The organism is Streptococcus sp. SC1 (assembly GCF_030272855.1).
Taxonomy (GTDB): Bacteria; Bacillota; Bacilli; order Lactobacillales; family Streptococcaceae; genus Streptococcus.
Window position 1 is genome coordinate 461,374 of sequence record NZ_JAQCMU010000001.1, and the last position, 57,671, is coordinate 519,044.

Sequence of the window (57,671 nt, forward strand, 5' to 3'; positions counted from 1 at the left end):
GGGATTTTTTGGGTTCTCACATAAGAAAGCTAGAAAAAATGGTTCTTTTAGTTTATAATGATGAAAATTAAATATTAGTTTATCTGACCTACAACTCAGAAATCGGCCTTGAGTACATCTGTAGGTAGTATCAAGGAACAGCTAGTAACGGACAGGAGCTAATAGCCTGATAAAAGGTATGAGAGGATGGTTTAAATGATACTGGAACGAATTAAAAAAACTTTTGAATTTCAAAGCAGGAGTGTACAAGAGCCCGTCCCTCTTTGGGGAGTTGTATGTGGGATTATAATTTTTTATCCCTTAGTATTTTTTATGTTTTTGGCAGGAGGATTAGAGGTTCTCAAAAATCCATCATTATATAAAATTTTGCTTATTGCAGGGATTGTTACTTGGATTTTAAACCTGGTTTTCTTATTGGACCTTAAGAGAGGGATTTTAACGAGTTTTGGGACCTATCTAATGTATCTGACTGGTCATATTTATGCCATTGTTGGCTTTAGTACTATGAGTGGGGACTATAGCTTTATTGGCTTAAAACTGTCCCTTCCCCTTATTTATGCCCTTGTGATTATTATCGTCATGAGCTGTTTGGTCGACTTGGACTCTGAAGAGATTATATCTGCCAAGGCTATTAGAAATGTATATAATTATGTAATGGGGCCACCATTAATTTTATCTCTTTGCTGTGTTTTTTTAGGTATGTTAGGGTATGAGTATTTTTGGGGATGGGGAATGTCATTTCTCTTTATGATTATGGGCCCTTACTTATATAGAACATGGTTCTATATTATCTACGCTTACCAACACCGCAATGATGTCGAAGAAACAACTCCAATCAGGCATATAGAAATATCCTCAGATATGATCCAAGATAAGGAGTTTGATAAAGATAGATTTAGAAAGAAAAAATGAATATACAAGCCGCCGAGATGAGAGGATGGTTTAAATGGTATAGGGTATATTGGTGTATCGATTGGGGCTTATCCCAATCTTTTTTGTTTTGAAATGCGCCTGTCCCCATCCTTGCTATAGATCTTGCCTATATCCTTGGCTAGCTAGAAAATATGCTGGTGATAGTCAGTAGACCGCCTTTTTATGATACAATAGTAGGATAGAGTCAGTGAACATTAGCTGGCTATTTCATGCTAAAGAAATGGACAAAAGAAGTTTATGATTCTTGAAGAGTTTGATCAAAACCGTAAGGCTATCATCAATCCAGAGGATTTGATAGAGCCTATTGAAGGCTTTCCGGAGACAGCAGTGTCCTGTTTTGCTCGGGAGACCTTTGCCCGAATGCTGGCGGATTTTGACCATGAGTTGATTACGACGACGTCTATGGCCAACATTGAAATTCCTATCTATCGGGTCTTTGTGGATGGGCAGGAGCTAGCTCTTTTCAATGCACCAGTTGGAGCTTCCGCTTGTGTGGCTATTCTGGAGGATTTGATTGCTTTTGGTATGAAGAAGCTGGTTCTCTTTGGGACTTGTGGTGTGCTAGACGAGGATATCAAAGAAACATCCATCATTATTCCGACAGCAGCCTTGCGCGATGAGGGGACTAGCTATCATTACCAGCCGGCTAGTTCGGAGATAGCGGTCAATGTCGGCTTGCAGGATTTTCTGGTAAATTTCCTTGAGCAGCGAGGGATTTCCCATAGTTTGGGCAAGGTTTGGACGACCGACGGTATTTTCCGAGAGACTGCGGACAAGCTACGCAGGCGAAAAGAGGCGGGAGCTATCTGTGTGGATATGGAATGCTAGGCTGTAGCGGCTTTGGCGGCCTTTCGTGGCATTCGAGTTTGCCAGTTCTTTTATGCGGCGGATCATCTGTCTGAGGAGGCTTGGGACATGCGCAATCTGGCTAATCATGCGGACTTAGACGAGAAAGACAAGGTGGCCAATCTGGCGATTCAGATCGCTCTGGCCTTATAGAAAAAACATGAAAAAACCAATTATTCAATTTGAAGATTTTAGTTTTCAATACCAGGCTCAGTCGGAGCCGACTTTGAAGCATATCAATCTGACCATTTATGAAGGGGAAAAGGTTCTGCTGATTGGGCCGTCTGGCTCTGGTAAGTCAACCCTGGGGCAGTTTCTTAACGGCATTATTCCCAATATTTACAAGGGACAGGCCAGTGGCCAACTCTTGATTAAGGGGCAGCCAGCCTTTGATAGTAGTATTTATGACAAGTCAAATCTTGTCAGCACGGTTTTGCAGGACACAGATGGTCAGTTTATCGGACTCAGTGTAGCAGAGGATCTGGCTTTTGCTCTGGAAAATGATATGGTGGACTTGCCCTTGATGCGGGAGAAAGTTCTGCGTTGGGCCAAGCAGCTAGACCTAGAGCAGCTTTTGGACCATCGTCCTCAAGACTTGTCTGGCGGGCAGAAGCAGCGGGTCAGTCTGGCGGGTGTCTTGATTGATGAGAGTCCAATTTTGCTGTTTGATGAGCCTTTGGCCAATCTCGATCCCAAGTCTGGTCAGGACACGATTGACTTAATTGATCAGATTCATAGAGAAGCTGCAACCACGACCATCATCATCGAGCATCGCTTGGAAGACGTTCTTTATCGACCTGTTGACCGAGTTGTCCTTGTCAATGATGGGGAAATCCTCTTTAACGGTGCGCCGGATGACTTGCTTAAGACGGACCTCTTAGCAGAAAATGGGATTCGAGAACCCCTCTATATCACAGCCTTGCGGCAGCTTGGTTTTGATGTGGCAAGCGCGACTCATCTGGCTGATTTGAGTAAACTGGATCTAACAGGACTTTCGCAGAATCTGACCGAGCAAACAGCAGAGCAGGTTGATAGTAGGCACGAAGCCCTTTTAGAACTTGACCATGTTTCCTTTGCCTATCAGAGCGATAGACCTATTTTGCAGGATATCAGTCTGAGGATTTTCAAGGGTGAGCGGATAGCAATCGTTGGGAAAAATGGTGCTGGCAAGTCTACGCTAGCTAAGGCTCTCTGTCGTTTTATTGATACAGAAGGGGAGTATCATTGGCAGGGGCAGGATATCAAGGGCGACTCTATCAAGGAGCGAGCAGAGCGGATTGGCTATGTCCTGCAAAATCCCAATCAGATGATTTCGACCACCATGATTTTTGATGAAGTGGCTCTGGGGCTGCGGTTGCGTGGTTTGGCAGAAGCAGAGATTGAAGAAAGAGTTCATGCTGTTCTCAAAACTTGCGGTCTATATGAATTCCGCAGTTGGCCAATTTCAGCCCTGTCTTTTGGTCAGAAGAAGCGGGTGACCATTGCGTCTATTTTGGTGCTAAATCCAGAGATTATCCTTTTGGATGAGCCGACAGCTGGTCAGGATCAGCGCCATTATACAGAGATGATGGACTTTCTAGATGAGCTAAACCAGCAGGGACACACGATTATCATGATTACCCATGATATGCAGCTCATGCTGGATTATTCGGATCGGGCAATCGTGGTGGTGGACGGCCAGATTTTAGCAGACCAGTCGCCTGCTCAGGTTTTGTCCAATCATGAGTTGATTGCAGCGGCCAATCTAAAGGAAACTTCGATTTTTAGCTTGGCTGAGAAGCTGGGAGTGGATCCGCTAGCTCTGACTCAATTTTACATGCGAAAAAAGGAGGAAAGTCATGTTTAATCAACAAAAATTGATTGGCTACCATGCTGGAAAGACTTTTCTCCATGCTCTGTCTGGTGCCAGCAAGCTCATCTTTTTTATCTTGGTTTCGGTGGCAGCCATGATGAGCTACGATACGCGTTTCCTCCTTCTTGTGGCTCTGGCTTCCCTAATTTCATTTCGAGTGTCTGAGATTCGGTTGAAAGACATTTCTTTCGTTCTGGCTTTTGCGGGAACTTTTGCAGCGCTGAATATTCTCATGGTCTATCTCTTTGCCCCTCAGTATGGGGTGGAGATTTACGGAGCCAAGAATCTGCTCTGGACAGGATGGGGAGCTTATAATCTCACGCTTCAGGAACTCTTTTATCTCTTGAATCTTTTGCTCAAGTATTTCTCAACGATTCCCCTAGCGGTGATCTTTCTCATGACCACCCATCCCAGTCAGTTTGCTTCTAGTCTGAATCAAATCGGCCTTTCTTATAAGATTGCCTATGCGGTCAGCTTGACCCTGCGTTATATTCCAGATTTGCAGGAGGAATTTTACCTCATCAAGATGTCTCAAGAGGCGCGTGGGCAAGAATTATCCAAGAAAGCTCCCCTTAGCAAGCGGGTCAAGGGCAATCTGCAAATCGTTATTCCTTTGATTTTCAGCTCGCTCGAGCGAATCAACACTATCGCAACAGCCATGGAGCTGCGTCGCTTTGGGAAAAATAAAAAGCGGACCTGGTACACCCAGCAAGCCTTCAGCAAGCTAGACAAACTTGTAATCGTGGTGTCTGTCCTTCTACTAGCCCTCAGCCTTCTTCTTTTCGTTGTCAATCAAGGACGCTTTTATAATCCTTGGGCCTAGGCTAAAGGTGGAAAACTAGCCAGGTTTGGATTGAGAGGATCAATCGGTGCAAGAAAAAATAAATTTTAAATTTTATAAGGAATTAGTTTTTCCTATTTTTTGTGGTCTAGGGGCTTTCGTTTTGCTCTTGGCTTTGTCACAGACAGATGAAGTCGGGGGGAGAATGACCCTGATTTTAATCATCTTGCTAATGGCGATGAGCGGTCTCTTTACTTGCCTTGCTATAGTCAATAGAGAAAAGAGTTTGCGACGCTGTCAAGAACTTTATTCTCACTTTCCAGAGCTTGAAAAGGATTTTCAATTGATTTATAGTAATTCTCGTTATGCGCGTGAAAGCTTATCTCTCTATCTTTATAAGGATGCCATCATACGGGTGGATGCTTATTTCCAATTTCTCAGGCTTTCTGACTTAGCTGATGTGACCATTAAGATTGAGGAAGTGGAACAAACGAACCATCTAAAAATTCATTATCTTTATTTGTATTACAATCCAATGAGTTCTAACAAAGATATTCGTCTGGCTTTTGGACCTTATACGGATCAAAAATATATTGACTTATTACAGTTTTTAGATGTCATGAATCAAGTTGCTCCTCGGATTCGAATCTATAATGAAGCTGTGGAAAAATAGTATGGTCTAACAAACATAAAAAATCAGGCAAGGATTGCCTGATTTCTCTTTTTATAATGGTCTTTTATTTGGCACACCGGCCTTGCGGGGGTATTTGTTGGGCGTTTCTTTCTTCTTTTCAACCACTGTGATAAAGCGGGGATCACCGTTTGGTAAAGCATAGCTGAGGTTGTCTTGGACTTTGCTAAAGAGGAGACTCAAGGCATTTTTGGCTTCCTCTAGCTCCTCGGGGGCGTTGGAAGCCTTGAGCGCTAGGAGCTTGCCGCCAACTTTCAGATAGGGAATGGTCAATTCAGATAGGACCTGCATCCGAGCGACTGCACGGGCAGTGACCAGGTCAAATTGAGCTCGAAAAGCCTTGTCCTGAGCAAAGTCTTCTGCACGACCGTGGTAGAAATGAACCTTGTCCAGCCCGAGCTCTTCTGCCAGTAGTTTGAGGAAGTTAATGCGTTTGTTGAGGGAATCAATGATGGTTACATCAAGCTGAGGACAGATGATTTTCATAGGGAGGCTGGGAAAGCCAGCACCGGCTCCGATGTCCAGTAGCTTAAGCTCTTGATTGTCAATCAGGCCTTGCAAAACGGGGGCAATTGAATCATAGAAATGTTTGAGATAGACTTCGTTTTTCTCTGTGATAGCAGTCAGATTGATTTTTTCATTCCATTCGACCAAGAGTTCAAAATAACGCTCAAACTGGTCTTTCTGGCGGTCGGTCAGCTCGATTCCCTGCTGGCTTAGTAGCTGGTAAAATTCTTGCGGTGTCATAGTTTCATCCTTGTTTTCAGTATTCATTCTATTATATCATAAAACGGGGCAAGGTGCTGCTGCCTATCAGCTTCTTGTGTCTCCAAGGATTCGATACTGACTTGTCTTGATTTTCAGAATTTGTTTTCTAGAAAAGTGAAGAAGTTTTTTCTAGATTTCTGACTATTTTAGCGTTTGGATATTACTCAAGCTAAAGCTCTTTTACTAGATGACATGTCAAGAAAGACAGGTTGAGCTTTTTTTGTTATAATAGGTGCAATCAAATCATAAGGAGTATCTTTATTATGTCCATGTTTTTAATTATTATTGCCGTTGTGGCAGTTGTAGCTATTTTCGTGATTTCTGTTTACAATGGTCTTGTTAAAAGCCGTATGCAAACTCAAGAGGCTTGGAGTCAGATTGATGTCCAGCTCAAGCGCCGAAATGACCTGATTCCCAACCTTTTGGAGACGGTAAAAGGTTATGGAAAATATGAGAAATCAACCTTGGAAAATGTTACTCGACTGCGTAACCAAGTAGCTGCTGCCTCATCACCTGCTCAAGCTATGGAGGCTAGTGACGCCCTGACTCGTTCGATTTCTGGTATCTTTGCGGTTGCTGAAAATTACCCAGACCTTAAGGCAAATACAAACTACTTGAAACTTCAGGAAGAGTTGACAAATACAGAAAATAAGATTGCTTATTCTCGTCAGCTTTACAATTCAGTAACCGGCAACTACAATGTCAAAATGGAAACTTTCCCAAGCAATGTCATTGCAGGTATGTTTGGCTTTAAAGCAGCAGACTTCTTGAAGACACCAGAGGAAGAAAAGGCTGTTCCTAAAGTGGATTTTAGCGATTTGGGGTAGGTGACCACTATGTTGTTTGACCAAATTGCCAGCAATAAAAGGCGTACTTGGGTTCTCCTCGTCGCCTTCTTTGCTCTTTTAGCTTTGATTGGGGCTGCTGTCGGCTATCTTTGGCTTGATTCTCCCTTTGGTGGGATGGCCATCGCCTTTATCATCGGTGGTATTTATGCTGTCAGTATGATTTTTCAGTCCACAGAGATTGTCATGTCAATGAACGGTGCGAGGGAAGTTTCCGAGCAGGAAGCGCCTGAACTCTATCACGTTGTGCAGGATATGGCCATGGTGGCGCAGATTCCTATGCCTCGAGTCTTCATTGTAGAAGATGCCTCGCTCAATGCCTTTGCGACTGGCTCAAAGCCTGAGAATGCGGCAGTGGCTGCCACAACTGGCTTGCTTGCCCTCATGAATCGTGAAGAGCTTGAAGGTGTAATGGGGCATGAAGTCAGTCATATTCGCAATTATGATATTCGCATTTCGACGATTGCAGTGGCACTTACAAGTGCTGTCACGATGCTGTCTAGCATGGCTGGGCGCATGATGTGGTTTGGCGGTGGTGGTCGTCGAAGAAACGATCGGGACAATGACAATGGCTTAGGAATTGTTTTGATGATTGTCTCTCTGCTAGCTCTTCTTTTGGCGCCGCTTGCTGCAACATTGGTGCAGTTGGCTATTTCCCGTCAACGTGAGTATCTGGCAGACGCTTCAAGTGTTGAGCTGACCCGCAATCCTAAGGGCATGATCAATGCCCTGCTGAAGTTAGACAATAGCCAGCCTATGGAGCACCATGTAGATGATGCTAGTGCAGCCCTTTATATCAATGATCCTAAGAAGAAGGGTGGCTTGCAAAAGCTCTTTTATACTCACCCACCAATTTCTGATCGGATAGAAAGATTGAAAAATATGTAAGAAGGAAGCCTAGGCTTCCTTCTTTTTTTGTATGGGGTTGCGACGATTTTTAACTCTAGTTATTTTTGAGGCTGAGTAGAAGGCAGACACCACCAAGCAGAGAGAAGACCAACCAAGCGCTTCCCATATTCCAAAGGCCGAGACTAGTGAAAAGCATGCTTCCTAGCGGAATGGAAAAGGAAAAGAGCATAGTGAGAAAGTTGGAGGTTTGGGCTAATACTTCTGGAGGAAGTTTACTCAGCAGCATGCTGTTGATTTTAGGATTGATTTTTCCAGAGATGTACATGAGAAAGGTAAGAAAGAAAATTCCTAAGAGAGCAGGAGCTTGGAGTAAATTGCTGATGCCTAAGAGGAGGAGAGCTAGCGAGCACCAAACGACGAGTCGCATCAGGGAGAGCTTGGAAAAATAATCATTTGAGAAGGCACTGGCAGAGATAATCCCAAGCACTGTGCAGGACTCGATGACTAGCAGAGACTGGCTTAGGTTTAGTCCCCAAAACGGGTGATCCAATAAATAGAGATTGTAGAGTCCCATGATAGAGCCAGCCAATGCGTTTAAGAGGAGGACTTGAAGCAGCACTAGCAGGAAGTTTCCGATTTTTTCTTGTTCAAAAATCATTTGGACATTCTGGTAAAGGTCTTTCATTTGAGTCTTGAAAGGAAGTTTTCCCTCTGCAATAGCAGGAGCATCATGGGTGAGTTTTTGGCGAATCAGATAAAGAGTGCTTGAGGAGAGTAGGAAGCAGAGGGCATTAATGAGGGCAACCATAGCGAAATTCTGCTGGCTGATACTCAGTAACCAGACGCCCAAGGCTTGCCCAGCAAAATTTCCTAAAAAAGTAAGAAGTTGGGTGAAAGAGTAAGCTTCCATCAAATCTTTCTCTTCTATATTTTTCTGTAAGATGGGCATCTGTAGGCCACTGCGATAGTCGCTGATAATGTCAGAAAAGATATTGAGAAAGCAGACGGTAGCAAAGGCGAGGTAGGAGGCGGACTTGGTTAGGAGGGCGACTAGGGTGAAGAGGAAGGCCTGCAAATAACCTAGATGAATAAGCCAGCGGGCCTTTTGAATGGTTTTGTCAGCTTTCATCCCGACAAAGACTGTGAAAAAGGTAGGAACAAGAACGATAAAATTGGCAATACCAACGGCAAACTTGGGTTGGGGCATGCTAGAAGCAAATACGATAAAGACGATATTATAGATAGAAGAGCCTAGGATATTAAAGATCCGTGACAGACTGATAAAGGCAAATAGTCTATTTCTTAAAGCAAGTTTCATAATAAATCTCCTTTGGGGACGAATCAATTTCGGAATGGTAAGAAATTCCAACTCGCAATGCATTGGTAGTTATGATTATAGCAAAATGTGGCATGCCCGCAAGGCCTTTTCGCTGACTGGTAGAAGCTCGTAGGCCAAGTGGTAAATATCTGAAAGTGACTTGCAAAAGCTATAAGGTAGCCTATCAAAAGCTGATATATTCTTTTAGATTTTTTTTTATACATGAATGTGATATAATAGATAGGATATGACAAAAGAATTTCATCACATTACTGTACTTCTTCACGAAACGATTGACCAGCTTGATGTTCAGCCAGATGGCATCTATGTTGATGCGACCTTGGGCGGAGCTGGTCACAGCGAGTATCTTTTGAGCAAGCTGGGAGACAAGGGGCATTTGTATGCTTTTGACCAAGATCAGACTGCGATTGACAATGCCAAAAAACGTCTGGCTCCCTACATTGAGCGGGGCATGGTGACCTTTATCAAGGATAATTTCCGCAATCTAAAGACTCGTTTGAATGAAGTAGGGGTCGAGAAGATTGATGGAATTTGTTATGACTTGGGCGTATCTAGTCCGCAGCTGGATGAGCGGGAGCGCGGTTTTTCTTATAAGCAGGATGCTCCGTTGGATATGCGGATGAATCAAGAAGCTGCCTTGACAGCTTACCAAGTTGTGAATCAATATCCTTATAACGACCTAGTCCGTATTTTTTTCAAATATGGTGAAGATAAGTTTTCCAAGCAGATTGCCCGTAAGATCGAGCAAGCGAGAGAAGTCAAGCCCATCGAAACGACGACAGAGCTGGCGGAAATTATCAAATCAGCCAAACCTGCTAAGGAACTGAAGAAAAAAGGTCATCCAGCTAAACAGATTTTTCAGGCCATTCGGATTGAAGTCAATGACGAGTTGGGGGCGGCCGATGAATCCATTCAGCAGGCTATTGACTTGTTGGCTGTAGGTGGTCGTATTTCAGTGATTACTTTTCATTCGCTGGAGGATCGTCTGACTAAGCAACTGTTTAAAGAAGCCTCAACCGTAGATGTTCCCAAAGGTCTACCCTTCATTCCAGATGATTTGCAGCCCAAGCTGGAGTTAGTTTCTCGCAAACCCATTTTACCAAGCAAAGAAGAATTAGAAGCCAATAATCGCGCCCATTCTGCGAAGTTGCGCGTGGCTAGGAAGGTGCATGAGTAAGTTTCATGGCAGAAAGAAAGCAACACCCTATTCAAAAACGGATTCGGAAATTTTCTCGAGTCGAAAAAGCCTTCTATGGCTCCATTATTTTAACAGCGATTATCCTTGCAGTCAGTATTGTGTTTATGCAGACTAAGTTACTGCAGGTCAATCATGATTTGACTGAAGTTAATGCTCAGATTGAGTCAGAGCAGGCTGAATTGGATAATATTAAGCAAGAAGTGAATGAATTGACACGTTATGAAAGGCTGTCCCAGTTGGCCAGCTCTCAGGATATGAAACTCCAAAAGGGAAATCGTAAGACAGTGAGTACAACCAATGAGTAATAGATTTTTAAAAAACATTCAGCGATATGCTTTAAAAAATAGACAGACACCCGAATACAATCGAAGAAGAGTGGGAAAAAGCATGAGTGCTTTAGCTGTCTTTCTTTTTTTCATTTTCTTAATTAATTTTGCGACGATTATCGGGACAGATCAGAAATTTGGTGTTAATTTGTCAAAAGGCGCTAAGCAAGTGCACCAAAAGACAGTCGTGGTCGCTGCCAAGCGAGGAACCATCTATGACCGCAATGGTGTCCCGATCGCTGAAGATGCAACGACCTATAACATTTATGCTGTTATTGATAAAAATTACAAATCCGCCGCTGGCAAGGTCCTCTATGTAGAGGAATCCCAGTATGAAAAGGTTGCTGATATTCTTAATCAACATCTAGGAATAGATAAGGACTATGTTAAGCAGCAACTTGCGCAAAAGGATTTAAAGCAGGTTTCTTTTGGTTCTCAAGGAAATGGGATTACCTATAGTACTATGAGCTCTATCCGGCAGGCGATGGAGAAGGAAAAGATAGAGGGGATTGATTTCACAACCAGCCCTAACCGTAGCTATAGTAACGGTATCTTTGCTTCGCAATTTATCGGTCAGGCTCAGATGCAAGAGGATAAAGAAGGTAATAAAACTCTTGTGGGAACCTCGGGGATGGAGCAGTCGCTAGACCGTATCTTGGGCGGTCAGAATGGTCTGGTTACCTATGAAAAAGACAGTAAAGGAAACATCATCCCAGGTTCAGAGGAAATTTCTGTTAAGACAGAAGACGGAAAAGATGTGTATACAACCCTCTCTGCCCAGCTACAGACATACTTGGAAACGCGGATGGATGCCTTCCAAGAAACAGCTAAAGGAAAATTTGTCAGTGCGACTTTGGTCAGTGCCAAGACAGGCGAGATTTTAGCAACAACCCAGCGTCCGACTTATAATGCGGATACCAAAGAGGGCCTGAATGTAGATCATTTGAAAACTTGGAATAGCTTCCTTTACCAGACGCAGTATGAGCCTGGTTCAACGATGAAAGTTATGACCTTGGCTTCAGCGATTGATAATGGAAGCTTTAACCCAAATGGAACATTCGATAGCTCAGAATATAAGATTGCAGATGCTACCATCCGCGACTGGGATGTGAACATGGGGTTAGCAACAGGACAAGTCCTGACCTATGCTCAAGGCTTTATTTTCTCAAGTAACGTTGGTATGACACGCATTGAGCAGGATATGGGCAATGCCAAGTGGATCGATTATCTATCGAAGTTCAAATTTGGCTTACCGACTCGTTTTGGGATGGGCTATGAAGAATATGGTGCCCTGCCGGCAGATAATGCTGTAACCATTGCCATGAGTTCCTTCGGACAAGGGATTGGGGTAACCCAAGTACAGATGCTACGTGCCTTTTCAGCTGTGTCAAATGATGGTGTCATGTTAGAGCCGAAATTTATCTCTGCCATCTATGACTCAAAAACGGGTAGCGCTCGTAAATCTCAGCCAGAAATTGTCGGTCATCCAGTTTCAGAAAAAGCAGCGAAAACGACTCGAAATTATATGATTCAGGTCGGAACCGTTCCTTACTATGGAACCCTGAATATCGGTGGTGAGCCGGTTATCCAAGTTGCTGGGCAAGATGTGGCCGTAAAATCCGGGACAGCCCAAATTGCGACAGATAAGGGCTATTTGGAAGGGGAGAATAATAACATTTACTCCGTAGTAGCCATGACGCCGGCAGAAAGTCCAGATTTCATTATGTATGTCACTGTTCAGCAGCCCGAAGAGAAATTCTCCCCTCTTTTCTGGCAGGAAGTTGTCAATCCAGTCTTGGAAGAAGCTGTGGCGCTTAAAGACAGTTTAAATCTGACTGGAGATAGTCCTGCTTTGGAATTGGTTGAAAAAGAAACAACCTATAAAATGCCATCTATCGATGCTTTAACCAAGCAACTGAAGCTGAAAAATCAAATCAGCCCAGGAGGCTTGGCTGACGAGCTTCGCCGCAATCTAGTACAGCCCGTCATTTTAGGAACAGGCAGTGAAATCAAGAAGATTTCTGTAAAAGAAGGGCAAGAACTGAAAGCCAATCAACAGATTTTGATTTTAAGTGATAACTTTGAAGATTTGCCAGATATGTATGGCTGGACCAAGGAAAATGTGGAGCAATTTGCTGAATGGCAAGGGCTGGAAGTCAATTTTAAAGGCAAAGGCTCAAAAGTTGTCAAGCAGAAGGAAAAGGTCAATACAGACCTGAAAAAATTGAAGAAAATAACCGTTACATTGGGAGACTAGCATGTTAACAGCAATTATTGCAGGAATTCTGACCTTTATCCTAACGCTTGTTGGGATTCCTGCCTTTATCCGTTTTTATCACAAGGCTCATATTTCAGGCCAGCAAATGCACGAGGATGTTAAGCAGCATCAGGCTAAGGCTGGAACGCCGACGATGGGGGGAACCGTCTTTCTAGTTGCTTCTGTTTTGGCTAGTTTTGTGACAGCTTTACTTTCCCGACAACTGTCCAACGGCTTGATTATGATTCTCTTTATCTTGGTTCTCTACGGAATCGTTGGCTTTTTGGATGATTTCCTCAAGGTCTTCCGTAAGATCAACGAAGGCCTGAATCCTAAACAGAAACTAGCTCTGCAGCTGGTAGGGGGAGTTATCTTTTACTTCTTCTACAATCAGCACGGGGCAGGTGACTCTCTCAATGTCTTTACGATTCCAGTGCAGCTGGGCTTCCTCTATATCTTCTTCGTCCTCTTTTGGCTGGTTGGTTTCTCCAACGCTGTCAATCTGACCGATGGAATTGATGGCTTGGCTAGTATCTCCGTTGCGATCAGCTTAGTGGCTTACGGAGTCATTGCTCTGGAGCAGAAGCGTTTTGACCTTCTGATTGTCATTATCAGCATGCTTGGTGGTTTGCTAGGCTTCTTTGTCTTTAACCATAAGCCAGCTAAAATCTTTATGGGGGACGTGGGAAGTCTTGCCTTAGGTGGTATGCTTGCAGCCCTCTCTATTGCCTTGCACCAAGAGTGGACCTTGCTTCTCATCGGAATCGTCTATGTATTTGAAACGACTTCTGTTATGATGCAGGTGACTTATTTCAAGCTGACGGGTGGCAAGCGGATTTTCCGTATGACGCCAGTCCATCACCACTTTGAACTTGGCGGCTTTTCTGGGCATGGTCAGCCTTGGAGCGAATGGAAGGTTGACTTCTTCTTCTGGGGAGTAGGTCTCTTAGCTAGCTTGCTGACTTTGGCCATTCTATATTTGTGATATGAAGGTGGGTGTAAGCCCGCCTTTTCTTGTCATGAGCCGAGCAGAAAAGATATTTTTCTGGTATAATAGATAAGATTAAGAGTAAACAGAGGAAAAAATGAAATTTACAGAATTTAACTTTAAAGATTATATTCAGGAAGCCCTCAAGGATCTGAACTTTGTTGAGGCGACAGAGGTTCAAGAAAAGCTGATTCCGGTGGTATTATCTGGCCGAGACTTGGTCGGGGAGTCCAAAACCGGATCAGGTAAAACTCACACCTTCTTGCTGCCTATCTTCCAGCAATTAGATGAAGAGGCGGACAGTGTCCAAGCGGTGATTACAGCACCCAGCCGAGAATTAGCAATCCAGATCTATCAGGCAGCACGTCAACTGGCTAGCTTTTCGGAGCAAGAAATTCGAGTGGCCAACTATGTCGGCGGAACTGACAAGGCCCGTCAGATTGGAAAGCTAGAGTCTAGCCAGCCCCATATCGTCATTGGAACGCCGGGGCGGATTTATGACTTGGTTGAGTCAGGTGATTTGGCTATCCACAAGGCTCATACCTTTGTCGTGGATGAGGCTGATATGACGCTTGATATGGGCTTTTTGGAGACGGTCGATCGGATTGCAGCCCGCTTGCCTAAAGACCTGCAGTTTTTAGTTTTCTCAGCTACCATTCCACAGAAGCTCCAACCCTTCTTGAAAAAATACCTGTCTAATCCGGTCATGGAGCAGATTAAGACCAAGACTGTGATTGCCGATACCATTGATAACTGGCTCTTGTCAACCAAAGGGCGAGATAAGAATGCCCAGATTTATGAGATCAGTCAGCTCCTCCAGCCTTATCTGGCGATGATTTTTGTCAATACCAAGACTCGTGCGGATGAATTGCAGGCCTATCTGACTGCGCAGGGTCTAAAAGTAGCCAAAATTCACGGTGATATCCCACCGCGGGAGCGCAAGCGTATCATGAATCAGGTCAAGAATCTGGATTTTGAATACATCGTGGCGACGGACTTGGCAGCGCGTGGAATTGATATTGAAGGTGTCAGTCATGTCATCAATGATGCCATTCCGCAGGATTTGTCTTTCTTTGTCCACCGAGTTGGTCGGACGGGACGAAATGGTCTTCCCGGCACAGCCATTACCCTTTATCAACCGAGTGACGATTCAGATATTCGAGAGTTGGAAAAGCTGGGTATCAAGTTTACTCCTAAGATAATCAAAAATGGTGAATTTCAAGATACCTACGACCGAGATCGCCGTGCTAATCGCGAGAAGACCAAGGAAAAGCTGGACACAGAAATGATTGGTCTGGTCAAGAAGAAAAAGAAAAAAATCAAGCCAGGCTATAAGAAGAAAATCCAATGGGCGGTTAATGAGAAGCGCCGCAAGACCAAGCGAGCTGAAAATCGAGCACGTGGCCGAGCAGAACGCAAGGCTAAGCGCCAGACATTCTAGCCATAAATTCTTTTTATGGCAGATATAGAAAAATTATATTTTAAAGACCAGTGAAACTATGATAGACTAGGATTACTGGTCTATTTTATTGTCATTTCCCACTTAGCTATTGAAGGTTTAAAGATTATCTATTCTTGATGCCAAATAGTTTGCATCTGGGGCAAATTATGATAGAATAATGCATTATCGAGAAAGAGAAGTAATTAAAATGTTTACAACTTATATCCTAGCTGCAAACTGGTATGAAGAGCTTTTGAAGCTCCTCCCAGACGGCAAATTATTTAGTTTACGTGCTGTTTTTGATGCCATTCCAGCGATCCTGAAAACCTTGCCTGTCACACTTTTGTTGACGCTGGGTGGGGCATTTTTCGGCATCATCTTGGCCATGATCTTCGCAGTGGTTAAGATTAACCGCACAAGAATTTTGTATCCTATTCAGGCTCTTTTTGTGAGCTTCCTCCGTGGGACGCCCCTTTTGGTTCAGCTCATGCTGACTTATTTTGGGATTCCACTCCTGCTGAAAGCCATCAATCAAAAGTATGGGACGACTTTTAATATCAATGCTATTCCTGCCTCAGTCTTTGCCATTATTGCCTTTGCTTTTAATGAAGCGGCTTATGCCAGCGAGACGATTCGGGCAGCCATTCTTTCGGTGGATCCGGGTGAGATTGAAGCCGCTCGCAGTCTGGGAATGACCAATCGCCAAGTCTATTTGCGGGTCATCATTCCAAATGCAGCAGTTGTGGCAACACCGACTCTGATCAACTCTCTCATCGGCTTGACCAAGGGAACCTCTCTGGCCTTTAGTGCGGGCGTCGTAGAAGTCTTTGCCAAGGCTCAGGCTATCGGTGGGTCGGATTATCGTTATTTTGAGCGCTTTATTTCCGTTTCCATTATTTACTGGATTGTCAATATCGTGATTGAGCAAATCGGTCGTGCGATTGAAAAAGCTATGGATATCAAGGCGCCAGCCAAGCTGGAAAAAATGGAGCAAGCGCAAGGAGGTAGGATTTGATGATTAAAATTTCCCAGTTAAGTAAGGAATTTTCTGGCCAAAAGGTCTTGGATAATCTAAGTTTGGAAATTCAAAAAGGCGAAGTCATTGCTCTAATAGGCTCCTCAGGTGCTGGTAAATCAACCTTCCTGCGCAGTCTTAATTTTCTGGAACAGCCAGACAGCGGAAGGATTGAAATTGATAACTTCAAGGTGGATTTTTCAACTATTTCACCAGATGAAATCTTGACTTTGCGTCGAAAATTGGCTATGGTTTTCCAACAGTTCAATTTATTTTCCCGTCGGACAGCTCTGGAAAATGTCAAGGAAGGTTTGCTGGTAGTTAAAAATTTGTCTGACCAAGAAGCGACTAAAATTGCCAAGGAAGAGTTGGCAAAGGTTGGCCTGTCTGATCGTGAGAATCATTATCCCAAGCATTTATCAGGCGGTCAAAAACAGCGGGTTGCTTTAGCGCGAGCCTTGGCCATGAAGCCAGATGTTCTCTTGCTTGATGAGCCGACCTCAGCCCTTGACCCAGAGCTAGTCGGTGAGGTAGAGAAATCCATTGCCGACGCTGCCAAAGCAGGACAAACCATGATTCTGGTCAGCCACGATATATCTTTTGTTTCTCAGGTAGCAGATCGGGTGCTTTTCTTGGATAAGGGGCATATTATCGAGTCAGGTAGTCCAGAGGAGATTATCAATCATCCCAAGGAAGCTAGAACCAAAGAATTCTTTGCTAGTTACAAACGGACTTATATTTGATATAATAGAAAAAGTGAAAGCTCAGTTGGCTAGACCAGCTGGGTTTGTTTTCGACTAAAACCTTTTTAAGGCAACTGATTATTTAGGAGCTGACATGTTAATTAAAATTTTTTCTCTCTATATCCAAAGTCTCATCTATACGACGATTCTGGTAGGACTTGCCGATGGTTTGTGGCTTTTATTGCAGCGGCTCGGTCGCAAGGATCGAACTCTTGCGGTAGGCCAAAGCCAAATTTACGATCTTCTTTTGATTACAATTATGACGATTCCAATTTTGTCTTTTGCGATTTTTGGTTTACTGGTTGTTCTTAAAGCTTAAATACTTGTAAAAGATGCGCTAGTTTGTTAGAATAACTGTAGTTACAACAAAGAGAAAGGAAAAAGATGATGTACGATACAATGATTATTGGAGCTGGTCCTGCGGGAATGACAGCAGCCCTCTATGCAGCTAGAAGCAATTTAAAAGTGGCCTTGCTGGAACGCGGAATTTACGGCGGCCAGATGAATAATACTGCGGAGATTGAAAATTATCCCGGTTATGCTCGTATCAGCGGACCAGAGCTAGCTGAAAAGATGTTTGAGCCCCTAGAGAATCTAGGCGTAGAGCATTTGTTTGGTCAAGTTGAGAAAATTGAAGACCATGGCGACTTTAAGAAAATCATTACTGAGGATGAGGTCTTTGAAACCAAGACAGTGATTTTGGCTCCTGGCGCCAACCATCGTCATCTAGGAGTTCCTGGAGAGGAAGAATACAATAGCCGCGGCGTTTCCTACTGTGCGGTCTGCGACGGTGCCTTTTTCCGTGATGAAGATCTCTTAGTGGTCGGAGGCGGCGATTCTGCCGTTGAAGAAGCGATTTTCCTCACGCGCTTTGCAAAGTCTGTGACCATTGTTCACCGTCGTGACCAACTGCGGGCGCAAAAGCTCTTGCAGGAGCGGGCCTTTGCCAATGAAAAAATCAGCTTTATTTGGGATTCCGTTGTAAAAGAAATCAAAGGAGATGACCGTAGGGTAACCAGTGTGGTTTTTGAAAATGTAAAAACGGGACAAATCAGCGAGTCAGACTTTGGCGGCGTCTTTGTTTATGTCGGCCTAGATCCTGTTAGCGACTTTGTCAAAGATCTGGGTATTTGCGATGAAGCTGGCTGGATTGTGACGGATCAACATATGAAAACAGCTATTGACGGCATTTATGCCATTGGTGATGTCCGTCAGAAAGACCTACGCCAAATCACCACAGCCGTTGGAGACGGAGCAGTAGCAGGCCAAGAAGTTTATAAATACATCACAGAACATTAAAGAGGAAGAGGTTGGGAATAAGATCAAAAAATGATTCATTTTTGGTCCAGTTCTTTCTACTATGGGGCTAATTTTAAATTGTAGTGGATTGAAGAGAAGTCATAATATGGAGAAGATCAACTTGGTCTTCTCTTTTTTATGGCTAGATTGTAAATATCGTACAAGAAAAAAACTCACAGAGCCTCAACTAGTGTGAACTGTAAGTTGCTAGACCACCAGCTCCACTATGAGATTCTATGAGTTTTTGATCATCATACCATATCGGAAGATGATTTACGTATTCATCTTGATATTTTCAAAAGTGCCAGTTGCAACTTATGCTCTAACAAATGCCATTCCAAGCAATACTTCCCCAATAATATTTCCATCTTGTTTTTTCAAGGTATTTTTTGAATGCGATCAATTCATCGGACTTATTCTTGAGCACCTCATCACATACAAAAGGATACAACTTAAATGCCAAATAACTGATTTGGTCCCCCTTCTGTAGCCCTTTGGCACTATTTAGGAGCTCTTCCCGTAGCTTTGAGCTAATGATGATACTATCGTTATTATAGATCCTGTCAATCTGTTGGTAGTATTCATCTCTCTTCTTGCGATTTTTAGTAAAGATCATAACTAACATCTCCTTACAACTTTGAATATATAATTGGCTGAGTAAAAAAGAAAATTAGGAAGTGGAGTTCACAATCCTTGGATTGCATCATTCCACAGTGGATCACATAATAATAGCATTGTCCTAGCAGATTTGAGACTTTCCTGCACTTTATAAGGCAGGGGGTGAACATTTGATTTTATGTCATTATAGCAAATATTTCATTACTTATCAATTTTAAATGTGTAATCACCAACTAAATTTTGATAATAGAAGCAATAGACCTATAGTGTTTAAGGAGAACAATTTGCTGGTCATTCGCTGCTATCAAAAGCTAGTATAAACGAAGGAAAAAAACGTTTTCCGCTAAAAGAACTTTAAAGAATTGGTCTGGATGGAGTGGATTGCAAATTGAGCAGAGTGATTTGGTTCATAAATCTTTTTCTCTAAGTGCGATTCCCTGCTTCTGCAATTAGCATTTTAAAAAATTCTCTTTTAGTGGTATAATAAGGGTAATATCTTAGAGAAAAGAGTTCATTTATGACAAATTATGCCGTTATTTTGGCTGCGGGTAAGGGTACCCGCATGAAATCAGATTTACCAAAGGTATTGCACAAGGTAGCAGGAATTTCCATGCTAGAGCACGTTTTCCGCAGTGTTAGTGCGATTGAGCCTGAGAAGACTGTTACTGTTATCGGGCACAAGGCGGAGCTGGTCGAGCAAGTCTTGGCTGGTCAGACAGAGTTTGTCCGTCAGACCGAGCAGCTGGGAACTGGTCACGCGGTTATGATGGCCGAGCCTGTTTTGGAAAATCTAACTGGTCAAACCTTGGTCATTGCTGGCGACACTCCCCTGATTACGGGAGAAAGCTTGAAAAATTTGATTGATTTTCATATCAATCACAAGAATGTTGCGACAATCCTGACAGCAGAAGCGGACAATCCATTTGGTTATGGCCGGATCGTGCGCAACCAGCACGGAGAAGTGATCAAAATCGTTGAGCAAAAAGATGCTTCAGATTTTGAGCAGCAAATCAAGGAAATCAATACGGGTACTTATGTCTTTGATAATGCCCGTCTCTTTGAGGCCCTCAAAAATATCAATACCAACAATGCTCAAGGCGAATACTATATCACAGATGTGATTGGCATTTTCCGCGAGAATGGTGAAAAAGTTGGTGCTTATACGCTGAAAGACTTTGATGAAAGCCTCGGTGTCAATGACCGCGTGGCTTTGGCGACAGCTGAAAGCATTATGCGTCGCCGAATTAACCAGCAGCACATGATTAACGGTGTCAGCTTTGTCAATCCAGATGCGACCTATATTGATGTAGATGTAGAAATCGCGCCTGAAGTGCAAATTGAAGCCAACGTGACTCTGAAAGGTCAAACCAAGATTGGGGCAGAGACGATCCTGACCAATGGGACTTATATTGTAGATTCAGAAATTGGTCAGCGAGCGGTCATTACAAACTCGATGATTGAAGAGTCTAGCTTGGCAGATGGTGTGACGGTCGGTCCTTACGCCCATATCCGTCCAGGTTCTAGTCTGGCCAAGGATGTCCATGTTGGTAATTTCGTTGAAGTCAAGGCGTCTTCGCTAGGTGAAAACACTAAAGCTGGCCATCTAGCCTATCTTGGAAACGCTGAACTGGGAGCCAATGTCAATATTGGGGCTGGTACAATTACGGCCAATTACGATGGGCAGAATAAGTATAAGACGCTGATTGGGAATAATGTTTTTGTCGGCTCTAATTCAACTATCGTTGCTCCAGTAGAGTTGGGTGACAATTCATTGGTTGGTGCAGGCTCGACTATTACAAAGAGTGTTCCAGCAGATGCTATCGCGCTAGGACGTGGTCGCCAGACCAATATGGCAGAATACGCTAAGCGTCTCCCTCATCACCCTCAAAATAAGTAGGTGCAACCATGGAATTTGAAGAAAAAACCGTCCAACGGACGGAGATTTATCAAGGACCGATTTTTAAAGTGGTTCAGGACCAAGTGGAGCTGCCAGAAGGCAAAGGTCAAGCCCAACGGGATTTGATTTTTCATAATGGGGCGGTGGCTGTGATTGCCATCACTTCGGAAAATAAGATGATTTTAGTCAAGCAGTACCGCAAGGCCATTGAAGCGACTTCTTACGAGATTCCAGCTGGCAAGCTGGAGGTAGGAGAGAATGCAGATCCCCAAGCGGCTGCCCTCCGAGAATTAGAAGAAGAGACTGGCTACACTGGGCAGTTGGAGTTGGTCTATGATTTCTACTCTGCTATCGGTTTTTGCAATGAAAAAATCAAGCTCTACAGCGCCAGCCATTTAACAAAGGTCGAAAACCCTCGTCCCCAAGACGAAGATGAAACATTGGAACTTTTTGAAGTTAGTCTGGAGGAGGCGGAGCAGTTGCTGCAAAATGGTGACATTTGTGATGCCAAGACCATCATGGCCCTTCAGTACTGGCAACAAAAAAATCTGAATAAATAGGAACGTAGATCAATGGGAAAAGCTTTATTAACAGATGAAATCATTGAGCGGGCCAATCGTGGAGAACATATTGATGGTCCCTTGCTGATGGACGATGAAGAAACTAAGGTCATTTCTATTGCTAGAAAAGGAACTTTCGGTTATGCTGCTCCACGGCAAGCTGTCAATCAGGATACTCTGCAGATTGAAGTTGAACCGACAGTTATCAAAAGTCGTCGAATCGAAAATCAAAAACGAAGTATTTTTCAGGCTAAGTTAAACAAAATCCTGTTCTGGATTGTACTTCTTTTGATTGGATTAATTGCGGCCATTATTTGGCTATGATAAAGAAGGGGAGTGACGGAAACGAGAAAATGAAACTCTGCCTCCTCTCCCTCTTTTTAATGTAAAAAAGGAAAGAATAAATCATGAAAATCGGAATTATCGCGGCTATGCCTGAGGAATTGAAGCTGCTGGTAGAGCATCTGGAGATGGCTGAGAAACACCAGCGCCTAGGGCATGTTTATTATACTGGTCGGATTGGCCATCATGAGGTTGTCTTGGTGGAAAGTGGAATCGGCAAAGTCATGTCAGCCATGAGTGTGGCTGTTTTAGCCAATGATTTTGAGGTGACGGCGGTCATCAATACGGGTTCCGCTGGAGCAGTGGCTCCAGGTCTAGAAATTGGAGATGTAGTGGTGGCAGATCGTTTGGTCTACCATGATGTGGATGTGACAGCTTTTGGCTATGACTACGGTCAAATGGCACGGCAACCCCTCTACTATGAAGCCAGTCGCTACTTAGTTGAGGAGATGAAAGCAGTGCTGGAAAAGACCCAGCAGACGAGCCGAGTTGGTTTGATTGCGACGGGAGATAGCTTTATCGCTGGACAGGACAAGATTGACCAAATTAAGGAGCATTTTCCTGATGTCTTGGCAGTAGAGATGGAGGGAGCAGCCATTGCTCAAGCTGCTCATTCTCTTGGTTTGCCTTTTATGGTCATTCGTGCGATGAGCGATACAGCTAGCCATGATGCCAATATCACTTTTGATGAATTTATCCTAGAAGCAGGGAAGCGCTCAGCTGAAACCCTGATTCAATTATTGAATAACTTAGACTAAAAAAGACTTCAGAATGATTGTTCATTCTGAAGTCTTTTCGTGTAGGATTAATTTATTTGACGATAGGCTGTTTATTAGAGTCTAAGGTAAAACCTTCTCCTAAAATTTCATGGGCTTCTGTAATAGTTGTAAAGGCAAATGGATCGATGTCATTGATGAGTTTCTTCATTTGCTGCATTTCGTTACGAGAGACAACGCAATAAACGATTTGCAAATCTTGCTTGCTATAGAAGCCCTGTCCTTGCAGATAGGTAACGCCTCTTCCAAGTTTTTCATTGATAGCTTCAGCTAGTTCTATTGGTTTGCTGGTGACAATCAGGAAGCCTTTGCCCGCGAAACCACCTTCAGCAATCAAGTCAATAACACGAGAGGTGATAAAGACAAACATGAGTGTATAAGAAACCATGCGTAGATCTTTAAAGACTAAAAGAACCAGAGAAATCACGATAAAGTCGACTGTCAGCATGAGGCGGCCCATGGAGATACTGGTATATTTATTGAAGATACGAGCTACGATATCGGTACCACCAGTCGTTCCCCCGGCATTGAAAATGATGCCTAAACCAACTCCAAGAATAATTCCTGTTCCAAGGCAGGCCAGTAAGACGTCGCCGTCTAAGGAAGAAAAGAAATAGTCTTGTAAATGTTTGGAGGCAGGCAGCATCTCGAATACTTTGAGCCAAGCTGATACAGAGAAAGTTCCTAAAATACTAAGGTAAAGGGTGCGATTTCCCAGTAATTTCCAAGCGAGAATAAAGAGTGGAATATTGATGACCAAATTGGTGGTTGATACAGGAATCTTGAACAGGTAGTAGACAATCAAGGTGATCCCCGTTGCTCCGCCCTCATATAAGTGAAAAGGAATCACCAAATAATGAATCCCAAAAGAAAAAATTCCAGCCCCCAGAATGATGGCCAGTACATTTTTAAATTTAAACATTAGACTCTCCTAAGAATTTTCTGACTCTATTTTATCAAAAGTTTTCATTTTTGAAAATAATATGAAATAGTTTTCGAGAAATTCTTCTATGGGCTTTTGGGATAATTTTTGGTACAATAAAGCATAGACTAAAATAGGAATTTCTGCATCCAATGGCAGAATGAATGTAAAAGGAAAACGATGAAAAAAGGTGTTTTTATATCACTAGAAGGGCCAGAAGGTGCTGGGAAGACCAGTGTATTAGAGGCTTTGCTTCCTCAGCTGAAAGAGATGGGCTATGAGTTGCTGACGACGAGAGAGCCTGGCGGTGTCGCTATTTCTGAAAAAATCCGCGAGGTGATTTTGGATAAGGGGCACACAGCCATGGATGCTAAGACGGAGCTGCTGCTTTATATTGCCAGCCGATGTCAGCATTTGGCGGAGAAGGTTCTGCCCGCCTTGGAGCAAGGGACATGGGTCTTGCAAGATCGTTTTATTGATAGCTCGGTAGCCTACCAAGGCTACGGCCGGGGCTTGGCAGTTGACGATGTAGAATGGCTCAATCAGTTTGCAACAGATGGCCTCAAGCCGGATTTGACTCTTTATTTCGATATTGATGTCAAGGAAGGGCTGGCTCGCATTGCTCGAAATAAGGAGCGTGAAGTCAATCGTTTGGATTTGGAAGGTCTCGACCTGCATGAGCGCGTGCGTCAAGGCTATCTGACTATTTTAGAAAAGGAACCAGAACGTGTCGTTAAGATAGATGCTAGTCAGCCGCTAGAGCAAGTAGTGGCCGACAGTTTGGCAGTTATCAAAGAGCGTTTTATCAAAGAAAAATGACAGTAGAAGATTTACGTCAGTCTCAGCCTAAGCTTACAGAAACTTTTCAGCAAATATTGGAAGCAGGGCGGCTCAATCATGCTTATTTATTTTCGGGAAATTTTTCTAGTTTTACCATGGCTTTGACCTTGTCCCAGAGTCTCTTTTGTGAGAACCGTCAGGGAGTTTGGCCCTGCGGTACTTGTCGGGCTTGTCGCTTGATTGAGAGTGAGGATTTCTCAGATGTGACGGTTGTGCGGCCAGTGAATGGTATTATCAAAACGGAGCGCATTCGTGAGTTAGTGAGAAATTTCTCCCAGAGCGGTATGGAGGGCAATAGACAGGTCTTTATCATCTGTGATGCAGATAAGATGCATGTCAATGCTGCTAATTCCCTCCTCAAGGTCATCGAAGAGCCTCAGAGTGAGATTTACATCTTTCTTTTGACAGCCGATGAGCATCTGATGTTGCCTACCATCAAGAGCCGAACACAGATTTTTCACTTTCGGAAGGATCAGGCTGCTCTCCAGCACCAGCTGGAAGAGGCTGGCTTAATTAAAAGTCAGGCTGAGTTGCTGGCTGCATATAGCCAGACCCAGGAAGAGGCCGATCAGCTGGTGTCCAACAAGCCTTTCTTTGAGCTGGTCAGTGAGAGTCAGCGCTTTGTCAAGGCTGCCTTGACCAATGAGAATCAGGCTTATCTCCAAGTGGCCAAGCTGGCTAAACTGGCTGAGGACAAGGATAAACAGGAGCAGGTCTTTAAAATCTTGGAAGTCTTGCTGGCCAAGGAACTTGGAAGCGAGGCAGGTCGCAAGAAACTGGAAGATCTCTTGGAAGCAAAGAAGATGTGGCGAGCCAATGTATCTTTTCAAAATGCTCTGGAATACATGATTTTAAAAGCCAGTGCCCAAGCAAGATAGGAGCAGACAATGAATAAAAAAGAACTATTTGATGCCTTGGATGATTTTTCTCAGACGCTTTTAGTGACCCTTGCCGAGGTAGAGGCCATCAAGAAAAATCTCAAGAGTGTCGTAGAGGAAAATATCGTCCTCCAGCTAGAAAATGACAAGCTGAGAGAGCGACTAGGTGAGGTAGAGCAAGCAGCACCGGTTAAAATCAATAAAAATCGGGACAATCTTCGCAAACTGTATTACGATGGTTTTCATGTGTGTACAGATTTCTATGGTCAACGCCGAGAAAACGATGCAGAGTGCATGTTCTGCGATGAGTTGTTATTCAGGGAGTAGAAATGCAGATTCAGAAGAGTTTTAAGGGACAGTCGCCTTACGGCAAACTGTATTTGGTGGCGACTCCCATTGGAAATATGGATGACATGAGCATTCGCATGGTCAATACCCTCAAGGAAGTGGATGTCATTGCGGCCGAAGATACCAGAAATACAGGTCTTCTACTCAAACACTTTGGGATTGAGACTCGACAGATCAGCTTTCATGAGCACAATGCTCAAGAAAAGATACCGATCTTGCTGGACTTGCTCAAATCAGGTCAAAATCTAGCCCAGGTATCCGATGCTGGCTTGCCTAGCATTTCGGATCCGGGTCATGATTTGGTCAAGGCGGCTATTGCTGAGGACATTGCTGTGGTGACGGTTCCGGGGCCCAGTGCTGGGATTTCCGCTCTTATTGCCAGTGGTTTAGCGCCTCAGCCTCATGTTTTTTATGGTTTCTTGCCTCGTAAGTCTGGGCAACAGAAGGAATTTTTCGAGAGTAAAAAGGCTTATCCAGAGACACAGATCTTTTACGAATCTCCTCATAGGGTCAAGGCTACGCTGGAAAATATGCTGGAAGTTTATGGCGATCGCTCAGTGGTCTTGGTTCGTGAGCTCACCAAAATCTACGAAGAATACCAAAGAGGAAGGATTTCTGAGTTGATAGACTATCTAGCGGAAAACTCTCTTAAGGGCGAGTGCCTCCTGATTGTGGCTGGTGCAAGTCTAGAGAAGGAAGAAAAAGCGGATGCGGATCTCTTGGCTGAAATTGACAGCTTGGTCCAATCCGGCAGCAAGAAAAATCAGGCTATTAAAGAAGTGGCCAAAAAATACGGGCGCAATAAGAGCCAACTCTATGCCCTTTATCATGAAGAAGACAGAAACTAGTCCTATTCGACTAGTTTTTTTGTTCAAAAACCTCCTTTTGTTCGGGAATTTCCCCAAAAGAAAAATAACTTTGAAAGAATTATAGAAATTTTCTGAACATTGTGATATGATAGACAAAATACATTTTTGGAGGTAGGATATGACCATTTACAATTTTTCTGCTGGACCGGCAGTATTGCCCAAGGAAGTCTTGAAAAAAGCTCAGGCTGAGTTTTTAGACTATGCCCAAAGTGGCATGAGTGTGATGGAGCTGTCCCACCGATCCAAGGAATTTGACGATATTATCAAAGAAGCTGAGAGCTTGCTGCGTGAGCTCATGGCTATTCCGGACAATTACCGCGTGCTATTTCTGCAGGGTGGGGCTTCTACTCAGTTTAGTATGATTCCGCTTAATCTAGCACAAGGCGGCAAGGCCTACTACCTAGTGGCTGGATCTTGGGGAAAGAAAGCTTACACTGAAGCAGTCAAGCTGTCTAAGTTCATTCCGTTTGAGCCTATTCTTTTGGCTTCGTCAGAGGACTTAAATTACACGGAAGTTCCTTCGTTTGATGAAAAGGAGATTGATCCGCAGGCTGCTTATGTGCATCTGACAACAAATAATACCATTGAAGGAACGGCTATCTACGACCTGCCTTCGACCAATGGCGTGCCGATTGTAGCGGATATGTCTTCTAATATCCTGGCTGCTCAGTACCGAGTAGAGGATTTCGGTTTGATTTATGCTGGGGCTCAGAAGAATATCGGACCAGCCGGCGTGACAGTGGTCATCATTCGTGAGGATTTGCTCAATGATGAGCCGGTTCTGTCTAGTATGCTGGACTACCGCATTCAGGCGGACAATGACTCTCTCTACAATACACCACCGACTTTCGCCATCTATATGGCCAAACTGGTCTTTGAGTGGGTCAAGGAGCTGGGTGGCGTAGCAGAAATGGAAAAGCGTAATCGTGAAAAATCTGGCCTTTTGTACGACTTCATTGAGCAGTCGGACTTTTATCGCAGTCCAGTCCGTTACAAGGAGCAGCGCTCAGTCGCCAATATTCCTTTCGTATCTCCAAGTCCAGAGCTGGATGCCAAGTTTAATAAAGAAGCTGCAGCAGCGGGATTCAAGAATATCAAGGGGCACCGCAGCGTAGGCGGCATGAGAGCTAGTCTCTATAATGCCTTTCCGCTCCAAGGTGTCAAGGACTTGATTGCCTTTATGCAGAAATTTGAAGAAGAAAATTCTTAAGAGAGGGAAACTATGGTCTTTAGTGTCAAAACCTTTAACAACATCAATCAAATCGGGCTCAAGGAGCTGGGCAATGCTTTTCAGATTGACGGAGATAAGTCTGACAATCCGGATGCTTATATCCTGCGCAGTCAAAACCTGCATGGACAGGAATTTCCAAGCAAGCTCAAAGCCATTGCGCGAGCGGGGGCAGGAACCAATAATATTCCTGTCGATCAGGCAACGGCTCAGGGAATTGTGGTCTTCAACACACCAGGAGCCAATGCCAATGCGGTGAAAGAAGCGGTCTTGGCTTCCATTCTCCTGTCTGCTCGTGACTATATCGCAGCTAACAGTTGGGCTAACGGCCTTTCTGGAGAAGATGTTCCCAAGCAAGTGGAAGCTGGTAAGAAACAGTTTGCTGGGACAGAGATTGCAGAGAAGACTTTGGGAGTCATTGGGTTAGGAGCAATCGGTGGCCGTATTGCCAACGATGCCTATCGTCTGGGAATGAATGTCCTTGGCTATGATCCTTATGTATCCATTGAAACAGCTTGGAATATCTCTAGCCATGTCAAGCGGGTAGCAGACATTAAGGAAATCTTTGTGAAGAGTGATTATATCACTATCCACGTCCCTCTGACTGAGGATACACGCGCTACTTTTGATCGGGCTGCTTTTGGTCTTATGCAAAAGGGAACAACCCTCATCAACTTTGCTCGTGGCGAGCTGGTGGACAACGCTGCCCTCTTTGAAGCCATAGAAGCTGGTGTAGTCAAGCGCTATATCACAGACTTTGGTGTAGAAGAGCTGCTCCGTCATCCACAGATTACTGTCTTTCCGCATTTGGGTGGCTCGACAGAGGAAGCTGAGCTCAACTGTGCCATTATGGCTGGGAAAACCATCCGCCGTTTCATGGAAACAGGAGAGATTATCAATTCAGTAAATTTCCCTAATGTCCGTCAGGCTCTCTCAGCGCCTTATCGGATTACCCTGATTAACAAAAATGTACCGAATATTGTGGCTCGGATTTCAACAGCGGTCAGTGATTTAAATATCAATATCGACAATATCATCAACCGCTCTAAAGGCGACTATGCATATACTCTGCTGGATCTGGATGAGTCAGACGAAGGCAAGATTCAGGAGCTGGTTGATAAATTTGAAAACAGCGACAATATTGTGCGCGTGCGTTTGATTAAAAAATAATCGAGAAATAGACGGTGTTTCTTTATGGAGTGCGTCTGTGCCTGCCGATGAGCCTTTCACTTGTCGGCTTTTTCTAATGAGTCTCAGCTTGACAAGAAGGAGCTAGCTGGGCTATCATAGGGACGGAGGAAAAACAATGTTACAATTTATCGAATACCCAAAATGCTCTACCTGCCGTAAGGCCAAGGCTGAGCTTAATCAATTAGGAGTAGACTTTGAAGCGGTGGATATTGTCAAGGAAACGCCTAGCCAAGAGCAACTTTTGAAATGGATGACTCATTCAGATTTAGAGATTAAGTCTTTCTTTAATACCAGTGGTATCAAGTACCGAGAGTTGGGGCTCAAGGATAAGGTGCCTCAGTTTTCTGCTGAGGAGGCAGCCGCACTTTTGGCGACCGACGGCATGCTGATTAAGCGACCACTGCTAGTCCAAGATGATCGGATTGTGCAAATTGGTTACCGAACAGAATACAAAGAACTAAATCTGTAATCAAAGATGGGAAATTTCCTGTCTTTTTATGTTTTGCTGAAACAATTGAATTTGGCTAATCCATAGGGGCGCAGTATTTGATATGATTTCTAAGAAAGTCCCAATCAAAATCCTATAAAAGTTTCTCTTTTTATGAGAAAATAGAGGAAAAGATTGGAGGGATGTTTATGGCAGAAATTTATCTAGCAGGCGGCTGTTTCTGGGGCTTGGAGAAATATTTTTCTCGGATTGAAGGCGTTGAGGAGACGACAGTAGGCTATGCCAATGGACAAGTAGAGTCCACCAACTACCAGCTCATTCACCAGACGGACCATGCGGAGACGGTGCACTTAATTTATGACGAAGAAAACATCAGCCTGCGAGAAATTTTGCTCTACTATTTCCGAGTCATTGACCCCTTATCTATCAACAAACAGGGTAATGATATAGGCCGTCAGTATCGGACAGGTGTTTACTATGTCCGAGAGGAAGATCACGACATTATCGAGCAGGTTTTTGCTGAGCAGGAGGAGCAATTAGGACAAAAGTTGGCTGTAGAGCTAAAGCCCTTGCGCCATTATATCTTGGCCGAGGATTATCATCAGGATTATCTCAAGAAAAATCCGACGGGTTATTGCCATATCAATGTCAAGGATGCTGAGCAGCCCTTGGTAGATGCGGGCCATTATCCTAAGCCTAGCCAGCAGAAACTCAAAGCAGTGCTAAGTGAGGAGCAGTATCAGGTGACCCAGCAGAGCGCAACGGAGCGCCCTTTCCATAATGCTTACAATAGCACTTTTGAGGCAGGGATTTATGTTGATGTGACAACTGGCGAACCACTCTTTTTTGCGGCTGACAAGTTTGAATCTGGTTGTGGCTGGCCTAGCTTTGCTCGTCCTATCGCTCGCGAGCTTATCAAGTATTATCAAGATTTGAGTCATGGCATGGAGCGAATTGAAGTGCGGAGTCGCTCAGGAAATGCCCATTTGGGTCACGTCTTTACCGACGGTCCGCAGGAATTAGGCGGTCTGCGCTACTGCATCAATTCAGCAGCTCTGCGATTTATCCCGAAAGAGCAAATGGAAGAGGAAGGCTACGGCTACCTGCTATCCTATATGGACTAATGCTCACTTTCGTCGCTTGTCAACCTTCTCAAAATCTAGCTAAACTAGCCAGAAATAATCAGCCAATTTCCTCTTTTCTAACGCTCCAAGCATTTATATATGTAAATACCATAGAAAAGTGTATAATGGTTAGGAAAAGATAAATGTTATGGAAGGAATGCAAAATGGAGAAATTGGATATTACTACAATGTCTGATTATAAAAAGGTAGAAGCTGTTATTCAATTACTAATCGATGGAGTTTTGACCAGCTATCGTGTGGCGACAGATGCCAACATCAGCAAAATGAGCATCTTGACACTGGTCAAAGGTAGCAGCAAGATTAAGAATATTACTTATCAAACGGCTATTGCTCTGATTAATTGGTACGAAGAAAATCATGAAAAATATGGTATTACTATTCAATAAGTAGCCGATTTTACAGGGAAATATATAACTAGAATTCTATGAGTGCTTGCTTGTGGGATTCTTTTACTGAAGGAAAGAATAGCCTTTCCATTATTGCAGGAAAGGCAAAAATTTCATATAATGGAAATAAGAAAAATGAGCGTAGGAATGTCTGCTGGTTGTAGCAGCCCGCTAAATTTTTTATAAGGAGAATTCAATGTCACAATTATCTGTTAATGCCATTCGCTTTTTAGGAATTGACGCGATTGAAAAGTCTAAGTCAGGTCACCCCGGCGTCGTGATGGGTGCTGCGCCAATGGCTTACGACCTATTTACTAAACAACTGCGTATCAATCCAGAAGAGCCAAATTGGATTAACCGCGATCGCTTCGTTCTGTCTGCAGGACACGGCTCTATGTTGCTTTATGCCTTGCTCCATCTGTCTGGCTTTAAAGATGTCAGCATGGAGGAAATCAAAAACTTCCGCCAATGGGGCTCTAAGACACCAGGTCACCCAGAGTTTGGTCATACGGCTGGAGTTGATGCGACGACTGGACCATTGGGACAAGGGATTTCTACAGCGACTGGATTTGCTCAGGCAGAGCGTTTCTTGGCTGCCAAGTATAATCGTGAAGGCTACCCGATTTTTGACCATTACACTTATGTCATCTGTGGTGATGGCGATTTGATGGAGGGAGTTTCAGCTGAGGCGGCTTCTTACGCTGGCCTGCAAAAGCTGGACAAGTTGGTTGTTCTCTACGATTCAAATGATATCAACTTGGATGGGGAAACTAAGGATTCCTTTACAGAAAATGTTCGTGCCCGCTATGAAGCCTATGGTTGGCATACTGCTTTAGTCGAAGACGGAACGGATATTGCAGCGATTGATGCAGCTATCAATGAAGCGAAAGCTTCTGGCAAGCCATCTTTGATTGAAGTTAAGACGGTTATCGGTTACGGTTCTCCAAACAAGCAAGGAACCAATGCAGTTCATGGTGCTCCTTTAGGAGCAGAAGAAGCGGAAGCCACACGTCAAGCCTTGGGTTGGGACTATGCGCCATTTGAGATTCCTGAGGAAGTCTATGCAGATTACCGTACAAATGTGGCAGAGCGTGGTGCAGCGGCATACGATGCTTGGAAACAGCTGGTAGAGGACTACAAGCAAGCCCATCCAGAATTGGCAGCAGAAGTAACAGCTATCATTGCTGGTCAGGATCCAGTAGAAATCAAACCAGAAGACTTCCCAGTGCTTGAAAATGGCTTCTCTCAAGCGACTCGTAATTCTAGTCAGGATGCCCTCAATGCAGCAGCTAAGGTGCTTCCAACTTTTCTCGGCGGTTCTGCTGACTTGGCTCATTCTAATATGACCTATATCAAGGAGGATGGCCTGCAAGATGATGCCCACCGTCTCAACCGCAATATCCAATTTGGTGTGCGCGAGTTTGCTATGGGAACAATTCTCAACGGTATGGCGCTTCATGGTGGACTTCGCGTTTACGGTGGTACCTTCTTCGTCTTCTCAGATTATGTTAAGGCAGCTGTCCGTTTGTCTGCTCTGCAAGGTTTGCCAGTGACTTATGTCTTCACTCACGATTCAATTGCGGTTGGTGAAGACGGTCCGACTCATGAGCCGATTGAGCACTTGGCTGGTCTGCGTGCGATTCCAAACTTGACTGTCCTTCGCCCAGCAGATGCACGTGAAACCCAGGCAGCTTGGTATTTAGCCCTTAAGAGCCAATCTACTCCGACTGCTCTGGTCTTGACCCGTCAAAATCTGACAGTCGAAGAAGGCACAGACTTTGACAAGGTCGCTAAAGGTGCTTATGTAGTCTACGAAACAGGAGCAGATTTCGATACTATCTTGTTGGCTTCTGGTTCTGAGGTTAATTTGGCTGTTGCAGCTGCTAAAGCACTTGCAGCAGAAGGCGCTAAAATCCGCGTGGTCAGCGTGCCATCAACAGAGCTTTTTGACGCTCAAGATGCAGCCTACAAAGAAGAAATTCTGCCAAATGCAGTTCGTCGCCGTGTAGCGATTGAGATGGCAGCTAGCCAGCCTTGGTACAAGTATGTCGGTCTAGACGGTGCAGTTATCGGAATCGACCAGTTCGGTGCATCTGCTCCAGCAGGCAAGGTTCTGGAAGAATACGGCTTTACAGTTGAGCACGTAGCAGAAGTTGTTAAAAATCTTGAATAAAAGACATAAAGTCAGGGTGCTAGGCATCCTGATTTTTTTGGAAAATATTTTCCTGCCTTGTCAAACGGGCCAAAATCTGCTATAGTAATTAGTAGATGAATTCCAAAGGAGAAGAGAAATGAATCCAACAATGATGATTATTTTTTTTGTTGTACTAGTAGGGATGATGTATTTCCAAGTACGGACACAGAAAAAGCAAGCTGAAAAACGTATGGAAAGCCTTAATAAACTGCAAAAAGGCTATGAAGTCATTACTATTGGTGGTCTTTACGGGACTGTTGATGAAGTTGATTCAGAGCGTAAGACTGTTGTCTTGGACGTAGACGGTGTTTTCTTGACATTTGAATTAGCAGCCATTAAGACTGTTTTGCCACTGACAGAGGGTATCCCAGCTGCTGCGGGAGTGGAAGGTGATATCGCTGTATCTGATGAAGATACTGCAATTGAAGAATAGAATATAGGACAGTCTAGAGGCTGTCTTTTTTATTTTAAGGACATATTGTAAACTCATCTTTTACAATATTATAGTTGTGCGATACAAGCGAAACCTGCCTGCATATACTACCAGCTATTCATCATCAGCTCTGATAGACGAAAAATCAGCTCTCCTGCCCACATTTAAAGGATTTATGATATAATGAAATGATAAAACTTTAAATAGGATAAAAAATATGTTTAGTTTTAAGAAAAAAGAAAAGCTCGATGAGGCCTTGCTTGTTCCCAAGCATATAGGCATTATCATGGATGGCAATGGTCGTTGGGCTAAAAAACGTATGCAGCCGCGCGTCTTTGGACATAAGGCAGGTATGGAAGCCTTGCAAGAAGTGACGATTGCAGCTAAGGAGATGGGTGTGCAGGTCTTGACAGTCTATGCCTTTTCAACGGAAAACTGGACGCGACCAGAAAAAGAAGTGTCCTTCATTATGAATTTGCCGGTTGAGTTTTATGACCGCTATGTGCCAGAATTACACAGAAACAATGTAAAAATTCAAATGATTGGCGACACGAAGCGACTTCCTAAAGCAACCTTTGAGGCCTTGGAGAAGGCTGAGGAGCTGACTCGCTTGAATACGGGGTTGATTTTGAATTTCGCCCTGAACTATGGCGGCCGAGCTGAAATCAATCAAGCGGTTCAGAAGCTTGCCCAAGATGTTTTAGATGCGAAAGTTCAGCCAGCAGATATTACAGAGGAAATGCTTGGAGATTACCTCTATACCAGCAGTTTGCCTGCAAGTTTACGGGATCCTGACTTGGTTATTCGTACGAGTGGCGAGCTGCGCCTTAGCAATTTCCTGCCTTGGCAGACAGCTTATAGCGAGTTGTATTTTACAGATATCCTTTGGCCGGATTTCGATGAGAGGGCTTTGAAGGATGCGGTTGTAGAGTATAATCGTCGCAATCGACGCTTTGGCGGTGTATAAAGGAGGGAGAAAAAGATGAGTTTAGATTTACAAAGACGTCTTCTTTTTGGAGGAATTGCTCTAGCAATTTTTATTCCTCTAGTGAAGATGGGAGGGATTCCCTTCCAGATCAGTGTTGGCCTTCTAGCTATGCTAGCAGTGCATGAATTGCTTAAGATGAAGGGGCTTCCGACAGCGACCTTAGAGGGCGGATTGGCTATGCTGGCAGCTTTCGTCTTGACCCTGCCACTTGAAAATTACTTGAAGTTTTTGCCCGTGGACGGCAATGTGATGGCTTATGGCTTGGTTGTTTTTGTCTTGCTAGGAGCGACTGTTTTAGGTTCCTCTTATAGTTTTGAAGATGCGGCTTATCCGATTGCTTCTAGTTTTTATGTCGGTCTAGGTTTTAATGCTTTGATCGATGCCCGTTTGGTGAATGTGGACAAGGTTTTGCTGGCTCTCTTTATCGTCTGGGCGACAGACAGTGGGGCCTATCTGGTTGGTACCCGCTACGGACGGAGAAAATTACTGCCAAAGATATCGCCAAATAAAACCATTGAAGGCAGTTTAGGAGGCATTATCTCAGCGGTGTTGGTTTCGGCGATTTTTATGTCTGTTCGTCCGCAAGTTGCCACTCCATATAGTTTTGTGACCATGCTGCTCTTGACAGTTGTCTTTAGTATTGCTGGTCAATTCGGCGACTTGGTAGAGAGCGCCATCAAGCGTCACTTTGGTGTGAAAGACTCAGGGAAGTTTATTCCTGGGCACGGCGGCGTTTTGGATCGCTTTGATAGCTTGCTTTTTGTCTTTCCACTGATGCACCTCTTTGGCCTGTTCTAAGGAGTTTGGTGGCCAAGCAGCCGAAAGCCTTCTTGGCTTAATGAACAATCTTAAGAGAAAGATTAGACTTATGCAGATTATTACATTTATTATTATTTTTGGGATCATTGTGGTGGTTCATGAGTTTGGACATTTCTACTTTGCCAAAAAATCAGGCATTCTAGTTCGTGAGTTTGCCATTGGGATGGGCCCGAAAATCTTTGCCCATATTGGCAAGGATGGAACAGCCTATACGATTCGAATTCTGCCGCTAGGTGGCTATGTCCGCATGGCTGGCTGGGGAGAGGATTCGACAGAAATCAAAACAGGTACGCCAGCTAGTCTGACCTTGAATGAAGATGGAAAAGTCGTACGCATCAATCTGTCTGGCAAGAAAATTGATCAGACGGCTCTGCCTATGAATGTGACCAGTTTTGATTTTGAAGAAAAGCTGGAGCTTACAGGGCTGGTCTTGGATGAGACAAAGACTTATTCTGTCGATCACGATGCGACTATTGTTGAGGAAGACGGAACGGAAGTTCGGATTGCTCCGCTGGATGTTCAGTATCAAAATGCGACTATTTGGGGACGCCTTATCACCAATTTTGCAGGTCCCATGAACAACTTTATCCTGAGCATTGTCGTCTACTCTCTCCTAGCCTTTATGCGAGGAGGAGCAGTGGACTACTATAGCAATCATGTTCAGGTCGTTCCTCAAGGAGTGGTGGCTAAGGCTGGTTTGAAAGACAATGACCAGATCGTTCAGGTCAATGAATACAAGGTTTCCAATTGGGATGAGTTGACAGATTCTGTCCAGAAGGCAACCCGTAACCAAGGAAAAAATCCAGAAGTAATGATTACCTATGAACGAGATGGAAAGACTCAAAAAGTGACGGTCCAACCAGAAGAAGATGGTGGACGCTATTATCTCGGTGTGACCAACGCTGTCAAGACGGGCTTTTTCGATAAGCTTCTGTCAGGTGTGACAGATACTTGGTACACAGCAAGTCGTATCTTAACGGCCTTGAAGGATATCATCTTCCACTTTAGTTTGAACAAGTTGGGTGGTCCGGTAGCGATCTACAAAGCGAGTTCGCAAGCCGCGGAGCTTGGACTTCCAGCTATTCTATCCTTGATGGCCATGTTGTCCATCAATATTGGAATCTTTAACTTGATCCCTATTCCGGCCTTGGATGGTGGGAAAATCTTGATCAATTTGATCGAGCTGGTTCGTAGAAAACCGCTCAAGCAGGAGGTAGAGACCTACTTGACCCTTGCTGGAGTGGCGGTCATGGTTATCTTGATGATTGCTGTGACTTGGAATGATATTATGAAATTGTTCTTCTAACATTTTAAAAGATTGAAAAATATTCTATGAAGGAGTTTTGTTTTTATGAAACAAAGTAAAATGCTAATCCCAACGCTGCGCGAAATGCCAAGCGATGCTCAGGTTATCAGCCATGCCCTTATGTTGCGGGCTGGCTATGTTCGCCAAGTTTCTGCGGGAGTGTATTCTTATCTGCCACTGGCTAACCGTGTTATTGAAAAAGCTAAAAAAATCATGCGGGAAGAGTTTGATAAGATTGGTGCGGTTGAAATGCTGGCGCCAGCCCTGCTTAGTGCGGACCTCTGGCGTGAGTCAGGTCGTTACGAGACCTACGGTGAAGACCTCTACAAGCTAAAAAATCGTGAAAAATCAGACTTTATCCTAGGTCCGACACACGAAGAGACCTTCACTTCCATTGTCCGTGACTCTGTTAAATCATACAAGCAATTGCCGCTCAACCTCTATCAAATCCAACCTAAGTACCGCGACGAAAAGCGTCCACGTAATGGACTTCTTCGTACCCGTGAATTCATCATGAAAGATGGCTATAGCTTCCATGCTAACTATGATAGTTTGGATGTAACTTATGATGAGTACAAATCTGCTTATGAGAAAATCTTCACTCGCAGCGAACTAGATTTCAAAGCCATTATCGGTGACGGTGGCGCTATGGGGGGTAAGGATAGTCAGGAATTTATGGCTATCACACCTGCTCGTACAGATCTTGACCGTTGGGTGGTTTTGGACAAGTCAGTTGCCTCATTTGATGAAATTCCTGCAGAGGTGCAAGAAGAAATCAAGGCAGAATTGCTCAAATGGATGGTGTCTGGGGAAGATACGATTGCTTACTCTAGCGAATCTAGCTATGCAGCCAACCTTGAAATGGCAACCAATGCTTACAAACCAAACAAAAAGGTAGTGACGGAAGCAGAGTTGGTGCGGGTAGAAACTCCTGACTGCAAGACCATTGATGAGGTAGCAGCTTTCCTACAAATTGATACAGAAGAAACAATCAAGACCTTGGTTTACATGGCTGATGAAAAGCCTGTCGTAGCGCTCCTTGTCGGCAATGACCAACTCAACGAAGTCAAGCTGAAAAACCACTTGGGTGCAGATTTCTTTGAAGTCTCTAGTGAAGAGGATGTTCGTCAGCTCCTAGGCGCAGGCTTTGGCTCACTAGGGCCAGTCAATCTGCCAGAAGATGTAACTATTATCGCAGATCGTAGAGTCCAAGACCTTTCTAATGCTGTGGCAGGAGCCAATGAAGATGGCTACCACCTGACTGGTGTCAATCCAGGTCGTGACTTTACCGCTGAGTATGTGGATATCCGTGAGGTTCGTGAGGGTGAAATTTCGCCAGACGGCCAAGGTGTCCTCAAGTTTGCCCGTGGGATTGAGATTGGACATATCTTCAAGCTGGGAACTCGCTACTCTGACAGTATGAATGCCAATGTCTTGGATGAAAATGGCCGAGCAGTACCGATGATCATGGGTTGTTACGGTATCGGTGTCAGCCGTCTCCTGTCCGCTGTTATGGAGCAGCATGCCCGCCTCTTTGTCAATAAAACTCCTAAGGGTGAATTCCGCTATGCTTGGGGAATCAACTTCCCGAAAGAGCTGGCACCATTTGATGTGCACTTGATTCCGGTCAATGTCAAGGACGAGGAAGCTCTGGCTCTAACTGACCAAATCGAGGCTAACTTGCTAAGTGCTGGTTATGAAGTCTTGGTGGATGATCGCAATGAGCGCGCTGGTGTTAAGTTTAGCGACAGCGATTTGATTGGTCTCCCAATCCGTGTGACAGTTGGTAAGAAAGCCGCAGAAGGCATCGTCGAAGTCAAGATTAAGGCTACGGGCGATACCATTGAAGTCCACGCTGATAATCTGCTGGAAACTCTGTCTATTTTGACAAAATAAAATCAACTGCCAGTTTTGTCTGGCAGTTTTCTTTTGCTTATTGGCCTTGAAAATGCTATAGTAGGGGGAAAATGGATTGGAGGAATGAATGATGGGATTATTCAGTGGTTTATTGGGCAATGCTTCTCAGAAGGATATTGAAAAAACAGAAAGAGAGTTGGAGAACATTTTGACGCCAGCAGAAAATGTGGAGCTGGCTTTCAGCCTCATTCGCGACTTGATTGTCTTTACAGATAAGCGTTTGATTTTGGTGGACAAGCAGGGAGTGACAGGCAAGAAAACGGCTTATAAGTCTTATCCTTATCGCTCCATTTCTCGCTTTTCGGTGGAAACGGCTGGCCACTTTGACCTAGACGCTGAGCTGAAAATCTGGGTTTCCAGTGCTGAGGAACCAGCTGAAACCCTAACCTTCCGAAGTGATAAAAGTGTCATTGCCATCCAAAAAGCGCTGGCAGAAGCAGTATTGAGATAAAAAGCGGTTTCAACCGCTTTTTTTGTAAACAAAAACTAACCATAGCTTATTAGCTTGGTTAGTTCATAAATAAAGATTGACGATCTGGAATATTTCCTATCTAGTTGTCTTCACTAGGGAAAGATTCACCAAAATGCAGCTCAGAGTATGGAGTTTCAAAATGACCTCCGTCATAAGTTACCTTGACTGAAGTTATTCCAAAGTCAACGATTATTGGTTTTGCAGCTGTTATAAAGACATAGCGATTAGCGTTTTGTTTTATATCATAGATTTTTACTGCTCCGTAAATGGAATCGGAAGAATAGATATCTCCATTTTTAGTCGATTTGCTTATTTCAATGGTCTTCTTAGTAGGAGAGTAGGATAAATTATAGGCTTCTTTTTTTCCGATGCCTTGAGTAATAAAAGTTTCGTTGTCATCACTTTTAGCTTGAAAGTGAATAAAATTTTTATCAAAACTTTGCTGAGCGTTGTTCATGACGAGAAATACATTTACTCCCCATGCAGCTAAGCCCAAAATAAGAAGAGAAGCGATACCAATAAAAACAGTTTTTTTAGTTAAGCGCATAAAAACTCCTTGAAAATCATGCTATTGGAGAAGTGAAAGCCAATAGCTTACTCTAAAAAATATTTCCTAAGTTTTTTTCTTGCTGGCGAACTAAGGAGTTGGCTAGCAAGACAGAATAGTTTCTAAAGTTAAAAATAAGTCAGAAAAGATTTCATTCTTCTGTGAATCCTTGAGATAGCAGAAAAGCAAAGAAATCTTCGGGCTTTTCCTTAAGCTTTTTGAATAGGTTATCTTTAGTTGTTTCCCCTAAAGCAGCCATGACTTGTTTTTCTTTTGCTTTGCTGAGATCAAAGTGGGCAACTTGTGCAACGGTTTTCTTGTCCTCTGAAACTTTGACTTCAAGTGTGACTCCATCTAACTTGCTGAATTTATCATAAAAGTCACCAGCTTTTAATTCTTCTTGATAAATGTTGCTGATTTCTTCAGGACTCTTACTTTGCTCGTCCTCTTGAGTCGGTTTCGTAGCCATAAAATCGAAGGCTCGAATCCTATCTTTTTGATAATAAGCGACAATTTTATTATTGTATCCGTTAGGCATGTTGTAAGCAAAAGTCTTGGTTTTTACTTTCTCTTCTTTTTTTGGCTTGCTTTGGCTCTGACTTTGGTTGGGTTTGTTTTCGTGCTTAGTTTGCTTAGGCATGCTGCAGGCAGTCAAAGCCAGCAGACAGGCGCTAGCTAGTAAAATTTTCTTCACAATTAAGACTCCTTTTGATAAATGTTTTTTCTATTATAGCATAACTTAGTTTTAAGACAAGAAAACATATAAATATATAGACATTAACAGCTTTACTCCGCTCTTTTTCTGTCGAAAAAAGTGCTGATTTATGGTAAAATAAGGTCACTACTGTACGAGGAAATGTCATGTCAAACAAGTTTGAAATTTTAATGAATCAGCTAGATATGCCACTGGAGATGAGAAATTCAGAGGCCTTTTTGAATGCAGAAATTGAGAAAGTTCTGGTCCACAAGGTCAGTCGGGTCTGGGAGTTTCATTTTTCTTTTGCGAATATTCTGCCCATTGAGATTTTTCGAGAATTGCAGAAGCGCTTAGCTCAAGAGTTTTCTAAGACGGGCAATCAAGCTATTTTTGAAATTCACTGTCAGGCTCCCCATGTATCGGATGAGCTCTTGCAGGCTTATTACCGGCTGGCCTTCGAGGAAGGTCCATGTGCCAGTCATGGCTTCAAGAGCCTGTATCAGGATTTGCGGGTTCATTTGGATGGGGACAAGCTGCTGATTGAGGGGGCTTCGACCATCGATACGGAGCATTTTCGCAAGAATCACCTGCCCAACCTCAGTCGCCAGCTGGTCAAGTATGGTTTTCCTCATCTGACCTGTCAAGTTCAGCACAGCGATGAGCTGACCCAACAGCAAGCGGAGAATTTCCAGGCGGAGAATGACAAGATTGTCCAAGCGGCCAATGAAGAAGCGCTCAAAGCCATGGAATCTCTGCAACAGATGGCCCCACCGCCAGAAGAAAAACCGACTTATGATTTCCAAGCTCGCAAGGCTGCAGCAAAGCCAAATCTGGACAAGGCAGAGATTACTCCTATGATCGAAGTTCAGACTGAGGAAAACCGTCTGGTCTTTGAGGGAATGGTCTTTGATCTAGAGCAGAAGGTCACGCGGACCGGTCGGGTCTTGCTCAACTTCAAGATGACAGACTATACTTCTAGCTTTTCTTTGCAGAAATGGATGAAAAACGAGGAAGAAGCCAAGAAGTTTGACATGATTAAGAAAGGCGCCTGGCTGCGCGTGCGGGGAAATGTGGAGATGAACAACTTCACCCGCGACCTGACGATGAATGTGCAGGATGTCCAGGAAGTTACCCACTATGAGCGCAAGGACTTGATGCCTGAGGGGCAGAAGCGGGTCGAGTTTCACGCCCATACCAATATGTCTACTATGGACGCCCTGCCTGAAGTAGAGGAAATCGTTGCAACAGCAGCCAAGTGGGGCCATAAGGCTGTCGCCATTACCGACCATGGCAATGTGCAGAGTTTTCCCCATGGCTACAAGGCTGCCAAAAAAGCTGGTATCCAGCTGATTTACGGTATGGAGGCCAATATTGTAGAAGACCGGGTGCCCATCGTCTACAATGAAGTGGACATGGAGCTGAGCGATGCGACCTATGTAGTCTTTGACGTGGAAACGACAGGCCTTTCGGCTGTTTACAATGACTTGATTCAAGTTGCTGCCAGCAAGATGCACAAGGGCAATATCATCGCTGAGTTTGATGAGTTTATCAATCCTGGGCATCCTCTTTCAGCCTTTACGACGGACTTGACTGGGATTACTGATGAGCATGTCCGCAATGCTAAACCGCTTGAGCAAGTTCTGAAAGAATTTCAGGAATTTTGTCAGGACAGTGTCCTCGTTGCCCATAATGCTACCTTTGACGTGGGCTTTATGAATGTCAACTATGAGCGTCATGGCCTGCCGAAAATTACCCAGCCGGTCATTGACACGCTGGAATTTGCCCGCAACCTCTATCCAGAATACAAGCGTCATGGTCTGGGGCCTTTGACCAAGCGTTTCCAGATTGCTCTGGAGCACCACCACATGGCCAACTATGACGCGGAAGCGACGGGCCGCCTCCTCTTTATCTTTATCAAGGATGTGGCTGAAAAGCATGGTGTGAGCAATCTCAAGGATTTGAATACGGATCTGGTCGATGAGAATTCTTACAAGAAAGCTCGGGTCAAACATGCGACCATTTATGTGAAAAATCAGACGGGGCTCAAGAATATTTTCAAACTAGTCAGTCTGTCCAATACCAAGTATTTCGAAGGTGTCCCGCGGATTCCACGGACCGTGCTGGATGCCCATCGTGAAGGACTGATTTTAGGCTCAGCCTGTTCAGAAGGTGAAGTCTATGACGCCGTTGTCTCTCAGGGGGTGGATGCAGCTGTCGAAGTAGCCAAATATTATGACTTTATCGAGGTCATGCCACCAGCTATCTATGAGCCACTGATTGCCAAGGAGCAGATCAAGGACCAGGAAGAGTTGCAGACCATTATTCGCAATCTGATTGAGGTCGGAGATCGCTTGGGCAAGCCTGTCCTTGCGACGGGGAATGTCCACTATATTGAGCCGGAAGAAGAAATCTATCGGGAGATTATCGTCCGCAGTCTGGGTCAGGGAGCCATGATTAACCGGACTATTGGCCACGGTGAAAATGCCCAGCCGGCTCCGCTTCCTAAGGCTCACTTCCGGACCACCAATGAGATGCTGGATGAATTTGCCTTTCTAGGCGAGGATTTGGCTAAGAAACTGGTCATCACCAATCCGAATCAGCTGGCGGAGACCTTTGAGCCGGTCGAGGTAGTCAAGGGCGACCTCTATACGCCTTTCATTGACAAGGCCGAGGAGACAGTTGCCGAGCTGACCTATCAAAAAGCTTTTGAGATTTATGGCAATCCGTTGCCAGATATCGTAGACTTGCGGATCGAAAAAGAGCTGACCTCCATCTTGGGGAATGGCTTTGCCGTGATTTATCTGGCTTCTCAGATGCTAGTGCAGCGCTCCAATGAGCGGGGCTATCTGGTAGGTTCGCGGGGGTCTGTCGGATCCAGCTTTGTTGCGACCATGATTGGGATTACCGAGGTTAATCCTTTGTCGCCCCACTATGTCTGTGGCAAATGCCAATACAGCGAGTTCATCACGGATGGATCTTATGGTTCTGGCTTTGATATGCCGGATAAGGACTGTCCAAAGTGTGGCCACAAACTTAGCAAAAATGGGCAAGATATTCCTTTTGAGACCTTCCTTGGATTTGACGGGGACAAGGTGCCCGATATTGACTTGAACTTCTCTGGAGAGGATCAGCCGAGCGCCCATTTGGACGTGCGGGACATCTTTGGTGAGGAGTATGCCTTTCGGGCTGGAACCGTTGGTACCGTTGCGGCTAAGACGGCTTATGGATTTGTCAAAGGCTATGAGCGCGACTACGGGAAGTTCTACCGGGACGCAGAAGTTGAGCGTCTGGCACAGGGAGCTGCTGGAGTCAAGCGGACGACTGGACAACACCCGGGCGGAATCGTTGTTATCCCTAACTACATGGATGTTTATGACTTTACACCGGTCCAATATCCAGCTGATGATGTGACGGCCGAGTGGCAGACCACCCATTTTAACTTCCACGATATCGATGAAAATGTCCTCAAGCTTGATGTTCTGGGACACGATGATCCGACCATGATCCGGAAGCTTCAGGACTTGTCTGGCATTGATCCTAATGATATTCCTATGGATGATGCCGGTGTCATGGCCCTCTTTTCTGGAACAGACATTCTGGGTGTGACTGAGGAGCAAATCGGCACGCCGACTGGTATGTTGGGGATTCCGGAGTTTGGGACCAACTTTGTACGGGGAATGGTTGATGAGACCCATCCGACAACCTTTGCCGAACTCTTACAGCTATCTGGTCTCTCTCATGGTACGGACGTTTGGCTGGGCAATGCTCAAGACTTGATCAAGCAAGGGATTGCTGACCTGTCCACCGTAATCGGCTGTCGGGACGACATCATGGTTTACCTCATGCACAAGGGCTTGGATCCTAAGATGGCCTTTACGATCATGGAGCGCGTGCGGAAGGGCCTCTGGCTGAAGATTTCTGAAGAAGAGCGCAACGGCTATATCGCAGCCATGAAGGAAAATAATGTGCCAGAATGGTACATCGAGTCCTGTGGAAAGATCAAGTACATGTTCCCTAAGGCCCATGCGGCGGCCTACGTTATGATGGCTCTGCGGGTGGCCTACTTCAAGGTGCATCATCCGATTTATTACTATTGTGCTTATTTCTCCATCCGGGCTAAGGCCTTTGATATCAAGACTATGAGTGGTGGCCTTGATGCCGTCAAACGCCGGATGAGCGAAATCGCTGAAAAGCGCAAGAACAACGAAGCTTCCAATGTAGAAATTGACCTTTATACGACTCTGGAAATCGTCAATGAAATGCTGGAGCGGGGCTTCAAATTCGGCAAGCTAGATCTTTACAAGAGCCATGCGACGGAGTTTCTCATCGAAGGGGACACCCTTATCCCGCCTTTCTCTACTATGGATGGTCTGGGTGACAACGTTGCCCGCCAATTAGTTAGAGCGCGGGAAGAAGGTGAATTCCTTTCTAAGACGGAGCTCCGCAAACGTGGCGGCCTCTCTAGCACCCTAGTTGAAAAAATGGACGATATGGGTATTCTCGGCAATATGCCAGAGGATAACCAGCTGAGTTTGTTTGATGAGTTTTTCTAAAATATAGAAAGAGGTTTTTATGAAATTGACTATTTCCGCTCAGGATAAGCCAGCGCAAAAGGTGTTTGATTACCAGCTGGAGTTTGATCCAGATACGATTTTGAAAATGACCGCTTTGATTTGCGGTAAGGTGACAGCGGTTAGCCTGCTGTCCCTGTTTAAAGAGAAATAACGAAAGAAAAGGAGAAGCAGAATGGTTCTGCCAAATTTTAAAGAAAATCTAGAAAAATATGCGAAATTGTTGGTTGCGAATGGAATTAATGTGCAACCGGGTCACACAGTGGCGCTCAATATTGATGTGGAGCAGCGTGAGTTGGCGCATTTGATCGTGAAAGAAGCTTATGCCTTGGGTGCGCATGAGGTTATCGTTCAGTGGACAGATGATGTCATCAACCGTGAGAAATTCCTCCATGCACCAATGGATCGTTTGGACAATGTGCCAGAATACAAGATTGCTGAGATGAACTATCTCTTGGAGAACAAAGCCAGCCGCTTGGGCGTTCGTTCATCTGATCCGGGGGCTTTGAATGGTGTGGATGCTGACAAGCTTTCAGCTTCTGCTAAAGCGATGGGACTTGCTATGAAGCCAATGCGCATCGCAACTCAATCCAACAAGGTTAGCTGGACTGTAGCAGCCGCTGCTGGACTTGAGTGGGCTAAGAAGGTCTTTCCAAATGCTGCGAGCGATGAAGAAGCAGTCGATCTCCTTTGGGACCAAATCTTCAAAACTTGCCGTGTCTACGAAGAAGATCCTGTTAAAGCTTGGGAAGAGCATGCTGCTATCCTTAAGAGCAAGGCAGAAATGCTCAATAAAGAACAATTCTCAGCCCTTCACTACACAGCGCCAGGAACTGATTTGACACTTGGCTTGCCAAAGAACCACGTTTGGGAATCAGCCGGTGCCATCAACGCACAGGGAGAAGGATTCTTACCAAATATGCCAACAGAAGAAGTCTTTACGGCTCCTGACTTCCGTCGTGCAGATGGCTATGTAACCTCTACAAAACCACTTAGCTACAACGGAAATATCATCGAAGGCATTAAAGTAACCTTCAAGGATGGTCAAATCGTAGACATTACTGCTGAAAAGGGTGATCAGGTCATGAAAGACCTTGTCTTTGAAAATGCGGGTGCGCGTGCCTTGGGTGAATGTGCCTTAGTACCAGATCCAAGCCCGATTTCTCAGTCAGGCATTACCTTCTTTAACACCCTTTTTGATGAGAATGCTTCAAACCACTTGGCTATCGGTGCAGCCTATGCGACCAGCGTTGTTGGTGGGGCAGAGATGAGCGAAGAAGAACTTGAAGCTGCAGGACTGAATCGTTCAGATGTTCACGTGGACTTTATGATTGGCTCTAACCAGATGGATATCGATGGTATCCGCGAAGATGGTAGCCGTGTGCCAATCTTCCGCAATGGAGACTGGGCAATCTAAGATTTTAAGTTGTTTTGACGGGCACTTTTAATCTGTCAGCTCCCACCTGCTTCTTGAAAAGTATTCTTAGAAACATAGAAAGAAGGATCCTATATGATTGGTAGTATGTTTGTCGGTTTTATTATTGGTCTCATGGCTGGGGCTATCACCAGCCGCGGGGAACGTATGGGCTGTATCGGAAAAATCCTCTTGGGCTGGTTTGGTTCATGGCTTGGGCAATTGCTTTTCGGCCACTGGGGACCAATGTTAGCGGACACAGCTATTCTTCCCTCAGTCTTGGGCGCTGTGATCCTTTTGGCTCTTTTCTGGGATCGAGGTACTTAGGATAGTGTAAAAGAAATACCTAGACGTGAAAACGTCTAGGTATTTTTGATTGCAATATATGATCGTTTATTCCAGTACCAGCATGCCGTCTTTCACTGCGAATGGATCTTTTTCATTGATACGATCGTAAAACATGATGCCGTTGATGTGGTCGATCTCGTGTTGAACCACGATAGAATTGTAGCCTTTGAGTTTGATGCGGTGTTTTTGACCGTCCTTGTCAAAGTAATCCACGGTCACTCGTGCATGACGCACAACATAGCCTGGTACCTCTCGGTCGACGGAAAGGCAGCCTTCTCCATCAGCTAGAGCAGCATCTTGCACAGAGTGGGCAACAACTTTAGGATTGTACATGACCTGAGCTAGTGAGTAGGCTTCTTTAGGCGGATTTCCTTCTTCGTCCTCCAGATTTGGCACCAGTACAGCGATAATCCGCTTAGAAATATCCAGCTGAGGCGCTGCTAGACCTACTCCGCCACGGAGCCCCATTTTTTCCGCCATGACAGGATCTTGAGAATGTTTCAAAAACTGCATCATTTTCTCACCTAAAATGATTTCCTGATCAGATAGGGGAAAGCTGACTTCCTCAGCCACCGCACGCAAGGTAGGATTTCCCTCGCGAATAATATCGCTCATATCAATCAAATGAGCTGCCTTGGTTAATTTATCCATAACCGATTTTTTTTCACTAACAGACATGATTCTCTCCTTTTTCTTTCTTTCATCATAACACAAATCCCGCCAGAAATAAAGAAAGGGCTTGTCCTTTTATTAGGCGAGAAAATTTTCGAAAGAATACTCTTTTTAATGGCTAATTTTTCAAGAAAAGATGATTGCGTCTTTTTCTAAAAAGCTGTATGATAGAATGAGTGTGATTTTTAAAGGAAAATAGAATGAAAAAGTTTATGGAAAAAGTGAGTATTCTCTCACTTTCTTTAGTGTTGACGACCTCCTTTTCGATTTCCAGTGCCCAATCGGCTATGTTTGCTTTTTATAAAGACCTGCCGGAAAGCTGGATTGAACTGCTGATTTCTCTCCCATCGGCTGGGATTATGCTCATGCTAGTTTTAAATGGCCTAGTGGAGAAATATTTATCGGAACGAAAGATGATTGTGACAGGGCTCTTGATTTTCGCTCTTTGCGGCTTTGTTCCTCTCGTGAATAAGGAATATTGGGTGATTTTTGCCTCGCGCCTGATCTTTGGTATGGGAGTTGGTTTGCTCAATGCTAAGGCCATCTCGATTATCAGTGAGCGTTATGAGGGCAAGGAACGGATTCAGACCTTAGGTCTGCGTGGATCGGCTGAAGTTGTTGGGACAGCCCTCCTGACGCTTGGAGTGAGCCAGTTGCTTCGCTTTGGCTGGGAAATTTCTTTCTTGGTCTATGCGTCGGGTTTGATCGTTCTAGCCCTCTACCTGCTCTTTGTTCCCTATGGCAAGGAGGAGAAGCATCATGAGGCTCATCAGGAAGGAAAGGGTCTGACAGCTGCACAGTGGTTTCTGACAATCGGCCTAGCCCTAGTAGCAGCGGTGATTGTCTTGACGAATGTGGTCATCAACGTGCGCGTGCCCGGACTGGTTGAAAAGTCTGGTATGGGGAATGTTCAGACAGCAGGTTTGATTCTTTCAACCATGCAGTTGATTGGTATTGCCGCAGGCTTGTCCTTTGCACCTCTTCTTCATTATTTCAAGGAAAATTTATTGACAGTTGCAGGAGTGGTCTTTGGTCTTACTGCGATCATGATTGGTTTGGCACCTAATCTCTTGCTCTTGAGTGTGGTTACCATCGCTTCTGGCTTTGTTTATAGTGTCAGTCTAACAGCGATTTTCCATATTCTTTCCGAGAGAATCCCTAGTAAATCCTTGAATCAAGCAACCTCGATTGTGATTTTAGGCTGCAGTGCTGGAGCGACTGCTACAACCTTTTTCTTGTCTTTGATTAGTCAATTTTCAAGCCAAGCTTCCTTTATTTTTGGCGTTTTGGGAAGCCTGATGGTTTTAATGGCAGTGCTGGCATTCGGCATTCTCAAGAAAAAGTCTGCTTAGGAGAAGAATATGCGTCTGGATAAATTTTTAGTGGAAAGTGGACTTGGCTCGCGCAGTCAAGTCAAGCAACTATTGAAAAAAGGTCAAGTCTGGGTCAATGGAGCAGCGGTCACGTCGGCCAAGACACAGATTGATGAGCGGTCGGATCAGATTGTGGTGGATGGTCAGCCCCTGGTATATGAAAAGTTTGTCTACTACCTCTTAAATAAACCTAAGGGTGTCATTTCTGCTACTGAAGATGACCGACATCGAACAGTTTTAGATTTATTGGACGATACTGCCCGTCAAAAAGAAGTCTTTCCTGTGGGGCGCTTAGATGTGGATACGCATGGGCTCCTGCTTTTAACCAATAATGGTCAGCTATCGCATGCTATGCTGTCCCCCAAGCGCCATGTGGCTAAGGTTTATCAGGCACAGGTTGCCGGTCTGATGGATCAGGCAGATGTTGAGCGTTTTGCTCAAGGAATCGAGCTTAAAGACTTCACTTGTCAGCCTGCCCAGCTCGAAATTATCGAAAGAAATGGAGGAGCACAGACCAGTCTGGTTCGTATCACGCTCTCAGAAGGTAAGTTTCATCAGGTGAAGCGGATGGTTCTAGCTTGTGGGAAGGAAGTCACCGACCTTCAGCGCTTGTCTATGGGGCCTCTGCAGCTAGATCCAAGTCTGGAACTGGGCCAATGGCGACGCTTGACAGAAGAAGAAATGCAGCGCTTGGAAATCTTTCAAGTTGAACTATAGAAGATTAGGAAAGTGGAACAATATATTGTTTCACTTTTTTGCTTTATTTGACAGTTAAGCCTTGATATGATAAGATTTAGGTAACTATATCTAGAAAAAGTTTCAGAGGAAATTATGGCAATTGAAAAGACAGTCAGCGAGCTGGCCGAGATTTTAGGAGTCAGCCGTCAGGCAATCAATAATCGTGTCAAGGCTCTGCCGCCAGAAGATACAGAAAAAAATGAAAAAGGGGTCACAGTCGTGACCCGCAGTGGCCTGATTAAGCTAGAAGAAATTTATAAAAAGACCATTTTTGAAGATGAGCCAGTCAGCGAAGAAGTCAAACAGCGCGAGTTGATGGAAATCTTAGTGGATGAAAAAAATGCTGAGATTTTGCGCCTTTATGAGCAACTCAAGGCTAAAGATAACCAGCTGGCTAAGAAAGACGAACAACTCCGTGTCAAGGACGTGCAGATTGCTGAAAAAGATAAGCAGCTAGACCAGCAGCAGCAGTTGACAGCCAAGGCTATGAGCGAGCGGGAAACCCTTCTTTTGGAACTGGATGAAGCCAAGGAGAAGGTGCAAAAGCAGGAAAACAAAGGATTTTTCGCCCGTTTATTTGGTAAATAAGAAAGAAAATCTCAGTTGAAAAGCTGAGATTTATTTTTCAAAGAAAGAGTAGAGATAAGGCGGAGAAACTGCCAAACGCAGATTTTCAGGAGCCATTCAGTTTTCGTTAGAGTTTGCCTATCCCTTTTTCGCCTAAATTTTTGAAAGAAGAAAATAAGATGAAACCAGAAAAACTTAGCTTTAAGCGCTTTTATCATAATTTAGACAAGATCCTAGTTCTCTTTTTCATGGTCTTTATGATGATGGAGTATGCTTGGATTCCCTTTAATTCCTACGCAGCAGAATACCTGCTCAAACAGACAGGCTATCTCTTTTTGTCTTACAATAATGTCTGGGCAGTCCTCAGCTCTAATTGGCTGGTCGGTCTAGGTTTTCTAGTCCTCGTTGTGGTCAATCTCTTTGTAGCCTATTTCCAGAGCGGCATGATTTTCATGGGGATTCGCAATCTCTTGGATAAAGAAAATCGACCGGTATTCGCTTTTCTTGGAAAAACATTCAGGGATAGTTTTGCTATTGTCAAGAAGGCTGGTCCAGGGAAAATGCTCTTTATCGTACTTTATATGGGCTTTCTTTTTCCTTTTTTGCGCCAAATTTTGAAAATATACTATCTCAATAAAATTTTGGTTCCGGATTTTATTGTCACCTATTTGGCAAATAATATTGTGTTCTCTGTTTTCATGGGACTTCTTGTGGTCGGCATGCTTCTAGTGGCAGTACGACTAATGTTTGCCCTACCACAGCTCTTTTTTGAACATGCCACAGTTCCTCAGGCAATTCGCTTTAGTCTGGCCAAGACCAAAAACCGCCTTTTCTTTTACACTAAGCATCTTTTTTGGATTATTATCAAAAGCTTTCTGCTTTATACTTTTCTCTCAGCTCCAGCTATACTGGGACAGCGATACGCGAACACTCAACCAAATGAGGTTGTCCTCTTTAGCGGTATTGTAGCTTTTGTCCTGATTAAGTTTGCCTATTATGCTATGTTGTCCTATTTCCTTCTCAAATTTGTCTCCTTCCTGACAGATCGTACCTTAAATGACTATCCAACGAAAAAAGGCCTGTCTCTAATGCGTTGGTTTGTTCTGACTATTGCCAGCTTAAGCTTTTCATTAGAAGGTTATGTCTATCTAAATTTCCCTTTGGAGAACGTTCCGATTACGATTTCCCATAGAGGGGTTTCGAGGGAAAATGGAATCCAAAATACCGTAGAAGCGCTGGAAAAAACAGCCTTGCTCAAGCCTGACTTGGTAGAAATGGATGTGCAGGAAACCAAGGATGGGCAATTTGTCATGATGCATGACGCAAACCTGAAGCAGTTGGCAGGTCTTGATGCCCAACCTCAAGACTTAACCTTGGCCGACTTAACTTCACTAGAGATTTCAGAAAATGGCTATCGGGCTAAGATTTCTAGCTTTGATGATTACTTTACTCGTGCCAATCAACTCGGCCAGCGCCTCTTGATAGAAATCAAGACCAGCAAGAAAGACTCCAAGAATATGATGGAGCGATTCTTGAGCAAGTATGGTGCCAAAATCAAGGTTTATCAACACCAGATTCAGTCTTTGGACTACCAAGTCATCGATCAGGTTGTCAAATATGACTCTTCTATCCCCAGCTTTTTTATCTTGCCTTATAATACAATTTTTCCACGAACTAAGGCTTCTGGCTACACCATGGAGTATTCAACCTTGGATGAAAATTTTGTCAATAAACTCTGGCAATCCGACAAACGTCTCTATGACTGGACCATTAATGATGAGGATAGCATCGTCAAATCCTTTCGCTTAGGAGTGGATGGGATGATTACAGATGATTTGGAGTTGGTTCAGACTTCCATCAAAGAACTCAAGGATGATCCGGACTATACTACCCTTCTATTAAATAAGTCTATAGACTTGCTAAGTTTTTCTTAGAATAGCAGTGGAAAATGAACACGAGTAATAGAGTAGAGTCATTGCATGGCTACCATAATATTCAGAAAATTTAGTTTACTTTTTTCCTTTCTTGTGCTATAATCCTAAGTAAACCTAAAAAAACAAAATTGGAGAATTCGTATGAAAAAAAGCAAAGTATTAGCTTTAGCTGGGGTTAGCCTTCTTTCAGTAGGCGTTTTAGCTGCTTGTTCTGGTTCATCAAAAGGAAACAGCGCAGCAAAAGCTTATAATTATGTCTATACTGCTGAACCAGAAACATTGGACTATGTGACATCTGGTAAGGCTTCAACAGCTGACCTCGTGACTAACGGTGTGGATGGTTTGTTGGAAAATGACCAATATGGTAATTTTGTACCGTCTATTGCAGAGTCTTGGACTGTTTCTAAGGATGGTTTGACTTATACCTATAAAATCCGTAAAGACGCTAAATGGTACACTTCAGAAGGTGAAGAATACGGCGATGTGACAGCTCAGGACTTTGTGACGGGCCTCAAGCATGCTGCTGATAAGAAATCTGAAGCCCTTTATCTTGTTCAACATTCTGTAAAAGGCTTGGATGACTACGTAAATGGTAAAACACCTGACTTCTCTACTGTTGGAGTTAAGGCAGTTGACGACCACACTCTCCAATATACTTTGAACCAACCTGAACCACAGTGGAATTCAAAGACAACTTCACAAGTTCTTTGGCCAGTTAATGCTGAATTCCTTAAGAAACAAGGGGACAAATTTGGTCAATCTACTGACCCATCTTCTATCCTTTACAATGGACCATTCTTGATGAAGTCTATCACTGCTAAGTCTGCTGTTGAATATCAAAAGAATGAAAACTACTGGGATAAAGAAAATGTTCATGTCGATACTATCAAGTTGTCTTACTTTGATGGACAAGACCAAGATGCCCTTGCTCGTAACTTTAAAGACGGCGCCTACACAGTAGCTCGTCTCTACCCTACAAGCTCAAACTATGCTGGAGTAGAAAAAGACTTCAAGGATAATATCTTTTTCACACCGCCAAGTGCTGGTGTAGCTGTTATGGGTGTCAATATTGATCGTCAAAGTTACAACCATACAAGTAAAACAACAGATGCTCAGAAGTCTGCTACTAAGAAAGCGATTCTGAACAAAGACTTCCGTCAAGCCTTGAACTTTGCTATCGACCGCACATCATACTCAGCACAGATCAATGGTAAAGAGGGTGCTCCTTACGCTGTCCGTAATACTTATGTACCACCAACTTTTGTTCAAGCCGGTGATAAATCTTTTGGTGACGTTGTAGAAGAGAAAGTTGCTGCATTGGGTGACGAATGGAAAGGTGTTAAACTTGAGGACGGTCAAGATGGCCTCTTTAATGCTGAGAAAGCAAAAGCAGAGTTTGCCAAAGCAAAAGCGGCTCTACAAGCTGACGGAGTAGAATTCCCAATTCATCTGGATCTCCCAGTTGCTCAGACTGCTAAGCCAATGGTTAACCGCGCGCAATCGCTTAAGCAATCTGTTGAAAAGACTTTGGGAACTGAGAATGTTGTTGTAGATATTCAACAAATGTCAGAAGATGATCTTTACAACATTACTTACTATGCACCAAATGCTGCTGGCGAAGACTGGGATATCTCAACAGCTGTTGGTTGGAACCCTGACTATCAAGATCCATCAACTTATTTGGATATTTTGAAAACTACATCAACTGAAACTACAAAGAGTTACCTTGGTTTTGAGGGAGCAGACAATGCTGCCGCTAAGCAAGTTGGTCTAGATGAATATGACCGCTTGGTAGATGAAGCTGGTAAAGAAACTTCAGATGTTGTTACTCGTTACGAAAAATATGCAGCAGCTCAGGCTTGGTTGACAGATAGCTCTCTTGTTGTCCCATTGATGGCAAACCCTGGTGCAGCACCATTTATCTCACGTATCGAGCCATTCTCAGGTTCTTATGCCCAAACAGGTAATAAGACAAGTTCTACTTACTTCAAACGTATTAAAGTAAAAGATGAAGTAGTAACGAAGAAAGACTACGAAGCAGCTCGTAAGAAATGGCTGAAAGAAAAAGAAGAGTCAAATGCGAAAGCACAAAAAGATCTCGAAAGTCATGTAGAATAAATCGTTCACTAGAACTTTCTCTAATAACGAGAGAAAGTTCTTTTGAAATTTAAAGGAAACGATAAATGAAGAAATACATTTTTATGCGTATTTTACGCTCAATTGTGTCGATTTTCTTGGTAACGACCTTGACCTATACCATTATTTATACAATGGTTCCGAGAAGATTGATTTTCAAACAAGATCCGAACTACAATAAGATAGCCACAACCGAAGATAAAAAGACAAACTATGAAAATACAGTCTATGAGCGGATGGGTTATATTGACTATTATGATACAAAAGAGTTGCAGGAAAAAGCCAAGAAGGAAAATAAATCTGTAACTACTGAGGCAACTGATGAGAATAAAAAAATCTACGAAGCCTATGTTGAAAAACTTGGCAAAGGTTGGAAATTGTATCAATTCAAAGAAAGCAAAGAATTCTATGCTGTTCGTGAAGTTCCAGTTTACGAGCGCGTACTCGAGTTCTATGCTAATCTGATTCAGATTGATCATCCAAATGTGATTCAAGATGATGAAAATCCAAATCTTAAGCGCTACATCCGTATCGAAAATGACCCAGCCATTGGTTGGTCAGTCGTAGGTTCGGGTACTCGTCATAAATATCTTCTATATTTTAATGGCCAATTCCCATTTGTTCACCAAAACTTTGTTAGTTTGAACCTAGGAAATTCTTACCCTACTTATGCGAATACGCCTGTACTACAAGTTATTTCCCAAGGACAAGGTCAAACAAAATCGTCAGAAGTTCAATTCCCAACAGGTAAGAAAACTTCTGCTGTAGATATTTACTCTCGTACCTACAAGACTCCAAGCAAGGCAGACTCTCAGGATATTGCTAAATATGGCAAGGGAGATGCTTACACTGCAACCAAGAATAACTATCAAAACCCATCGATGATTGTCAGCTCATCTATTATTGGTCTGATTGGTGTGGCGCTTTCTTATTTGATTGCTGTTCCGCTTGGTTCTTATATGGCTCGTTTGAAAAATACATGGTTTGATAGTATTTCAACAGGTGCCTTGACCTTTATGATGTCATTGCCAACCATCGCTCTTGTTTATATTGTTCGTTTGGCTGGTTCAGCTATTGGACTTCCAGATTCCTTCCCAATTTTGGGAGCAGGCGACTGGCGTTCCTATGTTTTGCCATCTCTGATTCTTGGACTTTTGAGCGCACCTGTGACAGCTGTCTGGATCCGTCGTTATATGATTGACTTGCAGTCCCAAGACTTTGTTCGCTTTGCCCGTGCCAAAGGTCTTTCTGAGAAAGAAATTTCGAACAAGCACATTTTCAAGAATGCGATGGTGCCGTTGGTATCTAGTATTCCAGCTTCTATCGTTGGTGTTATTGCAGGTGCGACCCTGACAGAAACTGTCTTCGCCTTTCCTGGTATGGGTAAAATGCTGATTGATTCTGTTAAGGCATCAAATAACTCAATGGTGGTTGGTCTTGTATTCATTTTCACCTGTCTTTCAATTTTTGCCCTCTTAGTTGGTGATATCTTGATGACAATGCTTGACCCACGTATTAAATTAACATCTAAAGGAGGTAAATAATGGCTACAATTGATAAAAGTAAATTCCAATTTGTCAAACGTGACGATTTTGCCTCTGAAACGATTGATGCTCCGGCTTATTCATACTGGCGCTCCGTTATGCGCCAGTTCTTGAAAAAGAAATCAACGACGATCATGTTAGGAATTCTGGTTGCCATCGTTTTGATGAGTTTCATTTATCCAATGTTCTCGAATTTCGATTTCAATGATGTCAGCAAGGTAAATGACTTTAGTATGCGTTATATCAAACCAAATGCTGAACACTGGTTTGGTACAGACAGTAATGGTAAATCTTTGTTTGACGGTGTTTGGTTTGGTGCTCGGAATTCTATCCTGATTTCGATTATTGCAACACTCATTAACCTGATTATCGGAATTATTATTGGTGCTATCTGGGGAATTTCCAAAGCGGTTGACCGTGTCATGATGGAAGTCTACAATATCATTTCAAATATTCCAGCCCTCTTGATTGTCATTGTCTTGACCTATTCTATCGGTGCTGGTTTCTGGAACTTGATCTTTGCCATGACCATCACTGGCTGGGTAGGGATTGCTTATACGATCCGTATTCAAATTATGCGTTATCGTGATTTGGAGTATAACTTGGCATCGCGTACCTTGGGAACTCCAACATATAAGATTGTGACCAAGAATATCATGCCCCAGTTGGTATCTGTTATTGTGACGACAACTTCTCAAATGCTTCCAAGCTTTATCTCTTACGAGGCATTCCTATCCTTCTTTGGGCTTGGTCTTCCTGTAACAGTACCAAGTTTGGGACGCTTGATTTCCGACTATTCACAAAACGTAACAACTAATGCTTACCTTTTCTGGATTCCATTGACAACCCTGATCTTGGTATCCCTGTCCTTCTTCGTAGTTGGTCAAAATTTAGCCGATGCAAGTGATCCACGGACACATAGATAGGAGTAAATATGACAAAAAATAAAAATGTAATATTGACTGCTCGCGATATTGTCGTGGAATTTGACGTTCGTGACAGAGTATTGACCGCCATTCGAGGCGTTTCCCTTGACCTAGTTGAAGGTGAAGTTCTGGCTCTAGTTGGAGAATCTGGCTCTGGTAAATCTGTTTTGACAAAAACATTTACTGGAATGTTGGAAGAAAATGGCCGTGTAGCTCAAGGAACGATTGATTACCGAGGAACTGATTTAACTGCCCTAAAGAGCAACAAAGACTGGGAACCCATCCGTGGTGCTAAAATTGCGACTATTTTCCAAGATCCGATGACTAGTCTAGATCCGATTAATACAATCGGAAGTCAAATTACCGAAGTTATCATCAAACACCAAGGAAAAACAAGTAAAGAAGCCAAAGAAATGGCAATCGACTACATGACTAAAGTTGGAATTCCAGACGCTGAAAAACGTTTTGAAGAGTATCCCTTCCAATATTCTGGTGGGATGCGCCAACGGATTGTTATCGCGATCGCCTTGGCTTGCCGTCCAGATATTCTGATCTGTGATGAACCAACAACAGCCCTCGATGTGACGATTCAAGCCCAAATTATTGACTTGCTCAAGTCATTGCAGGCAGAATACCATTTCACGACTGTCTTTATCACCCACGACCTTGGTGTTGTAGCAAGTATTGCCGATAAAGTGGCAGTTATGTATGCTGGTGAAATCGTTGAATATGGAACAGTTGAAGAAATCTTCTACGATCCAAAGCATCCATATACATGGAGCCTGCTATCTAGCTTGCCTCAGTTAGCTGAAGCAAATGGTGAACTTTACTCGATCCCAGGTACACCACCATCGCTATATACGAGCATTAAAGGGGATGCTTTTGCACTTCGTTCGGACTATGCAATGGCTATCGATTTCGAAGAAAAGGCTCCTGCCTTTCAGGTTTCCGATACGCATTGGGCTAAGACCTGGCTCTTGCACGAAGATGCACCAAGAGTTGAGAAACCAGCTATTATCGAAAATCTTCATGATAAAATTCGTTCAAAAATGGGCTTCAATCACTTAGAAGCTTAGGAGGAAGGAAATGACTGAAAAATTAGTTGAAATTAAAGATTTAGAAATTTCCTTCGGCGAAGGAAGTAAGAAATTTGTGGCTGTAAAAAATGCGAATTTCTTTATCAATAAAGGAGAAACTTTTTCCCTAGTAGGTGAATCTGGTTCTGGGAAGACAACCATCGGCCGTGCTATCATCGGCTTGAACGATACTAGTGCAGGTGAGATTTTATACGAAGGTAAAAAGATCAACGGGAAGCAATCTAAAGCTGAGGAAGCTGAATTGATCCGTAAGATTCAAATGATTTTCCAAGATCCAGCTGCTAGCTTGAATGAGCGTGCTACGGTTGACTATATCATTTCAGAAGGTCTTTATAACTATCATCTTTTTGAAAATGAAG

55 protein-coding genes and 3 pseudogenes (2 of these 58 only partly in view) are annotated in these 57,671 nt (G+C 43.8%); 51 read left to right on the top strand and 7 right to left on the bottom strand.

From position 1 onward, the window contains the following. The 7 genes and pseudogenes from PAN94_RS02410 to PAN94_RS02435 form a co-directional block, all read left to right on the top strand. Window positions 1-71 carry the final stretch of a hypothetical protein gene (locus PAN94_RS02410; protein WP_285874439.1) on the top strand. 103 nt of this gene lie to the left of the window's left edge, so the window shows 71 of its 174 coding nt (coding positions 104-174); its start codon lies beyond the left edge, outside the window; it ends in the stop codon at window positions 69-71. Between the two features lie 124 nt (window positions 72-195). Beyond that, window positions 196-912: a hypothetical protein gene (locus PAN94_RS02415; protein WP_285874440.1), complete on the top strand. Its 717-nt coding sequence runs from the start codon at window positions 196-198 to the stop codon at window positions 910-912. 258 nt (window positions 913-1,170) lie between these two features. Next, window positions 1,171-1,932: pseudogene (locus PAN94_RS02420) on the top strand (nucleoside phosphorylase). Between the two features lie 7 nt (window positions 1,933-1,939). Further along, a pseudogene (locus PAN94_RS09825) lies at window positions 1,940-2,794 on the top strand (ATP-binding cassette domain-containing protein); the annotation flags it as partial. 27 nt (window positions 2,795-2,821) lie between these two features. Continuing rightward, a pseudogene (locus tag PAN94_RS09830) lies at window positions 2,822-3,625 on the top strand (energy-coupling factor ABC transporter ATP-binding protein); the annotation flags it as partial. Next, window positions 3,618-4,454, top strand: a complete 837-nt coding sequence (locus PAN94_RS02430; protein ID WP_285874442.1) for an energy-coupling factor transporter transmembrane component T family protein — start codon at window positions 3,618-3,620, stop codon at window positions 4,452-4,454. The pseudogene PAN94_RS09830 and the gene PAN94_RS02430, both read left to right, overlap by 8 nt. 163 nt (window positions 4,455-4,617) lie before the next feature. Further along, window positions 4,618-5,085, top strand: a complete 468-nt coding sequence (locus PAN94_RS02435) for a hypothetical protein (RefSeq protein ID WP_262404940.1) — start codon at window positions 4,618-4,620, stop codon at window positions 5,083-5,085. Between the two features lie 51 nt (window positions 5,086-5,136). Here the strand turns inward: PAN94_RS02435 and rsmG are convergent, their stop codons facing one another. After that, entirely contained in the window at window positions 5,137-5,850 is a 714-nt protein-coding gene (rsmG, locus tag PAN94_RS02440; RefSeq protein ID WP_149555964.1) for a 16S rRNA (guanine(527)-N(7))-methyltransferase RsmG, read from the bottom strand. A 290-nt stretch (window positions 5,851-6,140) separates the two neighbouring features. Here rsmG and PAN94_RS02445 point away from each other — a divergent pair, with 290 nt between their 5' ends. Beyond that, window positions 6,141-6,698, top strand: a complete 558-nt coding sequence (locus tag PAN94_RS02445; RefSeq protein WP_285874503.1) for a LemA family protein — start codon at window positions 6,141-6,143, stop codon at window positions 6,696-6,698. Window positions 6,699-6,707: 9 nt separating this feature from the next. Continuing rightward, window positions 6,708-7,604: a zinc metalloprotease HtpX gene (gene htpX / locus PAN94_RS02450; RefSeq protein ID WP_285874443.1), complete on the top strand. Its 897-nt coding sequence runs from the start codon at window positions 6,708-6,710 to the stop codon at window positions 7,602-7,604. A gap of 55 nt (window positions 7,605-7,659) precedes the next feature. Here the strand turns inward: htpX and PAN94_RS02455 are convergent, their stop codons facing one another. Further along, window positions 7,660-8,883 (bottom strand): MFS transporter, encoded by a 1,224-nt coding sequence (locus tag PAN94_RS02455; protein ID WP_285874445.1) that lies wholly within the window; start codon window positions 8,881-8,883, stop codon window positions 7,660-7,662. A gap of 247 nt (window positions 8,884-9,130) precedes the next feature. On the opposite strand from PAN94_RS02455, the gene rsmH reads away from it, so the two are divergent. The 9 genes from rsmH to trxB all read left to right on the top strand — a co-directional run bounded on the left by rsmH (window position 9,131) and on the right by trxB (window position 18,171). Continuing rightward, window positions 9,131-10,081 carry a 16S rRNA (cytosine(1402)-N(4))-methyltransferase RsmH gene (gene rsmH, locus PAN94_RS02460; protein WP_045500814.1) on the top strand — a complete coding sequence of 317 codons (951 nt, stop codon included), beginning with the start codon at window positions 9,131-9,133 and terminating at the stop codon, window positions 10,079-10,081. A gap of 5 nt (window positions 10,082-10,086) precedes the next feature. Beyond that, a complete protein-coding gene (ftsL, locus tag PAN94_RS02465; protein ID WP_005591835.1) occupies window positions 10,087-10,407 on the top strand; it encodes a cell division protein FtsL in 321 nt (106 codons plus the stop codon). Continuing rightward, window positions 10,400-12,685 carry a penicillin-binding protein PBP2X gene (gene pbp2x / locus PAN94_RS02470; protein WP_285874446.1) on the top strand — a complete coding sequence of 762 codons (2,286 nt, stop codon included), beginning with the start codon at window positions 10,400-10,402 and terminating at the stop codon, window positions 12,683-12,685. Before ftsL ends, pbp2x begins: the two co-directional genes overlap by 8 nt. A gap of 1 nt (window position 12,686) precedes the next feature. Continuing rightward, a complete protein-coding gene (gene mraY / locus PAN94_RS02475) occupies window positions 12,687-13,670 on the top strand; it encodes a phospho-N-acetylmuramoyl-pentapeptide-transferase (protein ID WP_285874448.1) in 984 nt (327 codons plus the stop codon). Window positions 13,671-13,770: 100 nt separating this feature from the next. Continuing rightward, entirely contained in the window at window positions 13,771-15,114 is a 1,344-nt protein-coding gene (locus tag PAN94_RS02480) for a DEAD/DEAH box helicase (protein ID WP_285874450.1), read from the top strand. A 208-nt stretch (window positions 15,115-15,322) separates the two neighbouring features. After that, complete coding sequence (locus PAN94_RS02485) at window positions 15,323-16,129, top strand: amino acid ABC transporter permease (protein WP_285874451.1); 807 nt, start codon at window positions 15,323-15,325, stop codon at window positions 16,127-16,129. After that, window positions 16,129-16,872 (top strand): amino acid ABC transporter ATP-binding protein, encoded by a 744-nt coding sequence (locus PAN94_RS02490; RefSeq protein WP_285874504.1) that lies wholly within the window; start codon window positions 16,129-16,131, stop codon window positions 16,870-16,872. Before PAN94_RS02485 ends, PAN94_RS02490 begins: the two co-directional genes overlap by 1 nt. A gap of 94 nt (window positions 16,873-16,966) precedes the next feature. Next, the gene (locus PAN94_RS02495) at window positions 16,967-17,191 is read left to right on the top strand and encodes a DUF4059 family protein (RefSeq protein ID WP_045500825.1); all 225 of its coding nucleotides are present in this window, start codon (window positions 16,967-16,969) and stop codon (window positions 17,189-17,191) included. 68 nt (window positions 17,192-17,259) lie between these two features. Continuing rightward, complete coding sequence (trxB, locus tag PAN94_RS02500; protein WP_125383394.1) at window positions 17,260-18,171, top strand: thioredoxin-disulfide reductase; 912 nt, start codon at window positions 17,260-17,262, stop codon at window positions 18,169-18,171. 322 nt (window positions 18,172-18,493) lie between these two features. Here the strand turns inward: trxB and PAN94_RS02505 are convergent, their stop codons facing one another. After that, a complete protein-coding gene (locus tag PAN94_RS02505; RefSeq protein WP_285874453.1) occupies window positions 18,494-18,787 on the bottom strand; it encodes a bacteriocin immunity protein in 294 nt (97 codons plus the stop codon). A gap of 519 nt (window positions 18,788-19,306) precedes the next feature. On the opposite strand from PAN94_RS02505, the gene glmU reads away from it, so the two are divergent. From glmU to PAN94_RS02525, 4 genes are all read left to right on the top strand, one after another. Beyond that, complete coding sequence (glmU, locus tag PAN94_RS02510; RefSeq protein ID WP_285874455.1) at window positions 19,307-20,686, top strand: bifunctional UDP-N-acetylglucosamine diphosphorylase/glucosamine-1-phosphate N-acetyltransferase GlmU; 1,380 nt, start codon at window positions 19,307-19,309, stop codon at window positions 20,684-20,686. An 8-nt stretch (window positions 20,687-20,694) separates the two neighbouring features. Beyond that, window positions 20,695-21,246, top strand: a complete 552-nt coding sequence (locus tag PAN94_RS02515; protein WP_048792212.1) for an NUDIX hydrolase — start codon at window positions 20,695-20,697, stop codon at window positions 21,244-21,246. 12 nt (window positions 21,247-21,258) lie between these two features. Continuing rightward, window positions 21,259-21,570 (top strand): cell wall synthase accessory phosphoprotein MacP, encoded by a 312-nt coding sequence (gene macP / locus PAN94_RS02520; protein ID WP_045500835.1) that lies wholly within the window; start codon window positions 21,259-21,261, stop codon window positions 21,568-21,570. Between the two features lie 83 nt (window positions 21,571-21,653). Next, window positions 21,654-22,346 (top strand): 5'-methylthioadenosine/adenosylhomocysteine nucleosidase, encoded by a 693-nt coding sequence (locus PAN94_RS02525; RefSeq protein WP_048792211.1) that lies wholly within the window; start codon window positions 21,654-21,656, stop codon window positions 22,344-22,346. 52 nt (window positions 22,347-22,398) lie between these two features. On the opposite strand, the gene PAN94_RS02530 is transcribed toward PAN94_RS02525, so the two are convergent. Next, window positions 22,399-23,286, bottom strand: coding sequence for a YitT family protein (locus PAN94_RS02530; protein ID WP_048792210.1), 888 nt, complete (start codon window positions 23,284-23,286; stop codon window positions 22,399-22,401). A 180-nt stretch (window positions 23,287-23,466) separates the two neighbouring features. Here PAN94_RS02530 and tmk point away from each other — a divergent pair, with 180 nt between their 5' ends. From tmk to PAN94_RS02610, 16 genes are all read left to right on the top strand, one after another. Beyond that, window positions 23,467-24,105 (top strand): dTMP kinase, encoded by a 639-nt coding sequence (gene tmk / locus PAN94_RS02535; protein WP_048792209.1) that lies wholly within the window; start codon window positions 23,467-23,469, stop codon window positions 24,103-24,105. After that, window positions 24,102-25,004 (top strand): DNA polymerase III subunit delta', encoded by a 903-nt coding sequence (locus PAN94_RS02540; RefSeq protein ID WP_048792208.1) that lies wholly within the window; start codon window positions 24,102-24,104, stop codon window positions 25,002-25,004. The genes tmk and PAN94_RS02540 overlap by 4 nt, the downstream gene beginning before the upstream one ends. Window positions 25,005-25,013: 9 nt before the next feature. Further along, window positions 25,014-25,331 carry a DNA replication initiation control protein YabA gene (yabA, locus tag PAN94_RS02545; protein WP_005591852.1) on the top strand — a complete coding sequence of 106 codons (318 nt, stop codon included), beginning with the start codon at window positions 25,014-25,016 and terminating at the stop codon, window positions 25,329-25,331. Between the two features lie 2 nt (window positions 25,332-25,333). Beyond that, window positions 25,334-26,200 carry a 16S rRNA (cytidine(1402)-2'-O)-methyltransferase gene (gene rsmI / locus PAN94_RS02550; protein WP_048792207.1) on the top strand — a complete coding sequence of 289 codons (867 nt, stop codon included), beginning with the start codon at window positions 25,334-25,336 and terminating at the stop codon, window positions 26,198-26,200. A gap of 139 nt (window positions 26,201-26,339) precedes the next feature. Continuing rightward, the gene (gene serC, locus PAN94_RS02555; RefSeq protein WP_048792206.1) at window positions 26,340-27,431 is read left to right on the top strand and encodes a 3-phosphoserine/phosphohydroxythreonine transaminase; all 1,092 of its coding nucleotides are present in this window, start codon (window positions 26,340-26,342) and stop codon (window positions 27,429-27,431) included. 12 nt (window positions 27,432-27,443) lie between these two features. Beyond that, window positions 27,444-28,619 carry a 3-phosphoglycerate dehydrogenase family protein gene (locus tag PAN94_RS02560; RefSeq protein ID WP_048792205.1) on the top strand — a complete coding sequence of 392 codons (1,176 nt, stop codon included), beginning with the start codon at window positions 27,444-27,446 and terminating at the stop codon, window positions 28,617-28,619. A gap of 136 nt (window positions 28,620-28,755) precedes the next feature. After that, on the top strand, window positions 28,756-29,109 hold the full coding sequence (locus PAN94_RS02565; RefSeq protein ID WP_048792204.1) for an arsenate reductase family protein: 354 nt from the start codon (window positions 28,756-28,758) through the stop codon (window positions 29,107-29,109). A gap of 167 nt (window positions 29,110-29,276) precedes the next feature. Further along, a complete protein-coding gene (gene msrB, locus PAN94_RS02570) occupies window positions 29,277-30,212 on the top strand; it encodes a peptide-methionine (R)-S-oxide reductase MsrB (protein ID WP_048792203.1) in 936 nt (311 codons plus the stop codon). Window positions 30,213-30,376: 164 nt separating this feature from the next. Then, window positions 30,377-30,619 (top strand): hypothetical protein, encoded by a 243-nt coding sequence (locus tag PAN94_RS02575; protein WP_005592291.1) that lies wholly within the window; start codon window positions 30,377-30,379, stop codon window positions 30,617-30,619. A gap of 196 nt (window positions 30,620-30,815) precedes the next feature. Beyond that, entirely contained in the window at window positions 30,816-32,792 is a 1,977-nt protein-coding gene (gene tkt, locus PAN94_RS02580) for a transketolase (protein ID WP_045500856.1), read from the top strand. A 118-nt stretch (window positions 32,793-32,910) separates the two neighbouring features. Beyond that, window positions 32,911-33,246: a preprotein translocase subunit YajC gene (gene yajC, locus PAN94_RS02585; protein WP_005591861.1), complete on the top strand. Its 336-nt coding sequence runs from the start codon at window positions 32,911-32,913 to the stop codon at window positions 33,244-33,246. A 217-nt stretch (window positions 33,247-33,463) separates the two neighbouring features. Continuing rightward, window positions 33,464-34,213, top strand: a complete 750-nt coding sequence (gene uppS, locus PAN94_RS02590; protein WP_045500858.1) for an undecaprenyl pyrophosphate synthase — start codon at window positions 33,464-33,466, stop codon at window positions 34,211-34,213. A gap of 15 nt (window positions 34,214-34,228) precedes the next feature. Beyond that, entirely contained in the window at window positions 34,229-35,032 is an 804-nt protein-coding gene (locus tag PAN94_RS02595) for a phosphatidate cytidylyltransferase (protein WP_045500860.1), read from the top strand. Between the two features lie 70 nt (window positions 35,033-35,102). Continuing rightward, a complete protein-coding gene (gene rseP, locus PAN94_RS02600; protein ID WP_285874459.1) occupies window positions 35,103-36,359 on the top strand; it encodes an RIP metalloprotease RseP in 1,257 nt (418 codons plus the stop codon). Between the two features lie 45 nt (window positions 36,360-36,404). Then, window positions 36,405-38,255: a proline--tRNA ligase gene (locus tag PAN94_RS02605; RefSeq protein ID WP_285874461.1), complete on the top strand. Its 1,851-nt coding sequence runs from the start codon at window positions 36,405-36,407 to the stop codon at window positions 38,253-38,255. 88 nt (window positions 38,256-38,343) lie between these two features. Further along, window positions 38,344-38,727, top strand: a complete 384-nt coding sequence (locus PAN94_RS02610; protein ID WP_185760303.1) for a PH domain-containing protein — start codon at window positions 38,344-38,346, stop codon at window positions 38,725-38,727. Window positions 38,728-38,827: 100 nt separating this feature from the next. Here PAN94_RS02610 and PAN94_RS02615 read toward each other — a convergent pair whose 3' ends face one another. Both PAN94_RS02615 and PAN94_RS02620 read right to left on the bottom strand, forming a co-directional pair. Next, window positions 38,828-39,295, bottom strand: a complete 468-nt coding sequence (locus PAN94_RS02615; RefSeq protein WP_048792198.1) for a hypothetical protein — start codon at window positions 39,293-39,295, stop codon at window positions 38,828-38,830. Window positions 39,296-39,446: 151 nt separating this feature from the next. Further along, on the bottom strand, window positions 39,447-39,989 hold the full coding sequence (locus PAN94_RS02620) for a DUF1307 domain-containing protein (RefSeq protein WP_285874463.1): 543 nt from the start codon (window positions 39,987-39,989) through the stop codon (window positions 39,447-39,449). Window positions 39,990-40,156: 167 nt separating this feature from the next. Here PAN94_RS02620 and PAN94_RS02625 point away from each other — a divergent pair, with 167 nt between their 5' ends. The 4 genes from PAN94_RS02625 (at window position 40,157) to PAN94_RS02640 (ending at window position 46,304) form a co-directional block, all read left to right on the top strand. Continuing rightward, window positions 40,157-44,545 carry a PolC-type DNA polymerase III gene (locus PAN94_RS02625; RefSeq protein ID WP_285874464.1) on the top strand — a complete coding sequence of 1,463 codons (4,389 nt, stop codon included), beginning with the start codon at window positions 40,157-40,159 and terminating at the stop codon, window positions 44,543-44,545. A 19-nt stretch (window positions 44,546-44,564) separates the two neighbouring features. Further along, window positions 44,565-44,717 carry a hypothetical protein gene (locus PAN94_RS02630; RefSeq protein ID WP_285874465.1) on the top strand — a complete coding sequence of 51 codons (153 nt, stop codon included), beginning with the start codon at window positions 44,565-44,567 and terminating at the stop codon, window positions 44,715-44,717. A gap of 21 nt (window positions 44,718-44,738) precedes the next feature. Next, the gene (locus PAN94_RS02635; protein WP_285874466.1) at window positions 44,739-45,980 is read left to right on the top strand and encodes an aminopeptidase; all 1,242 of its coding nucleotides are present in this window, start codon (window positions 44,739-44,741) and stop codon (window positions 45,978-45,980) included. A gap of 93 nt (window positions 45,981-46,073) precedes the next feature. Next, window positions 46,074-46,304: a GlsB/YeaQ/YmgE family stress response membrane protein gene (locus PAN94_RS02640; RefSeq protein WP_005591872.1), complete on the top strand. Its 231-nt coding sequence runs from the start codon at window positions 46,074-46,076 to the stop codon at window positions 46,302-46,304. Between the two features lie 66 nt (window positions 46,305-46,370). On the opposite strand, the gene def is transcribed toward PAN94_RS02640, so the two are convergent. Next, the gene (gene def / locus PAN94_RS02645; RefSeq protein WP_005591873.1) at window positions 46,371-47,003 is read right to left on the bottom strand and encodes a peptide deformylase; all 633 of its coding nucleotides are present in this window, start codon (window positions 47,001-47,003) and stop codon (window positions 46,371-46,373) included. Between the two features lie 194 nt (window positions 47,004-47,197). Here def and PAN94_RS02650 point away from each other — a divergent pair, with 194 nt between their 5' ends. The 9 genes from PAN94_RS02650 to PAN94_RS02690 all read left to right on the top strand — a co-directional run. Beyond that, on the top strand, window positions 47,198-48,349 hold the full coding sequence (locus tag PAN94_RS02650; protein ID WP_285874468.1) for an MFS transporter: 1,152 nt from the start codon (window positions 47,198-47,200) through the stop codon (window positions 48,347-48,349). A gap of 9 nt (window positions 48,350-48,358) precedes the next feature. Further along, window positions 48,359-49,087 carry a pseudouridine synthase gene (locus PAN94_RS02655; RefSeq protein WP_285874469.1) on the top strand — a complete coding sequence of 243 codons (729 nt, stop codon included), beginning with the start codon at window positions 48,359-48,361 and terminating at the stop codon, window positions 49,085-49,087. Between the two features lie 114 nt (window positions 49,088-49,201). Next, window positions 49,202-49,696, top strand: coding sequence for a DUF536 domain-containing protein (locus PAN94_RS02660; protein WP_005591876.1), 495 nt, complete (start codon window positions 49,202-49,204; stop codon window positions 49,694-49,696). Between the two features lie 158 nt (window positions 49,697-49,854). Continuing rightward, a complete protein-coding gene (locus tag PAN94_RS02665; protein ID WP_285874471.1) occupies window positions 49,855-51,609 on the top strand; it encodes a glycerophosphodiester phosphodiesterase in 1,755 nt (584 codons plus the stop codon). A gap of 141 nt (window positions 51,610-51,750) precedes the next feature. Beyond that, window positions 51,751-53,727 (top strand): peptide ABC transporter substrate-binding protein, encoded by a 1,977-nt coding sequence (locus PAN94_RS02670; protein WP_125372421.1) that lies wholly within the window; start codon window positions 51,751-51,753, stop codon window positions 53,725-53,727. Between the two features lie 65 nt (window positions 53,728-53,792). Beyond that, window positions 53,793-55,289 (top strand): ABC transporter permease, encoded by a 1,497-nt coding sequence (locus PAN94_RS02675; RefSeq protein WP_285874472.1) that lies wholly within the window; start codon window positions 53,793-53,795, stop codon window positions 55,287-55,289. Continuing rightward, window positions 55,289-56,215, top strand: coding sequence for an oligopeptide ABC transporter permease OppC (gene oppC, locus PAN94_RS02680; RefSeq protein WP_125379790.1), 927 nt, complete (start codon window positions 55,289-55,291; stop codon window positions 56,213-56,215). Before PAN94_RS02675 ends, oppC begins: the two co-directional genes overlap by 1 nt. 8 nt (window positions 56,216-56,223) lie before the next feature. Further along, window positions 56,224-57,291 (top strand): ABC transporter ATP-binding protein, encoded by a 1,068-nt coding sequence (locus tag PAN94_RS02685; protein ID WP_005591881.1) that lies wholly within the window; start codon window positions 56,224-56,226, stop codon window positions 57,289-57,291. A gap of 10 nt (window positions 57,292-57,301) precedes the next feature. Next, window positions 57,302-57,671: the beginning of an ATP-binding cassette domain-containing protein gene (locus tag PAN94_RS02690; protein WP_125388162.1), read on the top strand. 557 nt of this gene lie beyond the right edge of the window; only the first 370 of its 927 coding nucleotides appear in the window; it begins with the start codon at window positions 57,302-57,304; the stop codon falls past the right edge of the window.

Bases quoted from the DNA above. Each gene is read 5' to 3' on its own strand.
- PAN94_RS02415 (WP_285874440.1), top strand. From the start codon at position 196: ATGATACTGGAACGAATTAAAAAAACTTTTGAATTTCAAAGCAGGAGT.
- PAN94_RS02430 (WP_285874442.1), top strand. From the start codon at position 3,618: ATGTTTAATCAACAAAAATTGATTGGCTACCATGCTGGAAAGACTTTT.
- PAN94_RS02435 (WP_262404940.1), top strand. From the start codon at position 4,618: ATGACCCTGATTTTAATCATCTTGCTAATGGCGATGAGCGGTCTCTTT.
- rsmG (WP_149555964.1), bottom strand. From the start codon at position 5,850: ATGACACCGCAAGAATTTTACCAGCTACTAAGCCAGCAGGGAATCGAG.
- PAN94_RS02445 (WP_285874503.1), top strand. From the start codon at position 6,141: ATGTTTTTAATTATTATTGCCGTTGTGGCAGTTGTAGCTATTTTCGTG.
- htpX (WP_285874443.1), top strand. From the start codon at position 6,708: ATGTTGTTTGACCAAATTGCCAGCAATAAAAGGCGTACTTGGGTTCTC.
- PAN94_RS02455 (WP_285874445.1), bottom strand. From the start codon at position 8,883: ATGAAACTTGCTTTAAGAAATAGACTATTTGCCTTTATCAGTCTGTCA.
- rsmH (WP_045500814.1), top strand. From the start codon at position 9,131: ATGACAAAAGAATTTCATCACATTACTGTACTTCTTCACGAAACGATT.
- ftsL (WP_005591835.1), top strand. From the start codon at position 10,087: ATGGCAGAAAGAAAGCAACACCCTATTCAAAAACGGATTCGGAAATTT.
- pbp2x (WP_285874446.1), top strand. From the start codon at position 10,400: ATGAGTAATAGATTTTTAAAAAACATTCAGCGATATGCTTTAAAAAAT.
- mraY (WP_285874448.1), top strand. From the start codon at position 12,687: ATGTTAACAGCAATTATTGCAGGAATTCTGACCTTTATCCTAACGCTT.
- PAN94_RS02480 (WP_285874450.1), top strand. From the start codon at position 13,771: ATGAAATTTACAGAATTTAACTTTAAAGATTATATTCAGGAAGCCCTC.
- PAN94_RS02485 (WP_285874451.1), top strand. From the start codon at position 15,323: ATGTTTACAACTTATATCCTAGCTGCAAACTGGTATGAAGAGCTTTTG.
- PAN94_RS02490 (WP_285874504.1), top strand. From the start codon at position 16,129: ATGATTAAAATTTCCCAGTTAAGTAAGGAATTTTCTGGCCAAAAGGTC.
- PAN94_RS02495 (WP_045500825.1), top strand. From the start codon at position 16,967: ATGTTAATTAAAATTTTTTCTCTCTATATCCAAAGTCTCATCTATACG.
- trxB (WP_125383394.1), top strand. From the start codon at position 17,260: ATGTACGATACAATGATTATTGGAGCTGGTCCTGCGGGAATGACAGCA.
- PAN94_RS02505 (WP_285874453.1), bottom strand. From the start codon at position 18,787: ATGATCTTTACTAAAAATCGCAAGAAGAGAGATGAATACTACCAACAG.
- glmU (WP_285874455.1), top strand. From the start codon at position 19,307: ATGACAAATTATGCCGTTATTTTGGCTGCGGGTAAGGGTACCCGCATG.
- PAN94_RS02515 (WP_048792212.1), top strand. From the start codon at position 20,695: ATGGAATTTGAAGAAAAAACCGTCCAACGGACGGAGATTTATCAAGGA.
- macP (WP_045500835.1), top strand. From the start codon at position 21,259: ATGGGAAAAGCTTTATTAACAGATGAAATCATTGAGCGGGCCAATCGT.
- PAN94_RS02525 (WP_048792211.1), top strand. From the start codon at position 21,654: ATGAAAATCGGAATTATCGCGGCTATGCCTGAGGAATTGAAGCTGCTG.
- PAN94_RS02530 (WP_048792210.1), bottom strand. From the start codon at position 23,286: ATGTTTAAATTTAAAAATGTACTGGCCATCATTCTGGGGGCTGGAATT.
- tmk (WP_048792209.1), top strand. From the start codon at position 23,467: ATGAAAAAAGGTGTTTTTATATCACTAGAAGGGCCAGAAGGTGCTGGG.
- PAN94_RS02540 (WP_048792208.1), top strand. From the start codon at position 24,102: ATGACAGTAGAAGATTTACGTCAGTCTCAGCCTAAGCTTACAGAAACT.
- yabA (WP_005591852.1), top strand. From the start codon at position 25,014: ATGAATAAAAAAGAACTATTTGATGCCTTGGATGATTTTTCTCAGACG.
- rsmI (WP_048792207.1), top strand. From the start codon at position 25,334: ATGCAGATTCAGAAGAGTTTTAAGGGACAGTCGCCTTACGGCAAACTG.
- serC (WP_048792206.1), top strand. From the start codon at position 26,340: ATGACCATTTACAATTTTTCTGCTGGACCGGCAGTATTGCCCAAGGAA.
- PAN94_RS02560 (WP_048792205.1), top strand. From the start codon at position 27,444: ATGGTCTTTAGTGTCAAAACCTTTAACAACATCAATCAAATCGGGCTC.
- PAN94_RS02565 (WP_048792204.1), top strand. From the start codon at position 28,756: ATGTTACAATTTATCGAATACCCAAAATGCTCTACCTGCCGTAAGGCC.
- msrB (WP_048792203.1), top strand. From the start codon at position 29,277: ATGGCAGAAATTTATCTAGCAGGCGGCTGTTTCTGGGGCTTGGAGAAA.
- PAN94_RS02575 (WP_005592291.1), top strand. From the start codon at position 30,377: ATGGAGAAATTGGATATTACTACAATGTCTGATTATAAAAAGGTAGAA.
- tkt (WP_045500856.1), top strand. From the start codon at position 30,816: ATGTCACAATTATCTGTTAATGCCATTCGCTTTTTAGGAATTGACGCG.
- yajC (WP_005591861.1), top strand. From the start codon at position 32,911: ATGAATCCAACAATGATGATTATTTTTTTTGTTGTACTAGTAGGGATG.
- uppS (WP_045500858.1), top strand. From the start codon at position 33,464: ATGTTTAGTTTTAAGAAAAAAGAAAAGCTCGATGAGGCCTTGCTTGTT.
- PAN94_RS02595 (WP_045500860.1), top strand. From the start codon at position 34,229: ATGAGTTTAGATTTACAAAGACGTCTTCTTTTTGGAGGAATTGCTCTA.
- rseP (WP_285874459.1), top strand. From the start codon at position 35,103: ATGCAGATTATTACATTTATTATTATTTTTGGGATCATTGTGGTGGTT.
- PAN94_RS02605 (WP_285874461.1), top strand. From the start codon at position 36,405: ATGAAACAAAGTAAAATGCTAATCCCAACGCTGCGCGAAATGCCAAGC.
- PAN94_RS02610 (WP_185760303.1), top strand. From the start codon at position 38,344: ATGATGGGATTATTCAGTGGTTTATTGGGCAATGCTTCTCAGAAGGAT.
- PAN94_RS02615 (WP_048792198.1), bottom strand. From the start codon at position 39,295: ATGCGCTTAACTAAAAAAACTGTTTTTATTGGTATCGCTTCTCTTCTT.
- PAN94_RS02625 (WP_285874464.1), top strand. From the start codon at position 40,157: ATGTCAAACAAGTTTGAAATTTTAATGAATCAGCTAGATATGCCACTG.
- PAN94_RS02630 (WP_285874465.1), top strand. From the start codon at position 44,565: ATGAAATTGACTATTTCCGCTCAGGATAAGCCAGCGCAAAAGGTGTTT.
- PAN94_RS02635 (WP_285874466.1), top strand. From the start codon at position 44,739: ATGGTTCTGCCAAATTTTAAAGAAAATCTAGAAAAATATGCGAAATTG.
- PAN94_RS02640 (WP_005591872.1), top strand. From the start codon at position 46,074: ATGATTGGTAGTATGTTTGTCGGTTTTATTATTGGTCTCATGGCTGGG.
- def (WP_005591873.1), bottom strand. From the start codon at position 47,003: ATGTCTGTTAGTGAAAAAAAATCGGTTATGGATAAATTAACCAAGGCA.
- PAN94_RS02650 (WP_285874468.1), top strand. From the start codon at position 47,198: ATGAAAAAGTTTATGGAAAAAGTGAGTATTCTCTCACTTTCTTTAGTG.
- PAN94_RS02655 (WP_285874469.1), top strand. From the start codon at position 48,359: ATGCGTCTGGATAAATTTTTAGTGGAAAGTGGACTTGGCTCGCGCAGT.
- PAN94_RS02660 (WP_005591876.1), top strand. From the start codon at position 49,202: ATGGCAATTGAAAAGACAGTCAGCGAGCTGGCCGAGATTTTAGGAGTC.
- PAN94_RS02665 (WP_285874471.1), top strand. From the start codon at position 49,855: ATGAAACCAGAAAAACTTAGCTTTAAGCGCTTTTATCATAATTTAGAC.
- PAN94_RS02670 (WP_125372421.1), top strand. From the start codon at position 51,751: ATGAAAAAAAGCAAAGTATTAGCTTTAGCTGGGGTTAGCCTTCTTTCA.
- PAN94_RS02675 (WP_285874472.1), top strand. From the start codon at position 53,793: ATGAAGAAATACATTTTTATGCGTATTTTACGCTCAATTGTGTCGATT.
- oppC (WP_125379790.1), top strand. From the start codon at position 55,289: ATGGCTACAATTGATAAAAGTAAATTCCAATTTGTCAAACGTGACGAT.
- PAN94_RS02685 (WP_005591881.1), top strand. From the start codon at position 56,224: ATGACAAAAAATAAAAATGTAATATTGACTGCTCGCGATATTGTCGTG.